Here is a 55,297-nt window from a genome sequence, read left to right on the forward strand (position 1 = left end):
TGGTGGACTTGCCGATGCCACCCTTGCCGTAAAACGCGATCTGTCGCAGCGAAGCCATCTTGCTCTCCTTCGAACCTTCAAACGAGGATTCGGTGGTCTCCAAACCGGTGCGCAGCACGCGCGTCGGTCCGGGGACGTTGCACTCAGGCGCGGATGCGGACGGGGCCCTTCCGGAGCCCACCAGCCAGCAGCCTGGCGCCTGACAGAGGAATAGCAACGACTGTGCCAGCGATTTGCGGGAGATTTTTTCTCGTAATAACAATAACTTGCTGCGGCACATCAGGCGTGTTCAAAACCCGACACACGGGCTTTGCGGCTGACATGCCAGTTTAGGGCTGTTTGAAACAGGACACTCCCGAGCCGGCGATCGAGCCTGTCGAAACCCGACAATGACTGGTCCCGCCGGCCTGTCGCGTTTTCGACCCTCCCCTTCGAGGGGCACAGCCGACGAAAAACGGGCCGGCGATGCCGGCCCGTTTTTCTCAGGACTGAGAGGTCTCGCGCCGGCGTCAGCCGATCAGCTCCTGCGCCTTGCTCAGCGCCGCGACGAAGCGGTCCACTTCCTCGCGGGTATTGTAGAGGCCGAACGAGGCGCGGCAGGTGGCAGCGACGCCGAACCGCTCCAGCAGCGGCATGGCGCAGTGGGTACCCGCGCGGACGGCGATGCCGTCATTGTCGATCAGGGTCGCAAAGTCGTGGGCATGGGCACCGGCAATCTCGAACGAGATGATGGCGCCCTTCTCCTTGGCCGTGCCGATGATACGAACCGAGTTCAGCTCGCCCAGCCGCTCCTGCGCGTAGCGGCACAGCTCGTTCTCGTGGGCGCGGATGCGCGCCTTGCCGATGGACTGGATGTAGTCCAGCGCAGCACCGAGACCCGCGGCCTGGACGATGGCCGGCGTGCCCGCCTCGAACCGGTGGGGCGGGTCGCCGTAGGTGACCGAATCCTGCCGGACCACCCGGATCATCTCACCGCCGCCGTTGAAAGGCGGCATGGCCTCAAGGTGCTCATACTTGCCGTAGAGCGCGCCGATGCCCGTGGGGCCATACAGCTTGTGGCCGGTGATGATGTAGAAGTCGCAGTCGATGTCCTGCACGTCCACATCGAGATGGACCGCGCCCTGCGAGCCGTCCACCAGCACGGGGATGCCGCGCGCGTGGGCGATCTTGACCACCTCCTTCACCGGAACGGTGGTGCCCAGCACGTTGGACATCTGGGTGATGGCGACGAGCTTGGTGCGGTCCGTGAGCAGCTTCTCGAATTCGTCGAGGAGAAAGTTGCCCTCGTCGTCCACCGGCGCCCACTTCAGCACCGCGCCCTGGTTCTCGCGCAGGAAGTGCCACGGCACGATGTTGGCGTGGTGCTCCATGATCGAGAGGACGATCTCGTCGCCCTCCTTGATCCGGGCCTTGCCGAAGGTGGCGGCGACGAGGTTGATCGCCTCCGTCGCACTGCGGGTGAAGATGATCTCTTCCGGCCGCGCGGCATTGAGGAAACGCTGCACCGCGTGGCGGCCGCCCTCATAGGCCTCGGTCGCGGCATTGGCGAGATAGTGCAGGCCACGATGCACGTTGGCATATTCGGAGGTGTAGACCTGCTGGATGCGGTCGAGCACCGCCTTCGGCTTCTGCGCCGAGGCGCCGTTGTCGAGATAGACCAGCGGCTTGCCGTTGACCTTCAGGTCGAGGATCGGGAAATCCTCGCGCACGCGCATCACATCGTAGGAGCCGTTCGAGACCGCGGGGTGAAGGGCGGTCATGGTTCACTCCCGTCCCAGCAGCCAGGCGCGCGTCGCCTCGGCAAGGGCGGTGCGGATGCCCTCCTCGCCGATGGCGTCGATCACCTCGCCGACGAAGGCCTGGATGAGGAGCGCCTCAGCCTCCTTGGCGGGAATGCCGCGGGCCATGAGGTAGAACTTGATCTGCTGGTCGAGCGTGCCGGTGGTGCAGCCGTGGCCGCACTGCACGTCGTCGGCGAAGATCTCCAGCTCGGGCTTGTTGCAGGATTCCGCCGTCTCGGTCAGCAGCAGCGCGCGGCTGAGCATGCGCGCATCGGTCTTTTGCGCCGCCTGGCGCACGGCGATCTTGCCCTGGAAGATGTCCTGTGAGGCGCCGTCCAGCACCGCGCGGAAGGATTCGCGGCTCTCGCCGGCGGGCGCGGCATGATCGACGGAGAGCATGGTGTCGGCGTGCTGCTTGCCCGCGAGCAAGCTCACGCCGCCCATGTGCGCCTTCACGTTCTCGCCCGCGAGATGCACGAGGAGCTGGTTGCGCACCACGGCGCCGCCGGTGGTGAAGAAGGTGTTGGAGAAGGTCGCATCCGCCTCCACCTTCGCCAGCATCGTCGCGAGATGCACGGCGTCGCTGCCCTCGGTCGTCACCTTGACGCGCTCGAAGGTCGCGCCAGCGCCCACCACCAGCTCCAGTGCCGTATTGACCTGATAGGCGACGCCCGCAGGCCCCTCGTGGCTCTCAACAAGGGTGAGGCTGGCGCCATCTTCCACCACCACCAGCGAGCGGGTGAAGGCGGCGACCGGCGTCTCCGCCGTGGTCACGAACACCAGCTCCACCGGCCGCGCGATCGACGCGCCGGCGGTCACATGCACCACAACGCCATCGCCCATGAGCGCGGTGTTGAGGGCAAGCACGGCATCCGACGAGACGACGGTGCGGCCGAGATGGATCGCCGGAAGGCCCGCGGGATCGGCCAGAGCATCGGCCATGGAGGTGATGGCAAGGCCGGCCTCCAGATCCGCGAGATCGGACAGCTCCGGCACGAAGGCGCCGTTCACCACCACGAGGCGGCGAAAGCCAAGCGTGGAGAACAGGCTGCCTGCGGCCACCGCCTTCGCCTTGGCATCCGCGTCCGGCAGCGGCGCCAGCGGCTTCGCATCGCGCATCAGGGCGCGCAGGTCGGTATATTTCCAGCTTTCCACCCGGCGGTGCGGCAGGCCGGCATCCGCGAAGGTGTCGAAAGCCGCGGTCCGCTGGGCTGCGACTTCGGGGCCGCCCGGCAGGCTGGCGCGCACGGCGGCGAAGGTCTCGGCTAGCGCCAGTTCGGCGCCGGTCTTCATGGGACGGATGATTGCCGGGGCTGCCGTGGCCATCACGCCGCCTCGCTCTGGTACTGGGCGTAGCCGGTGGCTTCCAGCTCCAGCGCCAGCTCCTTGCCGCCGGTGTGGACGATGCGGCCGGCGTTGAACACGTGCACCACGTCCGGCACGATATAGTCGAGCAGGCGCTGATAGTGGGTGATGACCAGCATGGAGCGCTCGGGCGAACGCAGGGCGTTCACGCCGTTGGAGACCACTTTGAGCGCGTCGATGTCGAGGCCGGAATCCGCCTCGTCCAGCACGCAGAAATAGGGCTCCAGCAGCATCATCTGCAGGGTCTCGTTGCGCTTCTTCTCGCCACCGGAGAAGCCGACATTCACCGGGCGCTTCAGCATTTCGGTGTCGATGCCGAGCTGCTTGCCCAGCTCGCGCACCTTGCGCACCAGCTCGGGGGAGGTCAGCTCCACCTCGCCGCGCTTCTTGCGCTGGCTGTTCACCGCCGTGTGCAGGAACGCCATGTTGGAGACGCCGGGGATTTCCAGCGGATACTGGAAGCAGAGGAACAGGCCCTGCGCGGCGCGCTCGTCCGGTGACAGATCGAGCAGGTTCACGCCCCGGAAGATGACCTCGCCCCCGGTGATCTCGTAGCCCGGCTTTCCGGAGAGAACATAGGAGAGGGTGGACTTGCCGGCGCCGTTCGGCCCCATGATGGCGTGGACCTCACCGGGATTGATGGTGAGGTTCATCCCGTTGATGATCTTGCGCCCCCCAGCGATCTCGGCATGGAGGTCCTTGATTTCGAGAAGGGGAGCCATGGTGAAGATCCTCTGGTTATTGTTGCCCGGCGACGCGACCTGAAAAAAGGATGGAAGGCGTCAGCCGACGCTGCCTTCCAGGCTGATGGAGATAAGCTTCTGCGCCTCGACGGCGAACTCCATGGGAAGCTGCTGGAGCACATCGCGAACGAAGCCGTTCACCACGAGCGCCACGGCATCTTCCTGCGAGAGACCGCGCTGCATGCAGTAAAACAGCATGTCTTCCGAGATCTTCGAGGTCGTCGCCTCGTGCTCGAACTGCGCCGTGGGGTTCTTCGCCTCGATGTACGGCACGGTGTGCGCACCGCACAGGTCGCCAATGAGAAGCGAGTCGCAGTTCGTGAAATTTCGCGCTCCGGCCGCCTTGCGATGAGCCGACACCAGCCCGCGATAGGTGTTGTTGGACTTGCCCGCGGAGATGCCCTTGGAGATGATCCGGCTCGTGGTGTTCTTGCCGAGATGGATCATCTTGGTGCCGGAATCCACCTGCTGGCGGCCGTTGGAAATGGCGATGGAGTAGAACTCGCCGGAAGAACCTTCGCCGCGCAGCACGCAGCTCGGATACTTCCAGGTGATGGCCGAGCCGGTTTCCACCTGCGTCCAGGAAATCTTGGAATTCTTGCCGCGGCAGTCGCCGCGCTTGGTCACGAAATTGTAGATGCCGCCCTTGCCCTCGGCATCGCCGGGGTACCAGTTCTGGACGGTGGAATACTTGATCTCGGCATCATCGAGGGCGACCAGTTCCACCACGGCGGCGTGCAGCTGGTTCTCGTCGCGCATGGGCGCGGTGCAGCCTTCGAGATAGGAAACGTACGAGCCCTTGTCGGCGATGATGAGAGTGCGCTCGAACTGGCCCGTATTCTTCTCGTTGATGCGGAAGTAGGTGCTGAGCTCCATCGGGCAGCGCACGCCCGGCGGGATGTAGACGAAGGATCCGTCCGAGAACACCGCCTGGTTCAGCGTCGCGTAATAATTGTCGGTCGACGGCACCACGCTGCCCAAATACTGCTTCACCAGATCGGGATGCTCGCGCAGGGCCTCCGAGATAGGCATGAAGATCACGCCGGCGGCCTTCAGCTCCTCCTTGAAGGTGGTGGCCACCGAGACGCTGTCGAACACCGCGTCCACGGCGATCTTCGGCCGCTCGCCCTCGGGAATTTCCACGCCGGCCAGGATTTCCTGCTCGCGCAACGGGATGCCCAGCTTCTCGTAAGTCTTCAGGATTTCCGGATCGACCTCATCGAGGGACTTCGGCGCCTTGAACTTCTTCGGCTGCGAATAATAATAGAGGTCCTGATAATCGATGGGCGGGTAGCTGACGCGCGCCCACTCCGGCTCCTGCATCGTGAGCCAGCGGGCATAGGCGTCGAGGCGCCACTGCAGCATCCACTCCGGCTCTTCCTTCTTGGCCGAGATGAAGCGGATGACCTCTTCCGAAAGGCCCTTCGGCGCCTTTTCGGATTCGATCTGCGTCTCGAATCCGTATTTGTACTGGTCGACGTCGATGGAGCGAACCTGTTCGACTGTGTCCTGTACGGCCGCCATCGGGCCCTCCGTTCAACTGTCAGGCTGCGGCGCCGGGCGCCGCGCGCGGGGGTGGGGAGCGGAGCCCGAACGGCTCCGATCTCGTATCAGTGGAGGGAATACCCGCCGGGACCAGCAGGGATGGCTCCGAGCGGAGCCGATCGTGCCGACATCCCCACCGCGGCGCCGCCGGGCATCATGCCGGAACGCAGGTATTCTCCACCGGGCAAACCACGGCGCACTGGGGCTTGTCGAAATGCCCCTCGCACTCCGTGCACTTCTTGGGGTCGATCACATACATGTCCCGCTTGAGGCTGATGGCAGCATTCGGGCATTCGAACTCGCAGGCACCGCAGACGGTGCACTGGGACGCGACGATCTTGTAGGCCATGGGCTAGCTCCGCACTGTGCAGATTGGCAGGCGCAAAGCCTCTTTCAAGCACCGTGCCATCGGGCAAATGATTGATTTTTAATTGTTATTCTTTCTGTTCGAAGACCTGCCCCGCTGTCGTTCACCCGACACGGTGTCGCAAGTGCGACAGCCCGACAGCCTCGCCCGGGTTCGCCCCGCCTGATCGCCGGGGAATGGCAGCGGGCACGAAAAAGCCCTCCCCGCGGTGCGGAGAGGGCCGACGTCGGTTGAGATGCCAAAGGCCGCTGACGGCGACCCAGGCCGATCAGAAGCGCTTGATTTCGATGTCGTGCTTCTTCAGGGCGTAGCCGATCTGGCGGGGCGTGAGGCCGAGCAGACGTGCGGCCTTGGCCTGCACCCAGCCGGCGCGCTCCATGGCGTCCACCAGCCGCTCGCGCTCGGACAAGTCCTCATCCGGGATCGCGGCGCGCACCGGCACTGCCGGCGCCGGCGCAGGAACCGGAACGGTCAGCGGCGGCAGGCGCGGCACAGTGTTGGAATTGGCCGCCTCGCCGCTGATCGGGGAAAGCGGCGGCATCACCGGCAGGGGAATGTCCATCGGGCGGCGCGTCTGCGGGGCATCGGCCGGGCTGCGCCACAGGAGCGCCGACAGGCATTCGTTGTGACGGCAGGCGAAATCATCGCCGACGATGTTGCCGCCCTGCGCGAGGGTCGCCGTCCGCTGCACGCAATTCTCCAGCTCACGCACATTGCCGGGGAAGCCGCAGCCCATCAGCACGTCCATGGCGTCCTGATTGAAGTGCAGGTCGCGGCCGTTCTCGCGATTGAAGCGGTCGAGGAACTCGTTGGCCAGGAGCGGGATGTCGCCGCGCCGGTCGCGCAAAGAGGGCACGATCACGGGGATGACGCTGATGCGGTAGTATAGATCGGCGCGGAACTCGTTCTTCGCCACCGCCTCTTCGAGGTTCTTGTTGGTGGCGGCGACGACGCGCACATTCACCTTCAGGGTGTGGCTGCCGCCGACCCGCTCGAATTCCTGCTCCTGCAGCACACGCAGCAGCTTCGCCTGGAAGGCGGGGGAAATCTCGCCGATCTCGTCGAGGAAGAGCGTGCCCTTATCAGCCAGCTCGAAGCGGCCCTTGCGGGCGCCCACCGCACCGGTGAAGGCGCCCTTCTCATGGCCGAACAGCTCGGATTCCAGAACGGATTCGGGCAGCGCGGCGCAGTTCAGCTTGATGAAGGGTCCCTTGGCGCGGGGCGAAAGCTCATGGATCGCCTTGGCGATCAGTTCCTTGCCGGTACCCGATTCGCCGCGCAGCAGCACCGGCGAATGGGACTTGGCGACGATCATGATCTTGTCGAGCAGGCCGCGGATCTCGCGGCTGTCGCCGATGATGCCATCCACATAGACGCGCTTGCGCTCGCGGCCGGCGCTCGACGGCTTCAGCTCAGACAATTCCTTCTGCAGGCGGCCGCTTTCCGCCATCAGCCGCTCGCGGTCACGCGAGACGACGCGATGAAGCTGGACCGTCTGGCCGATGAGGTTCGCCACCATGGTGAGGAAACGCACATCCGAATCGAGCCGGAAGACGGAGCGGCCGTCCCACACGCGGTCGATGGTCAGCGTTCCGATCACCCGGGAAGCGACGCGGATCGGCACGCCGATGAAGGACACGCGGGTGTCCTCGCTGGCGCCGAGCGCCTGCGCGTCGGCCTCGCTGAAGGCCGGGTGGGAGGCGACGTTCTCGGCAATCAGCGGCACGGCGGTCGCGATCACCTGACCGATGGCCTTTTCTGGCAGACGCGCGCGATAACGCGCATCGGTGCCTTCGTTCCAACCGCCGCCGACCGTGATGTCGGGAATGCCGTCATCTTCCAGCAGCGAAATCACGCCATGGCGCATCTGCATGAAGGACGACAGAAGATTAACAACGCTGGAAAGCGTGGTCTCGAGGCGATTCGGGGCCGTCAGAATCTTCGAGATCTCGTAGATCCCGGTCAGAGCCACGTCGCTCAGTGAAACGAGGGGCACATGAGATCGAGGCTGCTCGCGCTCGATTTGCAACGCTTCCTGATGAACCATGGTGCTCTCTCCATCACCCCAGGCACCGTCCCCACCCATTTTGTATGATTAGCGACACTTTGATTTAGTTTCATTCGCATGTCGTGCCCAAGGTGAGGGCAAGATTTGATGCTTGTTTGGGCACGCCCCTGGCAATTGTCGCATTTGCTGCGACAACTTGGCCATTTCCGGCGTCCGCTTCGCCTTGGATTGTCTGAGAAGGGACGAATTGGCCACGTCGCCGGCAAAAAGATTTCGCGGCGCGAAATCATGCCGCCTCTACTTGCCGCAACTTTCCGCAGACTGCCTTTCGCAGTGCAGCGTGACCTGCCACCCACGGCCCGCCACCGCGCTCACGCCTGCGCGATCGGCGCCCCTGTAAACAGGGCAAGGCGGGCGGCGGCGGTGTCCGGGCGCTCGGCCCGCAAAAGGTCGGTCATCTCCGGCGCGGCCAGGGGCCGGAAAAAGAGGAAGCCCTGCGCCAGCTCGCAGCCGTTGTCGCGCAGGAAGCGGGCTTGGCCGGCAGTCTCGAGGCCTTCGGCCACCACCCGCATGCCGAGTTTGCGGCCCAGCTCGATCACCGCACAGACGATGGCGGTGTCGAAGGCGTCGCGCTCGATGTCCTTCACAAAGCTCTGGTCGATCTTGATGGTGTCGATGGGCAATTGCTTGAGATGGATGAGGCCGGCGTAGCCGGTGCCGAAATCATCGAGCGCGACGCGCACGCCGGCGCGGTTCAGTTCGTCCAGGATCGGCGCCACGTGGTCGGAGCTGCGCCCGAGGAAGACGGTTTCGGTGATCTCCACGTCGAAATGCGACGGCTCGACGCCCGCGGCATGGAACTGGCGCAACAGGGTGGGCGCGAGGTCGCGGTTGGTGAACTGGGCGGGCGCGAGGTTGATGGCGACACGCCCGCAGTCGTAGCCAAGCTCGATCCAACCGCGCACGTCGCTCGCCACCCGGCGCACCATGCGCTCGCCGATCAGCACCGCGAGTTCGGGGTCCGACAGCGCCGCCTCGAAGGCGGAGGGCGAGAGGATGCTGTGCGGCGAGCGCCGCCAGCGCACCAGCGCCTCCACCCCGGCGAGGCGCCCCGTGGTGAGCGAAACCTTGGGCTGGTAGTAGGGCACGATCTCGTCGTCGGCGAGGGCGCCGATCATGGCCCGGTTCAGCGCCACCCGTTCCAGCACGGCCTGGCGCATGGCCGGGGCATAGACGACCACGCGGTTGCGCCCCTGCTGCTTGGCGGCATAGAGCGCGAGGTCGGCGTCCTTCATCAGCTCGCCGTAGCTACAATCATGCTCGGGACAGGCGGCGATGCCGATGCTCGCCCGCGTGGAGAAATGCCGGCCCGCATGCAGCAGCGGCCGGCGCAGCTCGGCGAGGACGCTCTGGGCAAGGCGGCGGCCGAGCCCGACCGGGTCCGGCCCCTCGACGGCGCAGACGAACTCGTCGCCCCCGAGCCGCGCGATCAGCGCCGGCTGGTCGATGAGGGCGTCGAGCCGGTGCGCCGTCTCCATGAGCACGGCGTCGCCCGCATCGTGGCCGAGGGTGTCGTTGACGTCCTTGAGCCCGTCGAGGTCCATGAGCAGCACGCAGATGCCCTGCCCCGGCTTGCGGCGGGCGAGCGCGGCCTCCAGTCCCTCGTGGAAGGCGGCACGGTTGGGCAGGCCGGTCAGGGCATCGTGGCTTGCCGCATAGCGCGCCTGGCGTTCTGCGGCGCGGCGGTCGGTGACGTCCACCAGGGCCGCGACGAGATTGGGCGAGGGGCCGGAGGGTGTCACCGCGGCGGCCAGCACGACCTGCCGCTCCTCCCCGTCGGCGAGCGTCACCGTGGTTTCAAACTCGGTGGCGATGCCGTCGCGGCGCAGGCGATCGCGAAGGGCGTGGGCATCCTTGCCCCCGAGCGCGGCGTCGCACAGGCCACCACCGTCGGGCAGGTCGAGCGTCCCGCCGTAGAAGCGGCGCGCGGCCTCGTTGGACTTGATGTGCCGGCCGTCGTCCAATCGCGCGACGACCAGCGGAATCGGCACCGCCTGGAACGTGTTCTCCAGGATGTCCTCGCTGGCCCGGAGTTTCTCGTTGGCCTCGCGCTCGGCACGCACCACCGACCAGAAGCGCCGCTCCGTCCGGTTGGCGCGGGCCGCGATGAGAGCCAGCATGGTGTTGAGCACCGCCACCGCGAGGGCGAGGCCCACCCCCATCTGCCAGCCCGTCGAACGGTCGAGATAGCCGAAGAGCAGCAGGGCACTGGCCCCGAACCCGCCGGACACAAGCCAGCCGAACGGGATGGGCACCGCCAGGTAGAAGACCGTTGGCAGCAGCATCACCACGAACAGGGCAAGGTCGCTGTGCGAACTCACCAGCACCGCAATGGCTGCCGATATGCCCCAGAGCCAGACGAGGTAGATGGCGGTCATTCGCCCCGGCGTCGTGGCAATCTGCACCGCCACCAGGCAGAGCAGCGACAACGCGACGACCGCGAAACGCGCGCTGACCGCCACCACGAAATGCGCGGTTCCGGCGAAACGCCAGTCGCTCATCAGGAACAAGGCATTGAGGATGACCGAGGCGGCGAACAGGAAACGCCCGTGGCGCCGCGCCTCTTCGAGGCAGGCGACCCTAAATTGCTGCTCCACGGCCCCGTCGACGAACTCGCCGCCGAATGCGCGAAGACGAACGTCTTCCGCGCCTCCAGCCCCGTCCGAGTTTCCGACCTGGCCCGTGATACCTCTCATGTGGCGGATTCTAATGGCCAGTTCCGCGCGGCGCCAGCACGCGGCACGGGCGGACGGGGCGTAATCGTACCGCCGGCCACGATTTTCTTCGCACGTTCTTTACAGCCCCATGGCTCGACAGGCCGCAGGCGCTGGAAATGTAATTTCGGGTAGCGATACACCCGAAAACTACTCTGGGCTGCAGAATTGCGATTCGCACCCCCGTCTCGCTCCCGATCCCGCTCGCGGGCCGGGCGCGTTGCATGGCGGCCACGGCGTGCTGTACTGCGACAGGACGACGCCAATGGAGCCGCAGATGCTGAAGGACAAGCGCATCCTCCTCCTCATCGGAGGGGGCATTGCCGCATACAAGTGCCTCGATCTGGCGCGCCGCCTGAAGGAGCGCGGCGCTACGGTCCGCGCCATCATGACCGAGGCGGCCGGGCGATTCGTGACGCCGCTTTCGGTGGGCGCGATCACCGGCGAGCGTGTGTTCACCGACCTGTTCGATCTCACCGCCGAGCATGACATCGGCCACATCCGCCTCTCGCGCGAGGCGGACCTTCTCGTGGTGGCGCCGGCCACCGCCGACCTGCTCGCCCGCATGGCGCACGGCCTTGCCGACGACCTCGCCACCACCTGCCTTCTCGCCACCGACAAGCCGGTGCTCGTGGCCCCGGCCATGAATCCGCGCATGTGGGCGCATCCCGCCACACGCCGGAACGTGGCCCAGTTAAGGGCCGACGGCATCACGGTGGTGGGCCCCAATTCGGGCGCCATGGCCGAGCGCGGCGAGTTCGGGGAGGGCCGCATGGCGGAGCCGATGGAGATCCTCGCCGCCATCGAGGCGCATTTCGGCGAAGGCGCGTCCCGGCGGCTCGCCGGCCGCCGGATCCTCGTCACCTCGGGTCCGACCCATGAGCCCATCGACCCGGTGCGCTATATCGCCAACCGCTCCTCCGGAAAGCAGGGCCATGCGATCGCCGCCGCGGCCCGCGCCGCCGGAGCCGAGGTCGTGCTGGTCTCCGGCCCGGCCGAAGTTCCGGACCCCACGGGCGTGCGGGTGATCCACGTGGAGAGCGCCCGCGACATGCTGGCGGCGGTGGAAGAGAATCTGCCCGTGGACGCCGCCGTCTTCGCCGCGGCAGTCGCCGACTGGCGGGTGGCCGACGCTTCGGAGCAGAAGATCAAGAAGGACGGTGGCGGCGCGCCCACCCTGACGCTGGTGGAGAATCCCGACATTCTCGCCTCGGTCTCGCGCCACCACACCCTGCGCCCGCGCCTGGTGGTCGGTTTCGCGGCGGAGACTGAACAAGTGGTGGCGCATGCGCGGGACAAGCGCCTGCGCAAGGGCTGCGACTGGATCGTCGCCAATGACGTGTCCCCCGCCACCGGCATCATGGGCGGCGACAGCAACACCGTGCACCTCGTCACCGCCGCCGGCGTGGAGGATTGGCCCTCGGCCACCAAGGCCGAGGTCGCCCGCCACCTCGTCACCCGCATCGCCGATGAACTCTCGGGAACCCATCCGTGACACCGCCCCCTGTGAAGATCCAGCGCCTGCCCCATGCCGCCGGCCTGCCGTTGCCCGCCTACGCGACCCCCGGCGCCGCCGGCATGGACCTCGCCTGCGCCCTGCCGGCCGACGCGCCGCTTCTGCTGGCGCCGGGTGACCGCTCCGCCATCCCCACCGGCTTCGCCATCGCCTTGCCGGACGGCTACGAGGCGCAGGTGCGGCCGCGCTCGGGCCTCGCCAAGAACCACGGTGTTACGGTGTTGAATGCACCGGGCACCGTGGATTGCGATTACCGGGGAGAGATCGCCGTCCTGCTCGTCAACCATGGGCGTGACAGCGTGGAAATCAGCCGGGGCATGCGGATCGCGCAGATCGTGGTGGCGCCCGTGGTTCAAATAATGCTGGAAGAAATCGGAGAATTGAGCCAAACTGCACGCGGTTCCGGTGGTTTTGGATCAACAGGCCTCGGTTCCACGTGATTTAGCCGTCGGTGGACGGCAGGGAGCAACCTCGCCCTTCGAGAAGCCCGTCCTTAAAGGAAGCCGTTCCTCCGATGCCGCGCCTTTCCGACAAGAGCCTCCTCGCCATCGCCGCCGTGGTGGATGTGGCCGTCCACGCCCGCGGCGCGCCGGTTGCCGCCAAGGCCCTGGCCGCCCGCCACGGACTTCCCCCCCGCCGGCTGGAGCCGGTGCTGCAGGCCCTCGTCCATGCCGGCGTCCTGAAGGGCGTGCGCGGCCCGCGCGGCGGCTACGAGCTGGCGCGGGAACGCCGCCGGGTGTCCGTGGCCGAGATCGTGCGGGTGGTCGAGGGCGCCGAGGAGGAGAAGGAGATCATCCTGCCGCCGCTGGTGACGGAAGTGGTGCAGCCGGCCGTGGCCGCGGCCGAGGACACGTTCGACACCGCCCTTGATGGCGTGACGCTGGAAGACCTCTGCCGCGCCGCCGACGACAAGGGCCACGGCTCCGAGCATGAGAGGATCGACTTCGCCATCTGAGACCGGCCTCCGGCCGGACCGCCGATCCGGGATCGACCCGGAGGCAGAAAAGAGGTCTATTTCAGCGCGCGAGAGTTCCCCTTCGGGGAAGAGCGCTCCCCGCCTTCGAGGATCATCCCCGACCAAGCTGCCCGAAGCTGCACCGGCGCACCCGGACCCCACGGCCCGCCCGCAGCACACGAGACGAGACAAGAAGGAGATCGCCCATGGCACAACCTGCCGCCAAGATCGTGTCCTCCGCCCCCCTCGTGGGCCGGGGTCGGGTCTATGATTCCATCACCGAGACCATCGGCAACACGCCGCTGGTGCGGCTCAAGCGGCTGCCCGAACTGCGCGGAGCCAAGGCGGACATCCTCGCCAAGCTCGAATTCTTCAATCCCATCAACAGCGTGAAGGACCGCATCGGCGTCGCCATGATCGACGCGATGGAACAGGCCGGCGTGCTCGATGCCGACACGGTTCTCGTGGAGCCGACCTCGGGCAACACCGGCATCGCCCTTGCCTTCGTCGCGGCCGCCCGGGGCTACCGGCTCATCCTGGTCATGCCCGAGAGCATGTCCATTGAGCGCCGCAAGATGCTCACCCTGCTCGGCGCCGAGCTGGTGCTGACCCCCGCCAACCTCGGCATGAAGGGCGCCGTGGCGCGCGCCGAGCAGATCATCGCCGAAACGCCGAAGGCGGTGATGCCCCAGCAGTTCAAGAACAAGGCAAACCCCGAGGTGCACCGTCGCACCACGGCCGAGGAGATCTGGAACGACACCAACGGCAAGGTGGACGCCGTGGTGGCCGGCGTCGGCACCGGCGGCACCATCACCGGCATCGGCCAGGTGCTGAAGCCCCGCAAGGCCTCGCTCAAGATGATCGCGGTGGAGCCGGAGGATTCCCCGGTGCTCTCCGGCGGCCCTCCCGGCCCCCACAAGATCCAGGGCATCGGCGCCGGCTTCGTGCCGGAGGTGCTCGACCGCTCGATCATCGACGAGGTGGTGACGGTGGGCAACCAGACCGCCTTCGACACCGCCCGTGCCCTCGCCCGCTACGAAGGCATTCCCGGCGGCATCTCCTCCGGCGCCGCCGTGGCGGCCGCGCTGGAACTGGCGGCGCGGGACGACATGGCCGGCAAGACCATCGTCGCCATCGTCCCCTCCTTCGCCGAGCGCTACCTCTCCACCGCGCTGTTCGAAGGCCTCTGAGCCTCTGCCCGCGCCCCGGCACCGGCCGGGGTGCGGGCGAAATCTGCTTTCTGCCCAAGCCGCTGGAGCCGCAGCAGCGCGGCATGGCGCGCCGGGTCATAGCCGGCGCCACCGGCCCGCGCCGCCTTTCGGGCATGACGCAGGGCGCGGGCGATGCCCGCCGGCCCCTCGCAGAACACCTCCAGCCCCCGCATCAACCGCCCCACCTGCGCATCGGCCGCCTCCGCCGCGAAGGCGTGCGCCCGCCTGTCCTTCCCATTTCGACCAGCCATGCCGGTTCCTCCAGATCCCGGCCGATGCTGGAGCGGCGCGGGCGATAGGAGGATAAATTCCTATTTCGCGAGCTTGAGCATGCCGCGCGACTGGCGGCGTAGTTGTCTGTTTTTATTCAGTTTTCCGTCGATACGATACAAACGGGGGTTGCACGTTCTATCCGCCTCCTCTTGCAAGAGCGGATGATTGATGTAGGAATTTTTACCTACAGTGAGCGTTCCCCATGAGCCCCTTGCCCGCCGCCGCCCCCTCGGTCTCCCGCCCTTCCGCCTCTGTCCGCGCCCCGCGCGGGTATCCCCGGCCCGGGCTGAAACCCTGCTGCCATCTGGCCGTCGCGATGGCTGCGGCCGATGCGGGAATGACGGTAGAAGCCCTGCTGGCGCACAAACGCTCGACCGCACCCGTCGCCCTCGCGCGGCAGCTCGCCATGTATCTCGCCCACGTGGGGCTGGGGCTGCCGCAGGCGGCGGTGGCGGCGGCCTTCGGCCGGGATCGTTCGACGGTCGCCCACGCCTGCCGGCGGATCGAGGAATTGCGGGATGCCGCGGCCTTCGACCAGAAGGTCGGCCGGCTGGAATCCTGTCTGCGCTGGGCGGCGGAGGCGTGACATGGCAACGACCGGACCGGCACATCAATCGCCTGTAAAATCAATACCTTCTAGCCGAGGGCAGCGGCGGTCGGCTGGAAGGCCGGCGGCGGACGCGCCGGGCTTCAATCCGGCGGAAAGCCCCCTTGCGTGGCTGGCGCGGCGGCACGGCAAGGACGGCCGCGCCATGGTGGACGCGGCGCAATTGCAGGCGGGGGAACGGCTGAGGGCTGATTTCACCCGGGCCAATCTGACACCCCGCGTCACCAGCCGCTGGAGCGAGGTGTCGGGGGCCGGCACGCCGGAAGCCTTCACGGACATGGTGCTGGCGGCCAAGCTCCGGGTCACCCGCGCGCTCACGGCGGTGGGGCCGGAATTGTCCGGCGTTCTGCTGGACGTCTGCTGCTTTCTCAAGGGGTTGGAGACGGTGGAGCGGGAGCGGGGATGGCCGGCACGCACCGCCAAGGTGGTGCTCTGCCTCGCCCTCGACCGCCTCGCCGCCCACTATGGTCTCTCGGCCACAGCGACCGGACGCGACCGCGCGCCGACCCGTGCCTGGCAGGCGCCCAAGGTAGCGGAAGCCGAAACGCAGTCAGGACAATGACTTGGCCGTGTCGGAGATGATCTGGAAGGCGGCGTCCACGTCGCCTTCCGTCGTCTCCATCGCCCCCGCCTGGAAGCGGATGGCCAGATGCCCGTCGATCCGGGTGGGGGTGAGATAGAGGGTGCCGCCGTCGTTGATGGCGGTCAGCATCGCCAGCATGTGGGCGTCGAGATCGCGCCCGTCGCCGGGGTCGTGGCGGAAGGTGAAGAGGGAGAGCACCGGCGTGCTCGCCAGCGAGAAGCCGGGCTCCTGCGCGAGCCGAACTGCGAGCCCCTGCGACCAGCGCACATGGTTGCGCATCATCTCCCGAAGCCCGTTAAGTCCATGCGCACGCAGGACAAACCAGAGCTTCAGCGCGCGGAAGCGGCGGCCGAGCTGGACCGTCCATTCGCTGTAATTGGTGATGTCGTCGTGGCCGTGGGTCTTCAGGTACTCCGGCTGGATGGACAGGGTGCGCAGGTGGTCGTCCACGCTCCTGATGTAATGGGCGGAGCAATCGAACTGCACCCCCAGCCATTTGTGCGGATTGAGCACGATGCTGTCCGCCGCCTCCACCCCCGCCCACAGATCCCGGAACTCCGGGCAGATCATCGCGGTCCCCGCCCATGCGGCATCGACATGGACAAACAGGCCATGCCGGTGCGCGATTCGGGTGAGTTCAGGTGCCGAATCCATGGCGCCGGTGCCGGTTCCACCGATGCACAGCACGAGTCCGGCCGGCCGGTGCCCGGCGGCGCGGTCGGCGGCGATGGCGGCCTCCAGAGCGGCCGGGTCCATCCCCCGCAGCGGCCCGGTCGTCGGTATCCGGATGAGGTTGTCGTGGCCGATGCCCGACACCCACGCCGCCCGGTCGATGGAGGTATGGACTTCCGCTGAGGCATAGACGCGCAGCCGCTCCCGGCCCGACAGGCCGGTGGCGTTGCCGGTGAAGCCGAGGGCCCGCTCCCGCATGGTGAGGAAGGCGCAAAGGGTCGCGGAGGAAGCCGAATCCTGGATCACCCCGGTGAAATCCGCCGGCAGGCCCACCGCCTGACGCAGCCAGTCCAGCGCCACGCCTTCCAGCTCGGTGGCGGCGGGGGAGGTCTGCCAGAGCAGGCACTGCGCGCCCATGGCCGAGGAGAGCATCTCCGCGATCACGCTGGCGGGGCTGGCGTTTGCGGGGAAGTAGGCGAAGAAGCGCGGGTGCTGCCAATGGGTCATGCCGGGCACGATGATGCGGCGGAAATCGGCGAACAGCGCATCCATAGGCTCTGCCTCTTCCGGCGGGCTTTCCGGAAGCTGGGCCGCGATCTCGCCGGGCTTCGTGCGGGCGCGCACGGGCTGATCCCGCAGCGTCTCGCGATAGTCCGCCGCGAAGGTCGCCGCCTCGTGCGCCCAGTGGCGGAAGGTGTCCCCGTCCATCTTCGGTCCTCGTCACTACCCGAGGGGGGACATAGCCGACTTCACCGCGGTGGCAAACGCGACAGCTTGAGCGGGACGGCTTGCCCTCCCGGCTTCGTGTCCGGTAGCAGCCCTTCTCCATGCTAGTGTCTCTAGGGAAAGGGCTTTCCCCGGAGGCTCCGCCGCACTAAGACGGCGCGAACGCTCCGGACGCAGGCGGCCGCCCCGCCGACGCGGAGCCCGCGAAGACCACAGAGACGACCCAAGACGCGCCCGAAAGACGCAGAGACGCGTACCAAGGTGCGACGCAAGAACGAGGCCCGCGAGGATATGCCCCAATACCGCTCCCGCACGTCCACCCACGGCCGCAACATGGCCGGCGCCCGTGGCCTGTGGCGCGCCACCGGCATGAAGGACGGCGATTTCGGCAAGCCGATCATCGCGGTGGTGAACTCCTTCACCCAGTTCGTGCCCGGCCACGTCCACCTGAAGGACCTCGGCCAGCTGGTGGCGCGCGAAATCGAGAAGGCCGGCGGCGTCGCCAAGGAGTTCAACACCATCGCGGTGGATGACGGCATCGCCATGGGCCATGACGGGATGCTCTATTCGCTCCCGTCGCGCGAGATCATCGCCGACAGCGTGGAGTACATGGTCAACGCGCACTGCGCCGACGCCATGGTCTGCATCTCCAATTGCGACAAGATCACCCCCGGCATGCTGATGGCCGCCATGCGCCTCAACATCCCGGCCGTGTTCGTCTCCGGCGGCCCCATGGAGGCCGGCAAGGTGCTGCTCTCCACCGGCGAGCGGAAGGTGGACCTCATCGACGCCATGATCTCGGCCGCCGACGACAAGGTGTCGGACGCCGACGTGACTGTCATGGAGCGCTCCGCCTGCCCCACCTGCGGCTCCTGCTCCGGCATGTTCACCGCCAATTCCATGAACTGCCTCACCGAGGCGCTGGGCCTCGCGCTGCCGGGCAATGGCTCGGTGCTCGCCACCCACGCCGACCGCGAGCGGCTGTTCGTGGAGGCCGGCCACCTCATCGTCGACCTCGCCCGCCGCTATTACGAGCAGGACGACGCCGGCGTGCTGCCGCGTGCGGTGGCCTCGTTCAAGGCGTTCGAGAACGCCATGACGCTGGACATCTCCATGGGCGGCTCCACCAACACGGTGCTGCACCTGCTGGCCGCCGCCAACGAGGGCGAAGTGCCCTTCACCATGGCCGACATCGACCGTCTGTCGCGCAAGGTGCCGGTGCTGTGCAAGGTCGCGCCGGCGGTGGCCAACATCCACATGGAGGATGTGCATCGCGCCGGTGGCATCATGGCCATCCTCGGCGAGCTGGACCGCGGCGGCCTCATCCACACCGACCTGCCCACCGTCCACGCGCCGACCATGGCTGACGCGCTGGACCGCTGGGACGTGAAGCGCACCAAGAGCGAGAGCGTCGCCACCTTCTACCGCGCCGCCCCCGGCGGCGTGCCCACCCAGGTGGCGTTCAGCCAGTCCCGCCGCTACGACGACCTCGACCTCGACCGCGAAGCCGGCGTCATCCGCGACGTGGAGCACGCCTATTCCAAGGACGGCGGCCTCGCCGTGCTCTACGGCAACATCGCGCTGGACGGCTGCATCGTGAAGACGGCGGGCGTGGACGCCTCCAACCTCACCTTCACCGGCAAGGCCCGCATCTTCGAGAGCCAGGACGCGGCGGTGGAGGCCATCCTCTCCACCGGGCGCATCCAGCCCGGCGACGTGGTGCTGATCCGCTATGAGGGGCCGCGCGGCGGGCCGGGCATGCAGGAGATGCTCTACCCGACCTCCTATTTGAAGTCGAAGGGCCTCGGGAAGCTCTGCGCCCTCGTCACCGACGGGCGCTTCTCGGGCGGCTCCTCGGGCCTGTCCATCGGCCACGTCTCGCCGGAAGCGGCGGAAGGTGGCGCCATCGGCCTCGTGGACGAGGGCGACACCATCGAGATCGACATCCCGAACCGCATCATCCGCGTGGCGGTGTCGGACGAGGTGCTGGCCGAGCGCCGCGCGAAGATGGAAGCCAAGGGCGCCGCCGCCTGGAAGCCGGAGAACCGCAAGCGCGTCGTCTCCCAGGCCCTCCAGGCCTACGCCGCGCTCACCACCTCCGCCGCCCGCGGCGCGGTGCGCGACGTGAACAGCATCCGGCGCTGAGCGTTCGTCGCAAGCGCCTCGCGCCAACCTCGCGCGCAACCGCCGTCGCCCTCCAGCTCGACCGGAGGGCCCATCCAACGGCTGCGACCCAACCTTGGAACGCGGGCGCAAACATCGCCATGGCTCCTCCGGTCAGGCCGGAGGACAACAACGGCCGTCTCACCGGCAGGTGAGGCGGCCGTTGTCGTTGGCGATGTCGCGGCCGGGGCTGCACCAGGAGACGGCGGTGGTGGCTTCCGACCAGCGGCCGTTGCGGTCCTGGCAGGAGGCCTTCAGCCATCCGGCCACCACGCGGATCTCGCGGCAGCTCGCCATGTAGGAGCCGGGCGGGGGACGGTCGCTGAAGCCCGACGAGCCGCCGCGCGAGCAGCGCAGGTCGCTGTTGTCGTTATAGATGTCCGCCCCCTGGAGGCACTGGGAGAGCTGGAGCGGCACCGAAGTGCGGAAGGTGCCGCCGCGGTCCTGGCACATGGCGCGCAGGAAGCCGCCGCTCACGCTCACGTCCCGGCAGGTGGAGCGATAGGAGCCGTAGGGCACCGGCGCGGTGTTCCAGCCGGAGCCGGACGACGCGGTGGAGGAGGCGCAGCGCAGGATGCCGTCATCGTTCACCACCTCCCGATTGCTGCACCAGGAGAGATAGAGCGAGGAGGCGAGCCACGCACCACGGCGGCTGAGGCAGGTGCCGCGCAGGGTGCCGGACTCCAGCGACACGTCCCGGCAGGTCTCTTGGTAGGAGCCGGGCGGGGGATAGTCGCCGGCGTGCTGGGAGGTGAAGGAGCGGCAGGCGAGCCGGCCTTCCACATTGGAAATGTCGGTGCCGAGCGGGCAGCCGGTGAGGGAGAGCCCGGTTTCGCGCCAGTTGCCCCAGCCGTCGCGGCAGGTGGCGGAGAGCCAGCTGCCTTCCAGCCTCAGGTCGCGGCAGGAAGAGGTGTAGGAGCCGGCCGGCGGGCGCTGCACCACCGGCGGCGGGGCCACCGGCTGGGGCCGCGGCGGCGGCGAGGGGGCGAGCGTGCCGTAGAGCGATCCCGGCGCGGGCATGTCTTTGCAGATGAGCTGGCCGTTGCGGTTGGCGATGTCGCCGTCGCAGGAGGGGAAGTCGTCGAGGCGCGAGACCACCCATTCCCCCGCGCGGGTGGCGCAGAAGGCGGCGAGGTCGCGCCCCCAGCGGACCTGCACCTGACGGCAGCTCTCCAGATAGCTGCCCTGCGGCACGCCTTGCTGCGCCGTCGCCGGGGCCGCGGTGAAGGTGGCGGCCAGGGCGATCACGCCGGCGAGGCCCCTGAACGCTGCACGGAACGTCATGCCGGAGCCTCCCGAATCGGCATCGAAGTACCACAGGAGGCATAGCAGGAATCGACGAGACTTTCCGCAACGGCACAAAAGAAAAGGGGCGCCGCAGCGCCCCTTCCCCGTTCAGGCCATTCCCCTCAGAAGCAGGCGAGATTGCCGTTCTGGTTGGAGATGTCGCGGTAGTTGCGGCAATTGTTCATGTTGAGCGCGGTGGGATTCCACGAGCCGTTCACGCGCTGGCACTGGGCGCGCAGCACGCCGCCGAGGCCCATGGTGATGCCCCGGCAGGTGCGCATGTAGGAGCCCGGAGGCGGCTGAAGCTGCTGGCGGGTGCGGCACCACAGCTGGCCGTTCTGGTTGGAGATGTCGGTTCCCGGCTGGCAGGTCAGCGTGTTCAGCACGGAGGGCTGGAAGTTGCCGGCGCGGGTGCGGCAGAAGGCGCTCAGCACGCCGTTGCGGAACTCCACGCGGTCGCAGCTCTGGCGATAGGAGCCGGGCGGGCCGAAGCCGGGGTTCGGCGGGATGGGACCGGGGCCGGGACCGGGACCGGGTCGGCGCTGGCACCACAGCTGGCCGTCCTGGTTGGAAATGTCGCCCCGGCAGGACGGGAAATCGTTGAGCCGCGTCACCACCCACTGGCCGTTGCGGGTGGCGCAGAAGGCGGCGAGGTTGACGCCTTCGCGCACCTGCGCGTCACGGCAGGACCGCAGATAGCTGCCGGGCGGCACCGACCGCGCCTCGGCCGCCGTACCGGCCATCAGGCCGAGCGCCAGAATGAGGCCCGCAAGGCGCAGGCCTGTCGCCAAAAACGAACGCATGTTCTCCCCCCAGGCTTTCGTTACGTCGAAACCGCGCAGCTTCTAGCACGGCGCAGGTCCGGGCGCAGCATCGACACGGGCCGGCCGCTTCGCTAAAAGCCGAGGTCGAACAAGGCAAAAGACATCCGATGACCATCCGCCTCCACCGCGGCGACCTGCCCGCGGACTTCGTGGCCTCCCCCGTCGTGGCCATCGACACCGAGACCATGGGCCTCGACCCGTTCCGCGACCGGCTCTGCCTGGTGCAGCTTTCCAACGGCGACGGCAGTGCCGATCTCGTGCAGATCCCGCAGGGCGCCGGCCCCGGCAGCGCGCCCAATCTGGTGCGGCTGCTGACCGATCCGAACGTGACCAAGCTGTTCCACTTCGGCCGCTTCGACATCGCCGTGCTCCAGCACACCTTCAAGGTGATGCCGCAGCCGGTGTGGTGCTCCAAGATCGCCTCCCGGCTGGTGCGCACCTATACCGACCGCCACGGGCTGAAGGACCTGCTGCGGGAACTGCTCAACGTGGACATCTCCAAGCAGCAGCAAAGCTCGGACTGGGGCGCCGCCGACCTCTCCGACGCCCAGCTGTCCTATGCCGCGTCCGACGTGCTGCATCTGCACGCGGTGAAGGCCAAGCTGGAGGACATGCTGGCGCGCGAGGGGCGCACCGGGCTCGCCGCCGCCTGCTTCGCCTTCCTGCCGGCCCGCGCCGCCCTCGACCTCTCCGGCTGGGCGGAAGAGGACATCTTCGCTCATTCGTGACCCGCACACGCCGATAAAGGCGTTGCAACCCAGAGGCTTGGGCACGGCCCTTGCCTCGGCGCGCCATTTCGGACACCTTGTGCCCCGCGCGTGGGGCGACGCGCCGGACGCCAGCTTCAGGGGGCGTGCAGCCGACGAGAGGCGCCAGCGGGGCAGGCCCGCCGCCGGAACAGGGCCATGAACCGACACGTGCCGCCACACGATTTCGATGCGCGGGAGGCCGAGGCCTTCACCCCGCCGCCCCCGCCGGACTTCACCAAGGCGCGGCGGCACAGCGCCCGCGTGCGCTGGATCAAGCGGCTGGTGCCGCTCGCCATCATTCTGGCGATTGTCGGCATCGGCACGGTCTCGATCCTGTCCCGGCTCAAGCTGACCATCGACCTGCCGTTCGACATCGGCCACCTCACCCTGTCCGGCTCGCGCCTGACCATGGAGCTGCCCAAGCTCTCCGGCTTCACCGACGACAACCGCGGCTATCGCATCACCGCCAAGACGGCCGTGCAGGATCTCACCCGGCCGGACGTGATCGAGCTTTCCGACATCGAGGCCCGCCTCGAACTCGCCGACAAGGGCTGGGCCAGCGTCAACGCCAAGACCGGCAGCTTCGACACCAAGAAGCAGTTCATCACGCTCGGCGACGGCGTGGACCTCGCCATGAACGGCGGCTACGGCGGCAAGCTCGAAGACGCCGAGGTGGACATCAAGGGCGGCACCATCGCCACCGCCCATCCGGTGGTGTTCACCTATCTCGACGGCAAGCTCGTGGCCGACCGGCTCGACGTGACCGACCGCGGCGCGCGGGCGCTGTTCCAGGGCCACGTGCAGCTCGATTTCCGCCTGAACAACCTGCCCGGCCAGAAGCCGGACGGCGCCAGTGCGGGCGCCAGCCCGGCCGGTGCCGCGCCCGCCGCCCCCGCGACGACCGCCCCGGCCCGCGCGGCCGATGCGACGCCGGTTGCGGCCCCCACCGCGCCCCCTGCCCCGGCGGCCACCGGAACCGTTACGGTCCCGCCCTCTCCCGCGGCCCCGGCGCTGGCGCCGGCGCCCCTTCCCCCGCGACGCCCGGTCCCTGCTCAATGATGTGTCATGCGACGGCCCTCCTGGGCCGCCTCCCGGTTTCGAGCCTCGCCTTGGCGCTGGCCGCCTTCCTCGTCGCCGGACCGGCGGCGGCGCAGGCCCCCAGCTCCAACGTGCCCAACGCGCTGCAGGGCTTCGCCCGCAACCGCGACCAGCCGGTGCGCATCAATGCCGACGGGCTGGAGGTGCGCGACAAGGACAAGGTCGCCGTCTTCTCCGGCAACGTGCTCGTGACGCAGGGTGACACCACGCTGCGCTCCAAGGACCTGCTCGTCTATTACGAGGGCTCCATGAGCGGGCAGGCCGGCGGCACCCCCCAGACCGGCACCGATCCGGCGCAAAAGGGCCAGATCAAGAAGCTGGAGGCCACCGGCGGCGTGGTGGTGAAGACCAAGGAACAGACCGCCACCGGCGACACCGGCGTCTTCGACATGAAGACCAACACCGTCACCATGGTCGGCAAGCCCGTGGTCCTGACCCAGGGCCCCAATGTCATCCGCGGCCAGAAGCTGGTGGTGGACCTCGTGAGCGGCGTCTCGAAGTTCGAGGGAGGCCGGGTGGAGAGCCTCATCGTTCCCGGCAGCTTCAAGGACATGGAGAAGCCCAAGCCCGACCAGGGCGGACAGCAGCCCCCCAAGCGCTGAGCCATCGAGGCAGCGGCTCCGGCACGTGTCGTGCCGCTGTCAAGTAAAATTATTCCCCTTTTGTTTCAACCGGCTAATCCAGCTTTCGCAGAACCGGCAAACGCTCACGCCTGAAATCGGCCCGCCTCTTGCATGGAGGCGTTGCATCCCCGACTGGGACGTTCTAAACCTTCCAATCTGGGGGCCGGGTTTTCCGGAGGTCGCGTTGAACGTCCTGTCCATGTTCGGCAAGTCGAAGTCTGGGGGAAAGTCCGGCTCGGGCAGCGCCCGCGGCGCGGAGGATGCGCGCGACCACGATCCCAGCAACCACAGTCCAAGCCAGCACGACCCACGCGAGCGGAATCTTCCCTACGAGGCGAGCGCACGAGGCGCCCGCGAGTGGGAGGAGGACGATCCGCGCGCCGACGCCGGCTATGACGACCGCACCGCGCTGGACCCCCGCCATCGCGCCTACATGCCCCCCGATGCCGCCTATGGCGACGACGCCGATGCGGACGAGGACTATCCCGCGTCCTATCCGGGCGACGGGCGGGACGCCCTGCCCTTCAATTCCACCGGGGCGCTCGCCGCCTTCGGCCTCGCCAAGTCCTATGGCGGCCGCAAGGTGGTGAAGGACGTGAGCATGAACGTCCGCCGCGGCGAGGCGGTGGGCCTGCTCGGCCCCAACGGCGCCGGCAAGACCACCTGCTTCTACATGGTGACGGGCCTGGTGAAGGCCGATGCCGGCCGCATCGAGCTGGACGGCCACGACATCACCCCCCTGCCCATGTATCGCCGCGCCCGCCTCGGCGTCGGCTACCTGCCGCAGGAAGCCTCCATCTTCCGGGGCCTCTCGGTGGAGGACAACATCATGGGCGTCCTCCAGGTGTCGGAGCCCAACCGGGCGCGCCGCCGCGAGGAGACCGAGGCGCTGCTCGAAGAGTTCAAGATCACCCACGTGCGCAAGTCTCCCTCCATCGCCCTGTCGGGCGGCGAGCGGCGGCGCCTGGAGATCGCCCGCGCCCTCGCCACCAAGCCCGCCTTCATGCTGCTGGACGAGCCCTTCGCCGGCATCGATCCCATCGCGGTGGGCGACATCCAGGCGCTGGTGCGCCACCTCACGTCGCGCGGCATCGGCGTGCTCATCACCGACCACAATGTGCGCGAGACGCTGGGCCTCATCGATCGCGCCTACATCATCCATTCCGGCGCCGTGCTGATGGAGGGCGATCCGGAAGCTATCGTCTCCAGCCCCGACGTGCGGCGGCTCTATCTGGGCGAGGAGTTCCGCCTGTGAGCACCGCGCCCGCCATCGCCATTGAGGGGGCAGCAGCATGGCGATGAGCCCCAAGCTCGAGTTCCGGCAGAGCCAGTCTCTGGTGATGACGCCGCAGCTGATGCAGGCCATCAAGCTGCTGCAGCTCTCCAACATGGAGCTGGTGGCCTACGTCGAGGCCGAGCTGGAGCGCAACCCGCTGCTGGAGCGCATCACCGAGGGCGACGCGGGCGGACCCGAGCCGCAGCCCGAGGTGCGCGAGACGCGCGGCGAGGAGATGGCACGCGGCGGGCTCGACGGCGAGCCGCCCCCGACGAGCGACTGGACCGGCCAGGACAACGAACAAAGCCGGGCCGCCATGGAGACCCGCCTCGACACCGACCTCGGCAACGTCTTTCCCGACGACGCCCCCGCCGACCGTGGCGTCGCCGGCGGCGGCTCCACCGCCTCCAGCCCCTCCATGGGCGAGTGGAGCGGCGGCGGCGAGCGCGGCGACGACTACAATCCCGAAGCCTTCCTCACCGCCGAGACCACGCTCGCCGACCATCTGGAGGCGCAGCTCGCTGTCGCGGTGAACGATCCCGCCCGCAAGCTCATCGGCATCAACGTCATCGGCCTCATCGACGAGACCGGCTATTTCACCGGCGACCTCGACCTGCTGGCCGAGCAGTTCGGCGTGCCGCGCGCCGAGGTGGAAGCGGTCCTCAAGCTGATCCAGACCTTCGAGCCGTCCGGCGTCGGCGCCCGCAACCTTGCCGAATGCCTCGCCATCCAGCTGCGCGAGCGCGACCGCTTCGACCCCGCCATGCAGGCGCTGGTGGCCAATCTCGAACTCCTCGCCCGCCATGACCGCAACGCGCTGAAGCGCATCTGCGGCGTGGACAACGAGGACCTCGCGGACATGATCGGCGAGATCCGCCGTCTCGATCCCAAGCCGGGTCTGGCGTTTGGGTCCGGCGTGGTCCACCCGCTGGTGCCGGACGTCTATGTGCGCCCCGGCGCCGACGGCACCTGGATCGTCGAGCTGAATTCCGAGACCCTGCCGCGGGTGCTGGTGAACCAGAGCTACCACGCCACCGTGGTGAAGCACGCCAAGTCGCAGGAGGAGAAGAGCTTCCTCGCTGACTGCCTGCAGAGCGCGAGCTGGCTCACCCGCTCGCTGGACCAGCGCGCCCGCACCATCCTGAAGGTGGCGAGCGAGATCGTGCGCCAGCAGGACGCCTTCCTGCTGCACGGCGTGCGCTTCCTGCGGCCCCTGAACCTGCGCACGGTGGCGGATGCCATCGGCATGCACGAATCCACCGTCTCGCGCGTGACGTCCAACAAATACATCTCGACCCCGCGCGGCGTGGTGGAGATGAAGTTCTTCTTCTCCTCCGCCATCTCCGCCTCGGGCGGCGGCGAGGCCCACTCGGCGGAATCGGTGCGCCACCGCATCAAGACGCTCATCGAGGCCGAGGCGCCGGAGGATGTGCTCTCCGACGACACTTTGGTGCAGAAGCTGAAGGACGAGGGCATCGACATCGCCCGCCGCACGGTCGCCAAATACCGGGAGGGCATGAACATCCCCTCCTCCGTCCAGCGCCGCCGCGAGAAGATGGCGATGCGCAGCGAGGCGAGCTGAGGGATAGAGCGCCCTGAAGCGCCTCCCGCTTTCCGACTTTATTTCTTAAGGTCATGCCCGCTGGAGTTCATAGATCTCACCACCGATGATGGCTGCGCTGCCGGGCCACATCTCATAGGTAACCCCCGTGTCGGTGCCGCCTTTTCGGGGCGAACTGGGGATGCCCAGAGCCTTTGCCGCGGCGATCGACAATTCCCCGATGCGGGCCGCTCCGCTGACGTCCGCCACCACCGCGGCGACGCTCTTGCCCTTATACGTGACGAGCGCCCGGCACCCCATCACGATCCCCAACGCCCGCTGGCGCACCAGGGGATTAACGACCACATACGGCACCGTCGCTGCATCGACGTATCGCGTGGGGATGGCGCGGCCCTTCCAGGCATAGGTGGTCTTGGAATAGACGTTGCCGTCTTCGTCGGCGAGGGGATGTCCGTCGCCTCTGTCGAGCAGAACGTTGTCCCAGGAGCCGCCCGGCCAGCCCGCGTTCTTCAAGGCGTCGAGACCTTTGTCGTCCATCCGATATGCGAACTTGGCGCCGTTCTGGCCATTGGCGCCATCGGCATCAATCGCGCCACCAGCCTCCCAATGGACTCTCCCGTCCTCATCCTGAATCACCAAAACGCCGCCGATCCTCGCCAGCTCGATCCGCATCCTCGCCCCCCATGATCAACTATTGATTGCATTTTTAAGATTATGCATATCAATGATTGCAATCAAGGGTTCTAAAGAGGGCCATCTCCTTCATTCTTCGTTGGCTAATCGACGCGAGGACAAGCTTCGCCCCCCGCAGCGAGCTGACCTGAGGCCGGGCCTTCCGCGCGGTGGCGTCCCGCCCGAGGATGCGCCGGCGGATGCCCTGCGAAAGGCCGTCATCATCGGTAACGTGCGCAGCTTCGAGCAGAATCCGCGGCTCGGAATGGTGGTGCTGCCGGAGATCGCGTCAAAGTTCCTGTCGCCCGGCGTCGACGACGCCAGCCTTGCCGCGGCCGCCCGCGCCCGCCTCACCGACGTGCTTGACCGGTCGGAGGCCGTTCTGCTGCCTGTGGACGCCGATGCCCTGAAGCGGGCCGCCGCAGCTCCCGTCTGAGCCTGCGAACGCGTGGGCCGCCCGCGCTCGGCGTGGTGGTTGTGCAGCCCAATAAAGGCCAGCGGCGTTGACTTTCCGGGCCGTGGCGTATATCGCACCACCTTCGCGTGGGCCAATGGGCCTGCATCCCGAAAAACCGACCGAAGAAGCCCGCCCTTGAGGCGTGGCTGAACACGAAAGCGAGACAAGAATGTTCGCGGTCATCAAGGCAAACGGCAAGCAGTATCGCGTTGCCGCCGCCGACCAGATCACCATCGACCACCTCGACGCCGAGGTCGGCTCCGTCTTCACCTTCCCGGTGCTGATGCTGAGCGGCTCCTCCGTCGCCATCGGCGCGCCCCACGTGGATGGCGCCACCGTGACCGGCGAGATCGTCGAGCACACCCGCGGCGACAAGGTGATCGCCTTCAAGAAGCGCCGCCGGCAGAATTCCCGCCGCAAGCGCGGCTTCCGTGCCGACCTCACCGTCGTGCGCATCACCGAGATTTCCGGCCTGGGCGAGACCGTCAAGGCTGACACGGCCGCCACCGGCGCCTGATCGAGAACGAGGAGAGCAACAATGGCTCATAAAAAGGCAGGCGGCTCGTCCCGTAACGGTCGCGATTCCGATGGCCGCCGTCTTGGCGTGAAGCGCTTCGGCGGCCAGGACGTCATCGCCGGCAACATCATCGTGCGCCAGCGCGGCACCAAATGGCATCCCGGCACGAACGTGGGCATGGGCAAGGACCATACCCTCTTCGCGCTCATCGAAGGCAAAGTGTCCTTCAGCACCAAAGCCAACGACCGCACCTACGTATCGGTCGTTCCTGCCGCCGCCGAGGCGGCCGAATAAACGGCGAGACCTGATAAATGCAGGATCCCGCCGGTCTCGTTGATCCGGTGGGCGCCTGAGCAGGCCTCTCAACGCTCAGACACGAACCGGGGAGACGGGACAACCCTCTCCCCGGTTTTTCTTCGTCTGTGCCCTTGAGGAGCCCGCCATGACCCTGTGTGAGACACCGTCCGGAGCGCCGCTCGCGGAGAGCTGTATCCCCGTCCTCGAAACCGAGCGGCTCGTGCTCCGCGCGCCCCATATCGAGGACGTCGCTGCCGTCGCGGAGCTTGCCAACAACCGCCGGATCGCGGAGATGACCGCGAACCTGCCGTTTCCCTACAAGTCCTCCGACGCCCACGCCTTCGTCGAGACGCTGGCCGCCGTCCCCGATTCCGCCACCTTCGCCGTCTTCCTCAAGGGCGAGGGGCGGATGTCCTTCGTCGGCATGGTTAGCTACGGCCGCCGCCCGCCCGAGCCCGCGCCGGAGATCGGCTACTGGATCGGCGAGCCGTTCTGGGGCCGCGGCATCGCCACCGAAGCCGTCCGCGCGGTCATCGACTATGCCTTCTCGGAGACCGGGGTCGCGCTCCTCCTCGGCTCGGCGCGCGTGGTCAATCCGGCGTCGCGCCGGGTGCTGGAGAAGTGCGGCTTCCAGTGGTCGGGCGTCGGCCTGTGCCGGGTGAAGGCGCTGCGGGCCTCGGTGCCGGTGGACCAGTTCCAGCTCGAGCGGCGCACCTGGGCCTCCATCCGCGCCTGGGGCTCCACCGCCCTTCCGCAGCATCGCGCCACCCACTGACGTTACGTCCCGTGCGCCCCGCTGCCCGCCGCATCTTGCGCGGCGCGGCGGGGCGCGCCATCAGGGGGCACGTCATCTCATCGGGGCCGCCGCCATGTCGAAGAAGCACGAGAAGCACGGGAAGCACGGCGAGGATCTGCCCTATCGCCCGTGCGTGGGGCTCTGCGTGTTCAACGCCGCCGGCAAGGTGTTCGTCGGCCGGCGCCTCGGCGGGCCGGAGCATGTGGATGCCACCCATTCCTGGCAGATGCCCCAGGGCGGCATCGACAAGGGCGAGGAGCCCTATGCGGCCGCCCTGCGCGAGCTTTACGAGGAGACCTCCATCCGCTCGGTGACGAAGCTGGGCGAGGTGGAGGAGTGGCTCTCCTACGATCTGCCCGGCCGCATCGCCGGGGAGGCCTGGAAGGGCCGCTACCGGGGCCAGACGCAGAAATGGTTCGCCCTGCGCTTCACCGGCGCGGACGGCGAGATCGACATCCTTCGCCCCGGTGGCGGCCAGCACAAGCCGGAATTCATGGACTGGCGCTGGGAGGACATCGACGCGGTGGTCGACCTCATCATCCCGTTCAAGCGCGATGTCTACATCGAGGTGGTGAAGCAGTTCCGCCGCTTCGCGAAGGGCTGAACCTGATCCGGCCTACGGGTGCGCGCTGTGCGCGTGCCCAGCGAGGTCGGGCGGAAACAGCCCGGCCTGGAAGCAGGTGCTCATGTGCTCCACCTTGGCGATGGCCCGCGCCGCCGCCACCGTGTCCAGCACCTCCGCCGCCGTCTCCTTGAATAGCGCCACCCAGCGGGTGAAATGCTCCGGCTTGAGCTGGAGCGGGATGTGGGCCGCGAACGGCATGCCGGAATAGCGCGCCGTGCCGAGCAAAGTGCGGGACCAGAAGTTCTGCACGATCTGGTAATGCCCCTCCCAGTCGGGAATGGCGCGGGCGAAGACCGGGCCGAGCAGCGGGTCGGCAGCGGCGCGGCCATAGAAGCTTTCCACCAGCTTTTTGAGATCGTCCTCGGTGACGGAGAGCGGCGCGCCCGGCTGCTCGTTCAGCCCGCCCAGCGCTGCGCCGCGATCCTCCACCAAAGCAGCGAGTTCCGGTGCGGCCGGGGCCTTGCGGTGCTCCACGTTCAGCGGCGGATCGAAGCGGGAGACGATGTCGCGCAGCGTGTGCTGCCGCACCCGTGCCATGGGGCGGTCGAGCACGAACAGCCCGTCCGCCACGCCCGCCTCCTTCGGATTTGCCGAGCGGAATGCGGCCAGCGCCGCGGCCATGTCCTCCCCCTCGCCCACATAGAGCGGCAAGGGCCGGCCGGCGATGGAGCGGGTGAGAATGAACAGGCCGGGGCGGGCCGGCGCGGCCTCGGCGGCGGCGAAGGCGTAGCCGGCGAAGTCCGTTGTCGCCCTCTCGGTGGCGTCGCTCATGGCTTCTTCTCCGGTGCGGGGGCTTCGCGCTCCGGCGCGTCCGCCTCGATCACGCGCAGCGCCGGGCCGCGCAGAGGGTTGGCGCGCTTCTGCCCGGTCTTCTGCCACGGCGGCAGGATGCGGATCATGGTGCCGGGCACGATGCGCGGCATGATGGGCGTGTTGCCCTTGTCCCACTTCATGGCGGGCACCTGCTGGATGACTGTTATATACGGACGGTACGAACGCCCCGGCTGCGATGCAAGGGCCGCCCGGCCTCCACTCCGCTCATTTGTTGGGCTCGCCTGAAATTCAGGCGAAATGCGCCGGTCCCTCGTCCGCCGCGCTCCCCGCCTCCGGCAGCCAGATGGAGAAGACGGCGCCCGATCCGGGCGGGCTTTCCACCGCCATCGTGCCGCCCGCGCGCTCGATGAGCGTGTAGCTGATGGAGAGGCCGAGCCCGGTGCCGCCCTGCGGCTTGGTGGTGAAGAAGGGATCGAACACGCGGCCGATGCGATCCTGGGAAATGCCCGTGCCAGTGTCCGCCACCTCGATGCCCACGCCCGTCAACCGGCCGCGCGTCTCGTCCCGCGTAGTGACGGTGAGGGTGCCGCCCTGCGGCATGGCGTGGACGGCGTTGACCATCAGATTGATGAGCACCTGCTGCAATTCCACGCGGTTCATCATCACAAGGCGGGTTGCGGCGTCGGTGCGGGCGACCTGAATCTCGCTGCGCGAAAGCAGGTGCTGCACCAGCAAGAGGGCATCGCCCACCACCTCGCCCGGCGCCACCGGATCGAGATGGCCGGCGAATTCGGCGGGGCGTGCGAACTGCAGGAGCTTGGAGACGATGACGTTGATGCGGTGGACCTGCTGGTCGATGAGGTTGAACTCGGTCCGCACCGGCGCAGCCGCGCTCCCCAGCACGTCGCGCGCCACATCCAGATTGCCCTGGATGACCGCCACCGGATTGTTGATCTCATGGGCGACGCCCGCCGTGATCTCGCCGATGGCGGCGAGCTTCTCGGACATGACGAGCTGGCGCTGGGTGGCGGCCAGTTCGGCGTTGGCGTCCTCCAGCTCCTGCGTGCGCGCGGCGACGCGCCGGTCCAGCTCCTCGGTCCACCGCCGAAGCTCCGCGTCGCGCTCCTGCAACAGGTCCAGCATGTCGTCGAGGTGGTGGGCGACCCGGCCGATCTCGTCCGAGGTGGCGGCAACACCGGTGCGGGCGGACAGGGCGCCGCCCTCCACCGCCGCGATGGTGGCGTTCATCGCCTCCAGCGGGCGGAAGATGGCCGCCGCCCAGCGCAGCAGCACGGGAATGGCCACCAGCGCCACCAGAAGGAAGCCCACCGCCACGGCGGCAAGGCTCGCCCGCTTCAAGGCGAGGAAGGGCGCTTCGAGAAAGCCCACATAGAGCATGCCGATGCGCTTGCCGTGGCTGTCCACCACCGGCTCGTAGGCGGAGATGTACCAGTCGCTCACCACGAAGGCCCGGTCGAGCCACACCCGCCCCTCACCCAGCACCGCGTTCCGCACCTCCTGCGACACACGGGTGCCGAGCGCGCGCCGCCCCTCGAACAGGCGGACGTTGGTGGACACGCGCACGTCGTCCACGAACAGGGTGGCGGTGCCGGCGGAGCCCTCGGGCAGGCTGCCGGGGCGGTAGACGAGATCGTTGATGGTGTCGATGAAATCGAGGTTCTGGTTGAGCAGCACGCCGCCCACCAGCGCCGCCCGCACGCCCCCCGGCATCTCCACCGGCGTGCCGGACTGCACCACCATGCCCCGGTCCTCCGCCTCCCGGCTGGTCGGAACGGCGCCCGGGGTGGGCACGAGGGCGATGTGGGCGCGCGCCGCCAGCTCCGGCGAGAGGCGTTCCAGCTCCTGCGGGCCGAAGATGTCGATCTCGGTGGAGGCGGTGCCGGCGAGCGCGCGGCGCTCCACCGGCCACATCTGGCTCGCCTCCCGCGCAGCGCCGGCGGGCGCGGCGGCGAGGCTGTGGCCATCGGCATCGATGAGATAGAGGAAATCGAGCCCCATCGCCTTGCGGCGGGCATCGAGGAACTCGGCGAGGGCGGCGCTGTTGCTGGACGCGGTGACGCGGGCGAAGGCGACAGAATCGCCCAGCGCATGCAGCGTCTCGTCGGAGCGCTCCCGGAGCCGGTCGAGATACTGGCGGGCGATGGTGAGGTCGCCATTGACCTTGGAGATGAGCAGCCGGTCGAACTGCCGCGTCCACCACGTGACCACCAGCGCCAGCACCGCCGGCAGAATGATGAGCGTCGGCAGAAGCGCGATGGCGAGGAGCCGCATGCGCACCGAGCGCAGCCGGGCGAGGACGCCGCGCGGCGGATCAACGGCCTTTTTCGCCGCCTCAGCCATTCCAGGCCTTCAGCTTGCGGTCCAGCGTCTTGCGCGAGACCTTGAGGCGGCGCGCCGCCTCGGCCCGGTTGCCGCCGGCCTCGGCCAGCACCTTCAGCATGTGCGCCTTCTCCACCGCGTCGAGGGCGACACCGGGGGCATCCTCCTCGTCCACGCCTTCGGGCACCACGTCGCGCGGGAAGTCGCCGAGGATCAGCGAGCGCTCGATCACGTTGCGCAGCTCGCGCACATTGCCGGGCCAGGGATAGCGGGTAAGGAAGGCGAGCACGGGCTCGGTGAGATCGAGGGGCGGGACGCCGAGCCGGGCGCTCAGTTCGGCGATGAACAGGCGGGCGAGCGGCGCCACGTCCTCCGGCCGCTCGCGCAGGGGGGCGAGGTGGATGTTCACCACGTTGAGCCGGTAATAGAGATCCTGCCGGAAACGGCCCGCCGCCACCTGTGCCGTGAGGTTGGCATTGGTGGCGGCGACAAGGCGCACGTCCACCGGGACTTCCCGCTCGGCACCCACCGGGCGCACCTTCCTGTCCTCGATGACCCGCAGGAGCTTCGACTGCATGGCGGGCGGCAGCTCGCCCACCTCGTCGAGGAAGAGCGTGCCGCCCTGGGCATAGAAGAACAGCCCCTCGCGGGAGGAGGCGGCGCCGGTAAAGGCGCCCTTGAGATGGCCGAACAGCTCGCTCTCGATGATCTCCGGCGCGATGGCCGCGCAGTTCACCGGCACGAAGGGCTTGGCCGCGCGGGCCGAGACGGCGTGCAGAGCGCGGGCGGTGACTTCCTTGCCGGTGCCGGACTCCCCCGTGATGAGCACTGTGGAGGGCATGGGGCCGACGCGCTCGATCATGGCGCGGACGGCGCGGGTGGAAACGCTGTCGCCCGCCATCAACGGCGCGGCGGCGCCGGGCATGGCCTTCAGCTCGCGGCGGAGCACGAAATTCTCGCGCATCAGCCGGCCGCGATCGAGGCAGCGGGCGATGGCGTTGAGGATCTGGTTGGAGCGGAACGGCTTCAGCACGAAATCGGCGGCGCCGGCCCGGAGCGCGGTGATGGCGGTCTCAAGGTCCGCGAAGGCGGTAATCAGGATCACGTCGCGGTAGAAGCCCGAGCCGCGCAGTTCCTCCAGCCATTGCAGGCCGGTGCGCCCGGCCATGATGTTGTCGAGGATGATGAGGTCGAACGGCGCCGCCTCCAGGAGCCGCGAGGCGGTCGCGACATCGGGAGCCTCAGCCACGTGGCGGCAGCGCGTCTGGAGCATCCGCACCAGGAAGTTCCGCATCCCCGGCTCGTCGTCCACCACCAGGATGGAGGCGCCGGCGAGGTGCGGGCTGAAGGCGACATCCTCCGACGCCTCAGGGCCACCCTGCGCGGCGGGATCGGGGATGGAAGGGGGCGTGGGAGGGGGCATCTAAATCGGCCGTCCGTCTCGGACCCTCGCCGGCACGCGACAAAGGCCGTCCGCGAAAGACGATGGGCGTGACCTAAGGTCCCCGGCCGCCTCGCCTGCTCTTCACGGCATCCATTGCGCAAATCAGCCGGCTCCGCAAACCGGAAAGGGCGTGCCCCGCCACCCTGAGGACCGGGGGCGGGGCACGCAGATCGAGCCGGGAGGGGCTCAACGGAAGAGGATCACCGCCTTCTGCAGGGTGATCCAGATGCCCCAGGCCAAGGGCACGCCCACCACGAGCCAGGCCAGCACCACCACGGGCAGCGCGGTGGTGCCGCTCGCGACGGGGGTGGAGGAGCGGGCGGCGGCGGCCAGCGGGCCGTCCTTGGCCTCCTCCTCGAAATCCTCGAAGTCGGCGTGGGTGGCGTCCTCACGGGCGACCTCCACGGCCTTCTTCTTCAGCTCGTCGTCCTTCATGTAGAGGTGCTCGGCCACGGGCTTCACCAGAAGGTTCGCGACGAGGCCGACCACCAGCAGGCCGGAGAGGATGTACATGGTCTGGTCGTAGGCCGCCTGCTGGGGAATGCCCGAGGCGATCTGGTATTCGCGCAGGTAGTTCACCAGCACCGGGCCGATGATGCCGGCGGTGGCCCAGGCGGTCAGCAGCCGGCCGTGGATGGCGCCCACCATGTGGGTGCCGAAGATGTCGGCGAGATAGGCCGGGATGGTGGCGAAGCCGCCGCCATACATGGACAGGATGATGCAGAAGGCGGCGACGAACAGCACCACCGAGCCCATGTGCGCCAGCGTCGGCACCGCGGCGTAGAGGCCGAAGCCGAGCACGAAGAACACCGCATAGGTCATCTTCCGCCCGAGCTTGTCGGAGAAGGAAGCCCAGGCGAAGCGCCCGCCGATGTTGCACAGGGACAGAAGCCCGGTGAAGCCGGCCGCGATGGCCGCGATCTGCGCCTTCTGCCCCGCATCGAGCTGGGAGAAGGTGAGATCGAGGCCGATCAGCCTGCCGCCGAACACTTCCTGCAGCATGGGCGAGGCCATGCCGATGACGCCGATGCCGGCCGAGACGTTGAGGCACAGCACCGCCCACAGCAGCCAGAACTGCGGCGTCTTCCACGCCACGTCGAGATGGACATGGCGGTGCGTGACCATGGCGTTGGCGGAGGCGGCGGGCGGGGTCCAGCCCTTGGGCGCCCAGCCCTCGCGCGGCACCCGGTAGCCCAGCGCGCCGCCCACCATGAAGACGAAATAGATGGCCGCCATGGCAAGGAAGGTCTGCCACACGCCCACCGAGGTCGGGGAGGCGAAATGCTGCATCAGCATGTTGGCCAGCGGCGCGCCGATCATGGCGCCGCCGCCGAAGCCCATGATGGCCATGCCGGTCGCCATGCCGCGCCGGTCGGGGAACCACTTGATGAGGGTGGAGACCGGCGAGATGTAGCCGAGCCCGAGGCCGATGCCGCCGATGACGCCGGAGCCGATCCACAGCATCCAGATCTGGTGCAGGTAGACGCCCAGCGCCGAGATCACGAGGCCGCCGCACCAGCAGAAGGCCGAGACGAGGCCCGCCTTGCGCGGTCCCGCCGTCTCCAGCCAGCCGCCCCAGATGGCGGCGGAGGAGCCGAGCAGCACGAAGAAGAGGGTGTACATCCAGCCGAGCTGGGAGATCTGCCAGTCGCAGGAGGTGGCGAACAGGCCGGCGACGAAGCTCATGTCGGCCGGGCAAGCCACCGGCTTGGAGACGCCAACGGCACGCGACAGCGGCAGCCAGAACACGCTGAAGCCGTAGGCCATGCCGATGCACAGATGGATGGCGAGGGCCGCCGGCGGCACGAGCCAGCGGTTGAAGGTGGCCGAGGCGATGGTGCGCTCGCGGCTCAGGAACGGCGGCGGCGCAAATGTGGTGACGCTCATGTCTCCTCCACGGTGTTTCCGCGCCAATTGGCTTGACGCTTTTCGCGCAGCCGAAGCCGCGCGTGGCGCCGCTCCCTCAGCAAGGGCGGGGCCAACGGGGAGACATTCAGGTTTTCAATGACTTGATAGGACGAGGCGGGTGCGATCTGGACAAAATGTCCATCTCGCTGCCCGGCAGCAGGGTCAAAATGGCCATCCCGCCTTGGTTTGCGGACGCAAAAAAACCCGCGCAGCCGGGACTGCGCGGGTGTCGGTGAGCACGGTCGTCCGGCGGGCGGGCCGGACGCTGGAGATCAGTTCTGGCCGGCGGCCGTGTGGACCAGCGTGCCCACGTGCTCACCGCGCAGGGCGGCGGTGAGACGGCCGGGGACGAGGCCGTTGACCACCTGCACCCGCTCGATGTGACGGGCGGTGCCCATCACCTCGACCAGCGCGCGATCGAAGGGCAGCGTGGCCGGGCCGTTGGCCTTGGCGAGCTCGGCATAGCTCGTCTCGGCGATCAGCTCGGCCTTGGCCCCGTCGGCGCCGTTGGGATCGGCGGTGTACACGCCGTCCACGTCCTCGACGATGGTGAGGCCGGCCGCGCCCAGCGCATCGGCGAGCAGGAAGGCGCCGGTGTCGGCCCGGTGGACCGGAAGGCGGCTGCCCGTGAACTCGTGATGGTGATAGGGCGGGAAGGCGCTGCCCACCACCGCGCGGGTGGCGGTGAGGTGGATGGCGAGCTGGCTCGCGATGGTCGGGTGCTCGATGTAGGAGACACCCTCCGGTGCCAGCAGCGAGGCGAGGATGTGGCCGTTCTGGCCAGCCTCGGAGGCGGCGAGCGGGGCGAGCGAGCCCACCGGCAGGCCGAGGTCGAGGCCGACGCCGTAGAGATGGCGGGCGCGCACGCCGGCGCCGGTGAGGATCAGCAGGCGATGCTCGGGCAGCACCTTGCGGATCTCCTCCACGATGGGAAGGATCGCGGATGCGCCCTTGTCCATGATGGACCGGCCGCCGATCTTCACCACCTGCAGCCAGGGCAGGAGGCGGATGGGGCGCACGCCGGCGACGGGCCGGGTCAGCGCGCCGTCGAGGAGGGTCTGGCTCGCGAGCGGCGAGGCGACGTGCTTGATGGTGGACGCTTCGGTCATGATCGTGCCTCTCAGCTCGCGGTGATGATGGTGCCGACGTGCTCGCCGGCGAGGGCGCGGGTGAGGTTTCCGGGCACGAGCCCGTTGACCACCTGGACCTCGCGCACATGGCGCGCCTTCTTCAACAGGTCGAGCATGGGGAATTCGAGGATGGAGTCGGCAAGGCCCCGCGAGAGCATCTCGTCCACCGAGATCTTCGGGATGAAGGTCGCGGCCGTGTCGGTCTTCGGATTGGCCGTGTAGAGACCGTTCTCGTCCTTCACATAGATCATCGCCTTGCAGCCGAACTGCTCGGCGAGCAGGAAGCAGCCCGCATCCGTGCGATAGGGCGGGATCACGCCGGCCGGGGCCGGGCGGGTCCACAGGCCATAGGGCGGCATGCCGGAGAACACCACGCCGTTCACTTCCTTGAGGTAGAGCGGCACGGCCGACATGCCGGCGCCGTCCACCATGGAAATGCCGTGCTTGGCGAGGAGCTGGCCGAGCATGGCGGCGTTCTGGTCCGCCACCGAGGCGCCGAGCTGGGAGAGCACGCCCGCCGGCAGGTTGAGGCCGGCCGCGATGGAATAGAGGTGGCGGGCGCGGGTGCCGGCGCCGGTGCCGATCAGGAGCTTGTGCTTGGCGCGGGCGGCGACGATCTCGTCCACGAGGGGATAGAGCGCGGCGCGGCCGCGGTCGATCACGCTCTGGCCGCCGATCTTGATGACGGTGGCATCGGGGAGGATGCGGAAGTCCGCCGCGGCGTCCGCCGCCGCCAGAAGCTCCGCGTCCGTCAGCGAGCGCTGCATCAGCAGCGCGTCGAGCTCGGCCGTCGTGTTCGCCATTTGAGATGTCCTTCTTAGCTGGCCCGTGGACGTCGGCCCGCCGGGGGGCGGTTTGCCGGTCCGGGGCTCCTGACCCTGCGCAAGCAGCCACTGGACGGGATGCTTGAACGGGACCGGAGCCGTCTTGGGCCTGACTTAGTTTTGCTGGAAGGACAAAGCAATACGTGAAAAGTATGCGAGTTGTTCTCAAGACGGCGCAGATGCTGCCCCGTCTCCGGGAAGAATTCGCGGTTTCCGGAACGTCCGGAAAGAACGACACGGAACGCAGGAATTCACATGCCGTTGAGGCAGGCCGACGAAATCTTCGTCAGCCGAGCCAGATACCGAGCAGCGCCGCGGCGATGACCCACAAGGCGAGATTGCCCCAGAAGGCGCGCTTCGCTTCGGCACGGCCGATGCCTTCCAGCGACGCGGGAGAGAGGCGCAGGCCGTCGCGGGTCGCCTCGTCCAGCTGCTCCACCACGCGGGCGGTGCGGGTGAGGAGGCCGGGCAGGGTCGCGGCGAAATGGCCCATCTCGCCGAGCCCGGAACCGGCCCGCTTCAACTGGCCCACCGGGCCGAGATTGCCGGCGATCCAGTCCTCCACCACCGGCTTTGCAGTGCGCCACATGTCGAGCTGCGGGTCCAGCGAGCGGGCAACGCCCTCCACCACCACCATGGTCTTCTGGAGGAGAAGCAGCTCCGGCCGGGTCTGCATGTCGAACAGGGCGGTGACTTCCAGGAGCAGCGCCAGCAGGCGGGCCATGGAGATCTGGTCTGCGGTGCGCGAGTGGATCGGCTCGCCGATGGCGCGGATGGCGAGGGCGAAATCGTCCACCGAATGGTGGAAGGGCACGTAGCCCGCCTCGAAATGCACTTCCGCCGTGCGCCGCCAGTTGCGGGTGATGAAGCCGTAGAGGATTTCCGCGAGGAAGCGCCGCTCCTTCACGCCGAGCCGGCCCATGATGCCGCAATCCACCACCACGAGGCGGCCCTGCGCATCCACGAACAGGTTTCCGGGATGCATGTCGGCATGGAAGAAGCCGTCGCGCATGGCCTGCCGCAGGAAGGTCTGCATGACGATGCGGGCGATCTCCTTCGGATCATGCCCCGCGGCGATGATGGCCTCCTTGTCGGAGAGCTTGATGCCGTCGATCCACTCGGTGGTCAGCACCTCGCGGCCGGAGCGGTCCCAGTCCACGCGGGGGACATGGACTTCCGGGTCGTCCTGCGTGTTTTCGGCCAGCTCCGCATAGGCGGCGGCCTCCAGGCGCAGGTCCATCTCCATGGAGACGGAGCGGGCCAGCGTATCCACCACAGTCTCCAGCCGCAGCCGGCGCGCCTCGGCGAAATTGTGCTCGGCGAAGGCGGCGATGCGGCGGAAGGTGCCCATGTCGGAGGCGAAGCGGCGGTTCACGCCCGGTCGCAGCACCTTCACCGCCACCTCGCGGCGCTCACCGTCCGGCTCGATCACTTCCGCCTTGTGGACCTCGGCGATGGAGGCCGCGGCGACCGCCGGGCCGAACACGGGGAAGATGTCCTTCACCGGCCGCTCGAACGTGTCGGCGACGGTCGCCTCCGCCACGGCCTGCCCGAAGGGCGGCATGCGGTCCTGCAGCACCTCGAGGTCGCGCGCCACCGAGGCGCCCACCACGTCCGGCCGCGTCGCGAGGAACTGGCCGAGCTTCACATAGGACGGGCCGAGCCGCGACAGCGCGGCGGAGAAGCGCTGCCGCCGGTCGCCGGCATCCTTCCGGGCAATAAGGCGGGCAATGTCGAGCAGCGGGCGCGCCAGCGGCGGCGCGGCGGCCGGCGAGACGAGCGAGAGCACGCCCTCGCGCGCGAGCACATAGCCGGCCCGGGCGAGGCGCCAGGCATCGGCAACGAGAAGGAAGATCATGGCCGAGGCCTCCGGCCGCAAGGAAACGCCATCGAGGGCACCGCCATCAGATGCGGAAGCCCGAATGGAGGGCGACCACGCCCCCGGTCATGCGGGTGAAGGTGACGCGGGCGAACCCCGCCTCCCGCATCATGCCCGCGAACGCTTCCGCCGGAGGAAAGCGGCGGATGGATTCCACCAGATACTGGTAGGGCTCCGCATCCCCCGCCACGCGCTTGCCGATCTCGGGGATCACGCGGAAGGAGAAGGCGTCATAGACCTTGTCCAGCAGCGGCACGTCCACCTTGGAGAATTCCAGCACGAAGGCGCGCCCCCCCGGCTTCAGCACGCGGCGCATCTCGCGCAGGGCGAGGTCGATGCGCGGCACGTTGCGGATGCCGAAGGCGATGGTCACGGCATCGAAGCTCATGTCCGGGAAGGGCAGCGCCTCGGCATTGGCCTCCTGGAACGCGACGCGCTCCGAAAGACCGCGCTTCTCGGCACGCTCGCGGCCCACCGCCAGCATGTCGGTGTTGATGTCGGCGACCACGGCGTCCGTGCCCGGCCCGCCGGCCTCGACCACGCGGAAGGACACGTCGCCCGTGCCGCCGGCGAGGTCCAGCAGGTGGAAGGCACGCGCGCCCTGCGGCGGGCGCACCTTGGAGACCAGCGCATCCTTCCACGCCCGGTGCAGGCCGCCGGACATCAGGTCGTTCATGATGTCGTAGCGCCGCGCCACCTTGTGGAACACGTCGTCCACCAGCGCCTGCTTCTCGGCGAGGGGCACCGTGCGATAGCCGAAATGGGTATCGGCCCCGCTGTCGCGGGTGTCGTCGGTCGCCGGGGCGGAATTGAAGTCCGTCATCTTGTTTCTGGCCGCGCGCTGTTGCCGTTCGGGCGCGACCTTATCGGATGATGCCGCACGGCGCCATAAAGCCGGCGTCGCAGCCGGACCGGCCCTGCGGGGCCGGTCTCAAGCGTCAGTTGCCCTTCGGGCCGCGGGGGTGCCGGGCGATGCCGGTCACGTCGAATTCGAGTCCAGCCTCGGTGTAGCGGGAATTGGCCGGCGCCTCTTCGGTGGCCTTGCAGCCACGCGAGGAGAAGCTGAGGGGGAAGCGGAGACGGCGCTTGCGGGCGTCGATCTCTTTCCGCAGCGGGAAGACGGGAACGTTGATCGTGATCGTCATAGCCACGCTCCAAAAGTATTCGCGCGTCGAGTTAAGCGTGGAAGTGTTACAAATCTTAACGAGCTGTTAACACTTCCATGCCGCGGAGGCGTGCTTCTATGGCACGTCCCCATAACGCTGGCTGAAGGCGGCGTTTATTGGGCGTTCATGGGGATGAACGAGGGCTTAATCGCGAAGCGCGCGCGCTGTGGCGGAAAGGGCGCGCAGGAAGCCGGCGAAAGACTATTCGGCGGCGGCGCGGGCGATGCGCCAGTGGGCGAGGATCGCCCGGAGCGCAGCGGGTTTGAGCGGCTTGTTGAGGATCTCCATGTCCGCCGCGCGGGCCGCGTCGCGCACCTTCTTGGAGCGGTCGGCGGTGATGAGCACGGCGGGTATTTTCCCCAGTTTCCACCTCAGCGACATGATCGCCTCGATGCCGTGGCCGCCGTCCAGATGGTAGTCCACGAGGGCGACGTCGGGCTTCTTTCGGCGATGGCGGATGGCCTCAAGGGCACCCTGCGCGCTGGCGGCGGTGATGACGTCGCAGCCCCATCCGGTGAGCAGCATCTGCATGCCGTCGAGAATGGCCGGCTCGTTGTCGATGGCGAGGATGGTGAGGCCGTCGAGCTGCGCGCCGCGGCGGGCGGGGCTGGGCGCCACCTCGCGCTCCTCCGGCATGGAGACGGCGACCGGCAGTTCCACCGTGAAGGCGGAGCCCTTGCCATGGGTGGAGCGCAGCGCTACCGGATGCTCCAGCACGCGGGCGATGCGCTCGACGATGGACAGGCCGAGCCCGAGGCCGCGCGCCGCCTTCGCCCCCTGATCCAGGCGCTGGAACTCCTGGAACACCAGCTTGTGCTTGGAGCGCGGGATGCCGACGCCGGTGTCGTAGACCTCCACCCGCACCTTGCCGCCCACCCGCCGGCAGCCCACAAGGATGCGGCCGCGCTGGGTGTATTTCACCGCGTTGGAGACGAGGTTCTGCAGCAGCCGGCGCAGCAGCCGGCGGTCGGAGCGCACGGCGAGCGAGCAGGGCAGGAAGGTGAGTTCGAGGTTCTTCTCCCGCGCCAGGGGGGCAAATTCCGTCTCCAGCGGCTTCAGCACGTCGGCGATGCGGAAGGCGGAGAATTCCGGGCGCATGACGCCGCTGTCGAGCCGTGAGATGTCCAGCAGGGCGCCGAGGATCTCCTCGACCGATTCCAGCGAGGCGTCGATGTTGCCGGCGAGGCGCTCCTCCTCCGATCCCTTGGCCCGCTCCACCATGCTGGTGGCGTAGAGGCGGGCGGCGTTGAGGGGCTGGAGGATGTCGTGGCTGGCGGCGGCGAGGAAGCGCGTCTTGGAAAGGTTGGCCTCGTCCGCCTCCGCCTTGGCGATTTCCAGCGCGCCGTTGAGCCGCTCCAACTCCTCGGTGCGCTCGCGCACGCGCCGCTCCAGCGTCTCGTTGGCGCGCTCCAGGGCGAGCGCGGCCTCGACGCTCGCCGTGATATCCGTGAAGGTCACGGCGATGCCGCCGTCCGGCATGGGGTCCGAGCGCGCCTCGATCACCGCGCCGCGCTGGTGCAGGCGCTCGGAGAATTCGGGGTCGGGGCTCACGTAGCGGGTGACGCGTGTGGCGATGTCGCCGCTTTCCGCATCGTCGGCGGGAGCGGCGGCAAGGATGTCGGTGAGCGGCACGCCCACCGCATAGCATTCGCCCGGCAGGTCCAGCATCTGGCCGAACTGCCGGTTCCAGCACACGAGACGCAGGTCGCGGTCGAACACCGCGATGCCCTGGCGCACATGGTCGATGGCGCTTTGCAGCAGCTCGCGATTGTACTGGATGGCGGCGGAGGCATCGTCCAGCAGCTTGAGGGCCGCCTTGGTGGAGACGGCGCGCTTGCGCAGCAGCAGCGAGAGCACGAGGCGGGAGGAGGCCGCGCCCACTGCCGAGGCCAGCAGATGCTCGGCGTGGCGCACCATGCCCGCGTCCGCCTCGCGGTGGGTATCGAGGGCGAAGCCGTGCTGGCGGGCGTAGCTGTCGAAGGCGGCGCGGGCGCGCTCGGCGCCGAGATAGCGCTCCACCGTCGCCATCAATTCGCCGAGGGAGACGGAGGAGCGCCAACGCAGGAAGGCCGGCCGCGCCGGCGGCCGGTCGCCTGCCCCAGCGAACAGCCGCGCCTGCGTGCGCTCGATCTGCGAGGGGCGAGTGAGGAAGGAGACGATGACCAGCGCCAGCGTGTTGAGCCCGAGGCTCCAGGCGACGCCGTGGGCGAGCGGCCCGGCCGTGAGGCCGAGGAGTGCCGTCGGCCGCAAAAGGCCGATGCCGAACGGTCCATTCTGGAGCACGCCGGCGGAGATCAGCCCGGCCTCGGCGAGGCTGGGCATCATCAGCGTATAGGCCCAGGTGGCGCCGCCCACCACGATGCCGGCGATGGCCCCGGCGGCGGTGGCGCGCTGCCAGAGGAGCCCGGCGGCGAAGGCCGGCCCCACCTGCGCGATGGCGGCGAAGGAGAGGAGGCCGATCTGCGCCAGCTGCACCTCACCGGTGGTGCGATAATAGAGATACGCGAGCAGGACGATCGCGAAGATGGAGATGCGCCGCACCATCAGCAGCAGGCCGGTCATGTCCTCGCGCGGCTCGCCTTCCGGCTTGGCCGCGCGGCGGCGCAGCAGCAGCGGCATCACGAGGTCGTTGGAGACCATGATGGCGATGGCCACGCACTCCACGATGACCATCGCGGTGGCCGCCGAGAGGCCGCCGACGAAGGCGAGCAGCGCGAGGCTGTCGAAGCCGGCGGCGAGCGGCACGGCGAGCACATAGACGTCGCTGTCCACGAGGTTCAGCGGAAACAGCGTCATGCCCGCCAGCGCCAGCGGCACCACGAACAGGTTGATGAGCACGAGATAGAGCGGGAACAGCCAGCGGGCGCGGCGGATCTCGCTCTCGCCCTTGTTCTCCACCACCGCCACATGGAACTGGCGCGGCAGCAGCATGAAGGCGCCGCCGGACAGGATGGTCATGGTGAGCCAGTTTTCCAGCGACAGCCCGCGCTCGAACGGCGCCAGCGCGCTCGCCTCCCGTGCCGCGTAGAACAGAGCGGACGGCCCGTCGAAGATGACGAAGGTCACCAGCAGGCCGACGCCGAGGAAGGCTGCGAGCTTCACCAGCGATTCCGTGGCGATGGCCAGCATGAGGCCGTTCTGGTGCTCGGTGGCGTCGGTGTGGCGGGTGCCGAACAGGATGGCGAAGGCGGCCATGGCGCAAGCGACGAACAACGCGAGGTCGCCCACCAGCGTGCCGCGCCCGTGCTCCCCCGCGAAATGCCCGAGCAGCGCCACCAGAGAGGCCGAGACCGCCTTCAGCTGCAGCGAGATGTAAGGGATGGCGGCGATGATGGCGACGATGGCCACCAGCGCCGCGATGCCCTGGTTCTTGCCGTAGCGGGCGGCGATGAAGTCGGCGATGGAGGTGATGTTGTTGGCCTTGGCGAGCCGCACCACGCGCAGGAACAGCGGCGCGCCCACCGTCATCAGGATGATGGGGCCGAGATAGATGGTGAGAAAGTCGAAGCCCTGGGTGGTGGCGAGGCCCACCGAGCCGAAGAAGGTCCAGGAGGTGCAGTAGACCGCCAGCGACAGGGAATAGATCATTGGCCGCGCGGCGCCGCGGCCCGCGTCCGGGCGCAGCCGGTCGCCATAGCTCGCGATGGCGAACAGCAGGCCGATATAGGCCAATGCCACAAAGATGACGACCGAAGCCTGAAGCATGTCCCCCGTCCGGTCTCCCCCACCGGAAACCGCCCGTTCTTGCTCTGTTTAGGGCGACCTCATCACTTCGTAGGGGGCTTGTCCAGCGGGTGGATCAAAGCCGGCTCAGGACGGGGCGCCGGCGGGCACGGGGACAGGTTCCAGGAAGAAGGCCACCGCCAGCCCCACCACCGGCGGCTGCCAGGCGTGGGGGCCGTTGTATTCCATGTAGGTCACGTCGTAGCCCGCCTCCTTCAGCAGGGCGGAATGCGCCCGGCCGGAGCGCTGCACGGGGATCTGCTCGTCGTTCACCCCGTGGGAGATGAACACGCGCGGCGCCCCGCTCTGGCGCTGGACGGACATGAAGCCCGCCGAGGAGACGATGAGGTGGGTGACGAAATGGCCGTTGGTGAGGCCCAGGGAGAGGGTGTAGCTGCCGCCATCCGAATGGCCGGCGAAGCAGATGCGGGTGCGGTCGATCTCGAAATGCCGCGCGACGAGGGCGAGCGCCGTCTCCAGCCGCTCGCGGTCCGGGCCGTTGCCGGCGATCACGATGTCCCAGGTGGGGAAGACCGATTGCGGCACCAGCAGCAGGAAGCGGTGGGTGAGCGCGTACTGCTCCATCATGGGCAGGATCTTCTGCGCGCTGCCGCCGCCGCCGTGGAACAGCACCATCAGCGGAACCGGGACGCCCGGCTCCAGCCCCTCCGGCACCACCAGCAGCGCGTCGCGCTCCGCCGAGAGGCCGAGATCGTGATGGCCGGGGGCGAGCGGCGGCAGGTCCGGCGCGGCGGGGGCGAAGGTGACGTGGCCGGCGAGATGGGGATCGAGCATGGCGGCCTCCCGGATGTTCTGGCGTTTCCGCATCCGGTGTACCGTATACAAGCGCGGGGATGAAGCCGCCGATCAGCCCTGCGCCGCCTTCTCCAGCGTCGCGCGCAGGGCCGTGACCTCGCGCTGGAGGCACACCACGTCCTCAAGGTTCAGGCCGGTGGCGGCGAGGATGCAGCCAGGGATGTGCCGCGCCTTTTCCTGCAATGCCTTTCCCTGGGGCGTGAGCTTCACCCGCACCACCCGCTCGTCGGCAGGGTCCCGGCTGCGCGTGACGTGGCCGAGGGCCTCCAGCCGCTTCAGCAGCGGGGTGAGCGTGCTCGATTCCAGTCCCAGCGCGCTGCCGAGGCTGCCGACGGTGCGGTCGTCCTCGGTCCACAGGCTCACCAGCGCGAGATATTGCGGATAGGTGAGGCCGAGGGCGTCCAGGTGCGGCTTGTAGACCCGCGTGAAGGCGTGGCTCGCGGCATAGAAGGCGAAGCAAACCATGTCCTCCACCGGCATCAGCGCGGGGACGGCGGGCGTGGGATCTGGACGTGTCTCGGACATGGCAGGCCTCGGGGGCTCCCTTTCAGATAAATCGCGCACGATAGGATCGCAACCGCTTGACGGGAGCGTTCGGCTCGGCTAATTAGATCGTACACGATTTAATCGTTCACGAAATTAAAACCTCAGGAGCCCACCATGCCCGTCAACGTCCTCTACTCCACCTCCGCCCGCGCCACCGGGGGCCGCGATGGCCGCTCCGGCACGCTGGACGGCAATCTCGAAGTCAAGCTCGTCACCCCGAAGGAGCTGGGCGGCCCCGGCGGCGAGGGTGTGAACCCCGAGCAGCTGTTCGCCACCGGCTATGCGGCCTGCTTCCTCGGCGCCATGAAGTTCGTGGCCTCGCAGGGCGGCACCGCCAAGGTGCCGGCGGATGCCACCGTCACCGCCACCGTGGGAATCGGCCCGCGCTCGGAAGGCGGCTTCGGCCTGGAGATCGCGCTGGCGGTGTCCCTGCCGGGCGTGGACCGCGCGGAGGGCGAGGCGCTCATCGCCAAGGCGCACGAGGTGTGCCCCTATTCCAACGCCACCCGCAACAATATCGACGTGAAGCTCAGCCTCGTCTGATCTGACCGCCCTGCTGCCCCGACACACCGCCGCTCTCCTCCGGAGGGCGGCGGTTTTGTTTTTGGCGTGGCTTTCGCTCAGGCGCCCGAAACGCCCACAGGCGCGACGGCCTGGGAGGCCGCGCGCCGGTCCGTGCAGTGCTGAATGGGGTGGGAGGCTGGACGAAGACCCGAGACCGGGCTCGTTGGGGCTGCTTCCTTCCGGACCTGACCCGGTTGGCGAGTGGCTCGTCCACCGCCAACCTCCCACGCGCTATATGGCAGGGGGAGGGGTGGGATGCAAGCCCCCAAGCTATGTTGAGGTTTCAGAACGACATCTGGAACAAAGCCGCGATCACTCACAAAAAGGTTAAACCGAAAAACGATCAAAAACGTTTAACAAGAGTGTTTCGATATGGCTTGCTGTTTTGTTAGCTCCGACCTTTAGACTATTTGGGTGCCCACAGCCATTTCTCAAATTAAGAGCATTCACTAGCTCCGTTTTAACGTTTTTCCCGATTAGAGAAATTCCTACTAGTCTATCGAGAAAATCACTCTCCTTCATTTTGGATAAATCATCCTGAGCGACAGCGGGCTTCCATTTTGAATCAACCCGAGCCGCCTCAGCATTAAATGCGGCCAAATGGTTTGTGAATACCTCATGGTAAAGGACTGAAATAGCTGCAACCCAAGACATTACGATGGCAGAACGGTAGAGGCCGGCTTCATAACATTTTATTGCTTCCTCTACGAATGCCTTTGTCGTTGGATCTTTTATTTTTCCCAGATGATTCAAAAAATCATTTCCAACCTTGATAGCCCCAATCGGCTTTTCTACGACTCCTAATTCCTTTAACCTAGCGGCCCCCTTTTCACTTATCTCATATCCTTCAGGCAACTTCAGAACGACACCTTTGGCGCGATTAAAAATATCAGAAACATTCCATTTACTGACCCTGCAACCTAGACGCTCCCCCTTCGCCTTGATGTCAGCAACGCTCACTGGCGCGTCAAAGCCAGACAGAATTATCAATAGTTTATCGGAGCGAGAAAAATCTCGCTGAAGCCAAAGCTTCAACTCGTCTTCACTCAGCAATTTTCACCTTTATATTCTGAACCTCTGACGCCGACAACGACATTCTATCTCCAGATAACGCATTTATCTTCTTAGAATCCACAAGTTGCTTTAATATTTTCGTCAAATTGGAACTTATATTTTTATTATAATATGTCGTTGCTGATTTCATCGTATCTAAAAGCTCTCGTCTGCTGAAGCTTTGCTTGCCTTGGCAAATCTGCAAGTGGGCAGCAGCAGCGATCGCCAGCTCAGATCCAGATTGGACACCCAAACGAGCCGCAACAGATGCCAGAGCTAGATCAGAAAGCGCGCCACTGCCCCCCGCTTCTTGCTCCACTGCAACGGGCTGCTCGAAAGGCACGTCAAAAGCTCCAGCGGGCGCAGCTCCCATCAACGATTCGATGTGAGTAAATAACTCTTTCACTGCATCGGTATCGTAAGGCGCATCACCCTCATACTCGAACTCAATGTGACCCATCTTGATTTTGAGCTTGGTCGGCATGAGAGCTATCCCCCCTTACTGAGAGCACCTTAAACGAGCAGTTTCAGTCAGTTACCACTTTGCCGAAGTTTTCCCCAGGGTTTTTGACCTAAACAGGTATCCATTCCACGAGAGGGCAGGCGACTTGCCAGGAAGTGCGCTCCGCAACATGCGCACACGGCGAACTATCGATCATCAACCGTGGGTCGTGCAGATCGAACAAGCGGTCAAAGCCTTTCCAGCTAAACTGAAAATCGTCATTTTCGTTTGCGACGGTCCGCCGCCCGTGGTGCCCAACCCCCTGAAATCCCTCGCACTCCCCCTCTGGCACACGCCTTGCTGAAACGGTTCCAATCCCCCGGCCTCGACGCCGGACGGGAGGACACGGTCAGTCCATAGGCCAGCCCGAAAGGCTGCCAACAGGGGGGACGCCTTTATGGCCCTCGAGACGTTCTATGAGGTCATGCGGCGGCAGGGCATCACCCGCCGTTCGTTCCTGAAATACTGCTCGCTCACGGCGGCGGCCCTCGGCCTCGGGCCGGAGTTCGCGCCGCAGATCGCGCAGGCCATGGAGACCAAGCCGCGCACCCCGGTGCTGTGGCTGCATGGCCTGGAATGCACCTGCTGCTCGGAGAGCTTCATCCGCTCGGCGCATCCTCTGGTGAAGGATGTGGTGCTGTCGATGATCTCGCTCGACTATGACGACACCCTCATGGCCTCCGCCGGCCATCAGGCGGAAGCGATCCTCGACGAGGTGATGACCAAGTACAAGGGCAACTACATCCTCGCGGTGGAGGGCAACCCGCCGCTGAACGAGGATGGCATGTATTGCATCATCGGCGGCAAGCCCTTCGTGGACCAGCTGAAGAAGGTGGCGAAGGACGCCAAGGCCATCATCTCCTGGGGCTCCTGCGCCTCCTATGGCTGCGTGCAGGCCGCGCGCCCCAACCCCACCCGCGCCACGCCGGTGCACGAGGTGATCTTCGACAAGCCCATCATCAAGGTGCCGGGCTGCCCGCCCATCGCCGAGGTGATGACCGGCGTCATCACCTACATGCTCACCTTCGACCAGCTCCCCGCCCTCGACCGCCAGGGCCGGCCGCTGATGTTCTATTCCCAGCGCATCCACGACAAATGCTATCGCCGGCCGCATTTCGACGCCGGCCAGTATGTCGAGAGCTTCGACGACGAGGGCGCACGCAAGGGCTATTGCCTCTACAAGGTGGGCTGCAAGGGCCCCACCACCTACAACGCCTGCTCCACCGTGCGCTGGAACGACGGCGTGTCCTTCCCCATCCAGGCCGGCCACGGCTGCATCGGCTGCTCGGAAGACGGCTTCTGGGACAAGGGCTCGTGGTACGCGCGCCTGGCCGACCTCAAGGGCTCCGGCTTCGGCATTGAAGCCAATGCGGATCAGGTGGGCCTCATTGCCGCCGGCGCCGTGGGCGCGGGTGTCGCGGCCCATGCCGCCATCAGCGCGCTGAAGCGCGCCCAGCACAAGAATACCGACGGCGCGACCAAGACCGAGGGAGGCGAGAAGTGACCATCCAGACGCCGAACGGCTTTTCCCTCGACACATCAGGCAAGCGCATCGTCGTCGATCCGGTGACGCGCATCGAAGGCCACATGCGCTGCGAAGTGAATGTGGATTCCAACAACGTCATCCGCAACGCGGTTTCCACCGGCACCATGTGGCGCGGGCTGGAAGTGATCCTCAAGGGCCGCGACCCGCGCGACGCCTGGGCCTTCGTGGAACGCATCTGCGGCGTGTGCACCGGCTGCCACGCCTTGACGAGCGTGCGCGCGGTGGAAGACGCGCTGCAGATCAAGATCCCCAACAACGCCTTCCTGATCCGCGAGATCATGGCCAAGGTGCTGCAGTGGCACGATCACGTCGTCCACTTCTATCACCTGCATGCGCTCGACTGGGTGAACCCGGTGAATGCGCTCAAGGCGGACCCGAAGGCGACTTCGGTGCTGCAGCAGTCCATCTCGGCGCACTCCAAGTCCTCGCCGGGCTATTTCCGCGACGTGCAAAACCGGCTGAAGAAGTTCGTGGAGAGCGGCCAGCTCGGCATCTTCAAGAACGGCTATTGGGACAACCCGGCCTATCTGCTGCCGCCCGAAGCCGACCTCCTTGCGGTGACGCATTATCTGGAAGCCCTCGACTTCCAGCGGGAGATCGTGAAGGTCCACACCATCTTCGGCGGCAAGAATCCGCATCCGAACTATCTGGTGGGTGGCGTGCCCTGCGCCATCAACATGAACGGCGACCTCGCCGCCGGCGCCCCGCTCAACATGGAGCGGCTGAACTTCGTGAAGCTGAAGCTTCAGGAAGCCTTCGAGTTCTCGCAGAACGTCTATGTGCCTGATGTGATCGCCATCGCCTCTTTCTACAAGGGCTGGCTGTATGGCGGCGGCCTCTCCGGCCAGAACGTCATGGACTATGGCGATTACGAAGCCATCCAGGGCCAGAAGAAGACCGACCGCCTGCCCGGCGGCGTCATCCTCAACGGCAACTGGAACGAGGTCCACCCCATCGACCCGCGCGACCCGGCGCAGGTGCAGGAGTTCGTCGCGCACTCCTGGTACACCTACGGCGAGGGCAACAACGACAAGGGCCTGCACCCGTGGGACGGCGTGACCGACCCGCAGTACAAGCTCGGCCCCAACGCCAAGGGCACCCGCACCAACATCGAGGCGGTGGACGAGAACGCCAAGTATTCTTGGATCAAGGCGCCGCGCTGGAAGGGCAATGCGGTGGAGGTGGGCCCGCTCGCCCGCTACATCCTCGCCTATGCCCAGGGCGTCGATTACGTGAAGGGGCAGGTGGACGAGGCGCTCGGCACGTTCAACACGCTCGCCGGCACCAACCTGACGGCCAAGCAGGCGCTGCCCACCACCATCGGCCGCACGCTGGCCCGGGCGCTGGAGGCGCACTACTGCGCCAAGATGATGCTGGACGACTTCGACCACCTCATCGCCAACATCAAGGCCGGCGACACCTCCACCGCCAACATGGAGAAGTGGGACCCCGCCACCTGGCCGAAGGAGGCCAAGGGCGTCGGCACCGTGGCGGCGCCGCGCGGCGGCCTCGGCCACTGGATCAAGATCAAGGACGGGCGGATCGAGAACTACCAGTGCGTGGTGCCCACCACCTGGAACGGCGGGCCGCGCGATCCCAAGGGCAATATCGGCGCGTTCGAGGCCTCCCTCATGAACACGCCCATGCAGCGCCCCGAGGAGCCGGTGGAGATCCTGCGGACCCTCCACTCCTTCGACCCGTGCCTAGCCTGCTCCACCCACGTCATGTCCGACGACGGGGCTGAGCTGGCGCGCGTCACCGTGCGCTGAGGGGAGGGGTCCATGACCGACACTTCCCTGTCTCCCGGCGCCGCCCCTCCGGCGGCGCCCACAACCCCGGTCGCGCAGGCGATCGCCGGTGGAAAGAAGCTGACCACCGTCTATGTCTATGAGGCGCCGGTGCGGCTGTGGCACTGGGTGAACGCCCTGTCCATCCTGGTCCTGTGCGTCACCGGCTACTTCATCGGCTCGCCCTTCCCCACCCTGTCGGGCGAGGCGAGTTCGCACTACCTCATGGGCACCATCCGCTTCGTGCATTTCTCGGCGGGCTATATCCTCGCCGTGGGGTTCCTGGGGCGGATCATCTGGGCCTTCTTCGGCAACAAGTATTCGCGGGAGCTGTTCACCTTCCCCTTCTGGCGGAAGAGCTTCTGGAAGGGCTTCTTCACTGAGGTGCAGTGGTATGCCTTCCTGAAGCCGCGTCCGCTGAAGTTCGTGGGGCACAATCCGCTGGCGCAGGTGTTCCTGTTCTTCGTGATGGTGCTGGGCCTCGCCTTCATGATCCTCACCGGCTTCGCCCTCTATTCCGAGGGGACCGGGCTCGGCTCGTGGCAGTCGAAGCTGTTCGGCTGGGTCATCCCGCTGCTGGGCGGCTCCATGCAGGTGCACACGCTGCATCACCTCGGCATGTGGGTGATCATCGTGTTCATCATCATCCACGTCTATTCGGTGATCCGCGAGGACATCATGTCCCGCCAGTCCATGGTCTCCGCCATCACCAACGGCCACCGCACCTTCCGGGACGACGATCCGGACTGAGCGGCGCCCTCTGCGGGGGCAGAGGGCAAGACCGGACGACAAGAGGGCGTGGCTCCGGCCGCGCCCTTTTTCTTTGGCGAGATGCCCGGCGCAGACATGGTGCGACGCATTCCACTTGGTGCTGCATCTGCTAACGATCGTCGCAGGCAGCCCTCGTCCGGCTCGGCGAAAACGCTTTCCGGATGGCGGAATATGGACGATATATTTCCATTTAGATCGAAAATCGATTATACTCCTTCCGATTTTGACCGGAGGGCGGTCCGGCACCTTCGCCGTCTCTTGATCCGAATCAAGCCTTTGGCCGGCGTCCGACGCGCTTGGCACGGTCCTTGATTTAGTCGAACTCGAAATCAGACGGCGGCAGACCGTCGTGGGAGGCCATCGCAGGGAGGGCGGCGTCGCATGGACGGCGAACGGATTTGCGCGCGCATTCTGGTGCTCGGCATCGGCAACATCTTGTGGGCCGACGAGGGCTTCGGCGTGCGGGTTCTGGAAACCCTGGACCGCGCCTACACCTTCCCCGAGCCCGTGACGCTGCTCGATGGCGGCACGCAGGGCCTCTATCTCCTGCCCTACCTCGAAGAAGCCGAAGGCGTCGTGATCGTGGACGCGGTGGATTTCGGCTCCCCGCCGGGCACCATCCACATCCGCGCCGATGCCGACGTGCCCGCCGTGCTGGCCGCCCGCAAGGTGAGCCTGCACCAGACCGGCTTCCAGGAAATCCTCGGCCTGCTCGCCTTGCGCGGCCACACCCCCGGCCGCATCGTGCTGGTGGGCGTGCAGCCGGAAGTGCTGGACGATTACGGCGGCGGCCTCACCGCAACCGTCGCGGCGCAAATCGAGCCCGCCGCGCGCAAGGTGCTCGCCATCCTGAAGGACGAGTTCGGCATCGTGCCGGAGCCCCGCGCCGGAGAAGGCTCTCTCGTCACCGCCGCCGTCGCCCGCGATCCTTACGAGACCGAGCGCCCCAGCGCCGAGGAGGCCTGCCGCATCGGCGATGCGCGCGTGCTCGTGCGGGGAGACGCCTAGCCATGTGCCTCGGCCTGCCCATGCGCATCGAACGCCTCGAAGGCCCCTACGCGCTCTGCGCGGCCGACGGGCGGGAGGAGCGGGTGGACCTCTCCCTCGTGCCGGAGGCGGGGGAGGGCGATCACGTCCTCGTCTTCCAGGGCGCCGCCCGCCGCCGGCTGGAGGCGGAGGAGGCGCGCCTCATCGCGGATGCGCTCTCCGGCGTCGCCGCCATCATGGCGGGCGAGGCCGACACCGCGCTCATCGACCGCGCCTTCGCCGATCTCGTGGACCGCGAGCCGGTCCTGCCGCCCCATCTCGCCGCGGCCTATGCCGCCGGCCGAAAGGAAGCCTGATGCCCCCGCTCGCTGCCCCCGATCTCCACCCCCTCGTCCGCCGCCTCAGCGAGGCCGGCGCCTGGCCCGCTGTCGAGACGCTGGAGGATGCCGCGACCCTCGATGCACGTGACCATCTCCTGTTCCTGCCCTCCCACGGCAAGGCGCATCTGGAAAGCCCGGACATCGCCGTGGTGCTGCCGGAGCTGGTGAAGGCGCTGGGCGGACCTCAGGCCATCGGCATCGCCATCGCCGGCCCCAAGGCGGAGACGGCCCTGCGGGACAGCATGAGCCTCGCGCTGCCGGCCATCGTGGTGCTGCGCGCCGGCCAGCCGGTGGGCGCCATCGCCCGCATGCGGGACTGGGACGAATATCTCGACAAGCTCCGCGCCCTGCTCGCCGCCCCTTCCGCCGCCACCCACTGAAGGCTGCCCCCAATGTCTTCGTCCCCCTTCGCCACCCAGCCCCCCATCGGCTTCGGCCCCGGCAGCCAGTCCACCTCAGAGGACGAGGGCCTCGCCTATCTCCAGATGCCCTCGGGCATGCGCACCTTCGAGGCGCATCTCATCGAGGTGGAGGACAAGGACCGCTACGCCCCCGCCTTCGCCGTGCTGGAACAGGTCATCGCCGCGTTGGAAAGCTGGCAGCCGGGCGAGAGCCGCATCATCGACCTCGCCCATCTCGACGCCGCCAACCTCGCTCTGGTCGACGAGGCCATGGGCGAGGGCGAGGTGGCGGTGAAGGTGGAAGGACGGGGCGATGTCCGCCCCATGGAAATTCAGGAAGCAACTTTCGCCGGCGTGTGGCGCCTGCGCGGCGCGGCGGGCACCGACCGCATCGAGATCGGCGCCTTCCCGCGTGGCGCCGTGGTGCGCGCGTTCGGCGGCGGGTCCGGCATCGATCTTTCCGGCCTCGACGCGCCCGCGCCCGGCATCTTCAACGCCCCCGCTTTGCTGGTGGAGATCGACGACCGCGCCCGCACCCGCCAGCCCGGCGATGCGGCGCACATCATCAACCTCTCCCTCCTGCCGCACACACCGGAAGACCTCGCCATGCTGGAGGCGCGGCTCGGCCCCGGCGCGACCACCGTGCTCTCGCGCGGCTATGGCAATTGCCGCATCGATGCGACGG

General features: G+C 67.6%; 52 protein-coding genes and 1 other RNA gene (1 of these 53 cut by a window edge). 25 read left to right on the forward strand and 28 right to left on the reverse strand.

All coding sequences use genetic code 11. From position 1 onward, the window contains the following. Positions 1 to 509 precede the first annotated feature (509 nt). The 7 genes from ACT535_RS22800 to ACT535_RS22830 all read right to left on the reverse strand — a co-directional run bounded on the left by ACT535_RS22800 (position 510) and on the right by ACT535_RS22830 (position 10,565). Complete coding sequence (locus ACT535_RS22800; protein WP_168457246.1) at positions 510 to 1,760, reverse strand: cysteine desulfurase; 1,251 nt, start codon at positions 1,758 to 1,760, stop codon at positions 510 to 512. Positions 1,761 to 1,763: 3 nt separating this feature from the next. Continuing rightward, positions 1,764 to 3,107, reverse strand: coding sequence for a Fe-S cluster assembly protein SufD (sufD, locus tag ACT535_RS22805; protein WP_476366149.1), 1,344 nt, complete (start codon positions 3,105 to 3,107; stop codon positions 1,764 to 1,766). Continuing rightward, positions 3,107 to 3,868, reverse strand: coding sequence for a Fe-S cluster assembly ATPase SufC (sufC, locus tag ACT535_RS22810; protein WP_168457244.1), 762 nt, complete (start codon positions 3,866 to 3,868; stop codon positions 3,107 to 3,109). Before sufC ends, sufD begins: the two co-directional genes overlap by 1 nt. A 60-nt stretch (positions 3,869 to 3,928) precedes the next feature. Next, entirely contained in the window at positions 3,929 to 5,413 is a 1,485-nt protein-coding gene (gene sufB, locus ACT535_RS22815; protein ID WP_476366150.1) for a Fe-S cluster assembly protein SufB, read from the reverse strand. A gap of 175 nt (positions 5,414 to 5,588) precedes the next feature. Next, positions 5,589 to 5,783 (reverse strand): 4Fe-4S binding protein, encoded by a 195-nt coding sequence (locus ACT535_RS22820; RefSeq protein ID WP_029555939.1) that lies wholly within the window; start codon positions 5,781 to 5,783, stop codon positions 5,589 to 5,591. Between the two features lie 286 nt (positions 5,784 to 6,069). Then, positions 6,070 to 7,848 (reverse strand): nif-specific transcriptional activator NifA, encoded by a 1,779-nt coding sequence (gene nifA, locus ACT535_RS22825; RefSeq protein ID WP_476366151.1) that lies wholly within the window; start codon positions 7,846 to 7,848, stop codon positions 6,070 to 6,072. 332 nt (positions 7,849 to 8,180) lie between these two features. Next, on the reverse strand, positions 8,181 to 10,565 hold the full coding sequence (locus ACT535_RS22830) for a putative bifunctional diguanylate cyclase/phosphodiesterase (protein ID WP_476366152.1): 2,385 nt from the start codon (positions 10,563 to 10,565) through the stop codon (positions 8,181 to 8,183). Positions 10,566 to 10,860: 295 nt separating this feature from the next. Between ACT535_RS22830 and coaBC the strand changes: the two genes are divergently transcribed. The 4 genes from coaBC (at position 10,861) to cysK (ending at position 14,244) form a co-directional block, all read left to right on the forward strand. Beyond that, positions 10,861 to 12,078 (forward strand): bifunctional phosphopantothenoylcysteine decarboxylase/phosphopantothenate--cysteine ligase CoaBC, encoded by a 1,218-nt coding sequence (gene coaBC, locus ACT535_RS22835; protein WP_476366267.1) that lies wholly within the window; start codon positions 10,861 to 10,863, stop codon positions 12,076 to 12,078. Further along, positions 12,075 to 12,539, forward strand: coding sequence for a dUTP diphosphatase (dut, locus tag ACT535_RS22840; protein ID WP_476366153.1), 465 nt, complete (start codon positions 12,075 to 12,077; stop codon positions 12,537 to 12,539). The genes coaBC and dut overlap by 4 nt, the downstream gene beginning before the upstream one ends. Before the next feature lie 74 nt (positions 12,540 to 12,613). After that, positions 12,614 to 13,054, forward strand: coding sequence for an RrF2 family transcriptional regulator (locus ACT535_RS22845; RefSeq protein WP_024281083.1), 441 nt, complete (start codon positions 12,614 to 12,616; stop codon positions 13,052 to 13,054). A gap of 206 nt (positions 13,055 to 13,260) precedes the next feature. Beyond that, on the forward strand, positions 13,261 to 14,244 hold the full coding sequence (cysK, locus tag ACT535_RS22850) for a cysteine synthase A (protein ID WP_168457239.1): 984 nt from the start codon (positions 13,261 to 13,263) through the stop codon (positions 14,242 to 14,244). Here the strand turns inward: cysK and ACT535_RS22855 are convergent. Beyond that, a complete protein-coding gene (locus tag ACT535_RS22855) occupies positions 14,211 to 14,516 on the reverse strand; it encodes a hypothetical protein (RefSeq protein WP_476366154.1) in 306 nt (101 codons plus the stop codon). The two genes, cysK and ACT535_RS22855, sit on opposite strands and share 34 nt — an antisense overlap. A gap of 338 nt (positions 14,517 to 14,854) precedes the next feature. Between ACT535_RS22855 and ACT535_RS22860 the strand changes: the two genes are divergently transcribed. Both ACT535_RS22860 and ACT535_RS22865 read left to right on the forward strand, forming a co-directional pair. After that, the gene (locus ACT535_RS22860; RefSeq protein ID WP_168457238.1) at positions 14,855 to 15,124 is read left to right on the forward strand and encodes a helix-turn-helix domain-containing protein; all 270 of its coding nucleotides are present in this window, start codon (positions 14,855 to 14,857) and stop codon (positions 15,122 to 15,124) included. Next, positions 15,057 to 15,707: a DUF6456 domain-containing protein gene (locus tag ACT535_RS22865; RefSeq protein WP_476366155.1), complete on the forward strand. Its 651-nt coding sequence runs from the start codon at positions 15,057 to 15,059 to the stop codon at positions 15,705 to 15,707. The genes ACT535_RS22860 and ACT535_RS22865 overlap by 68 nt, the downstream gene beginning before the upstream one ends. Here ACT535_RS22865 and ACT535_RS22870 read toward each other — a convergent pair. After that, positions 15,696 to 17,108 (reverse strand): pyridoxal phosphate-dependent decarboxylase family protein, encoded by a 1,413-nt coding sequence (locus ACT535_RS22870; protein ID WP_476366156.1) that lies wholly within the window; start codon positions 17,106 to 17,108, stop codon positions 15,696 to 15,698. The genes ACT535_RS22865 and ACT535_RS22870 overlap by 12 nt on opposite strands. A 309-nt stretch (positions 17,109 to 17,417) precedes the next feature. Here ACT535_RS22870 and ilvD point away from each other — a divergent pair, with 309 nt between their 5' ends. Further along, positions 17,418 to 19,271 carry a dihydroxy-acid dehydratase gene (gene ilvD, locus ACT535_RS22875; protein ID WP_168457235.1) on the forward strand — a complete coding sequence of 618 codons (1,854 nt, stop codon included), beginning with the start codon at positions 17,418 to 17,420 and terminating at the stop codon, positions 19,269 to 19,271. A 159-nt stretch (positions 19,272 to 19,430) separates the two neighbouring features. Here ilvD and ACT535_RS22880 read toward each other — a convergent pair whose 3' ends face one another. Then, the gene (locus tag ACT535_RS22880) at positions 19,431 to 20,573 is read right to left on the reverse strand and encodes a CVNH domain-containing protein (protein ID WP_476366157.1); all 1,143 of its coding nucleotides are present in this window, start codon (positions 20,571 to 20,573) and stop codon (positions 19,431 to 19,433) included. A 125-nt stretch (positions 20,574 to 20,698) separates the two neighbouring features. Beyond that, positions 20,699 to 21,379, reverse strand: a complete 681-nt coding sequence (locus tag ACT535_RS22885; protein WP_168457233.1) for a CVNH domain-containing protein — start codon at positions 21,377 to 21,379, stop codon at positions 20,699 to 20,701. A 128-nt stretch (positions 21,380 to 21,507) separates the two neighbouring features. Here ACT535_RS22885 and ACT535_RS22890 point away from each other — a divergent pair, with 128 nt between their 5' ends. From ACT535_RS22890 to rpoN, 5 genes are all read left to right on the forward strand, one after another. After that, positions 21,508 to 22,128: a ribonuclease D gene (locus tag ACT535_RS22890; protein WP_168457232.1), complete on the forward strand. Its 621-nt coding sequence runs from the start codon at positions 21,508 to 21,510 to the stop codon at positions 22,126 to 22,128. A gap of 177 nt (positions 22,129 to 22,305) precedes the next feature. After that, a complete protein-coding gene (locus ACT535_RS22895) occupies positions 22,306 to 23,208 on the forward strand; it encodes a hypothetical protein (protein ID WP_476366158.1) in 903 nt (300 codons plus the stop codon). Further along, a complete protein-coding gene (locus ACT535_RS22900) occupies positions 23,205 to 23,849 on the forward strand; it encodes an LptA/OstA family protein (RefSeq protein ID WP_476366159.1) in 645 nt (214 codons plus the stop codon). Before ACT535_RS22895 ends, ACT535_RS22900 begins: the two co-directional genes overlap by 4 nt. 205 nt (positions 23,850 to 24,054) lie before the next feature. Then, positions 24,055 to 25,125, forward strand: coding sequence for an LPS export ABC transporter ATP-binding protein (gene lptB, locus ACT535_RS22905; RefSeq protein ID WP_476366160.1), 1,071 nt, complete (start codon positions 24,055 to 24,057; stop codon positions 25,123 to 25,125). A gap of 37 nt (positions 25,126 to 25,162) precedes the next feature. Then, positions 25,163 to 26,728 (forward strand): RNA polymerase factor sigma-54, encoded by a 1,566-nt coding sequence (gene rpoN / locus ACT535_RS22910; RefSeq protein ID WP_168457230.1) that lies wholly within the window; start codon positions 25,163 to 25,165, stop codon positions 26,726 to 26,728. A gap of 51 nt (positions 26,729 to 26,779) precedes the next feature. Here the strand turns inward: rpoN and ACT535_RS22915 are convergent, their stop codons facing one another. Beyond that, positions 26,780 to 27,379, reverse strand: a complete 600-nt coding sequence (locus ACT535_RS22915) for a hypothetical protein (protein ID WP_476366161.1) — start codon at positions 27,377 to 27,379, stop codon at positions 26,780 to 26,782. 52 nt (positions 27,380 to 27,431) lie between these two features. Between ACT535_RS22915 and ACT535_RS22920 the strand changes: the two genes are divergently transcribed. The 5 genes from ACT535_RS22920 (at position 27,432) to ACT535_RS22940 (ending at position 30,050) form a co-directional block, all read left to right on the forward strand. Continuing rightward, positions 27,432 to 27,815, forward strand: coding sequence for a DUF2254 family protein (locus ACT535_RS22920; RefSeq protein WP_476366162.1), 384 nt, complete (start codon positions 27,432 to 27,434; stop codon positions 27,813 to 27,815). Between the two features lie 190 nt (positions 27,816 to 28,005). Beyond that, on the forward strand, positions 28,006 to 28,353 hold the full coding sequence (gene rplU / locus ACT535_RS22925) for a 50S ribosomal protein L21 (protein ID WP_476366163.1): 348 nt from the start codon (positions 28,006 to 28,008) through the stop codon (positions 28,351 to 28,353). Between the two features lie 21 nt (positions 28,354 to 28,374). Continuing rightward, positions 28,375 to 28,647, forward strand: a complete 273-nt coding sequence (rpmA, locus tag ACT535_RS22930) for a 50S ribosomal protein L27 (RefSeq protein ID WP_168457227.1) — start codon at positions 28,375 to 28,377, stop codon at positions 28,645 to 28,647. A gap of 148 nt (positions 28,648 to 28,795) precedes the next feature. Continuing rightward, the gene (locus tag ACT535_RS22935; protein WP_168457226.1) at positions 28,796 to 29,425 is read left to right on the forward strand and encodes a GNAT family N-acetyltransferase; all 630 of its coding nucleotides are present in this window, start codon (positions 28,796 to 28,798) and stop codon (positions 29,423 to 29,425) included. Positions 29,426 to 29,519: 94 nt separating this feature from the next. Beyond that, positions 29,520 to 30,050 (forward strand): RNA pyrophosphohydrolase, encoded by a 531-nt coding sequence (locus tag ACT535_RS22940; RefSeq protein WP_476366164.1) that lies wholly within the window; start codon positions 29,520 to 29,522, stop codon positions 30,048 to 30,050. Positions 30,051 to 30,062: 12 nt separating this feature from the next. On the opposite strand, the gene ACT535_RS22945 is transcribed toward ACT535_RS22940, so the two are convergent. The 13 genes from ACT535_RS22945 to ACT535_RS23005 form a co-directional block, all read right to left on the reverse strand. Next, a complete protein-coding gene (locus ACT535_RS22945; protein WP_476366165.1) occupies positions 30,063 to 30,842 on the reverse strand; it encodes a group III truncated hemoglobin in 780 nt (259 codons plus the stop codon). Beyond that, positions 30,839 to 31,024 (reverse strand): hypothetical protein, encoded by a 186-nt coding sequence (locus ACT535_RS22950; protein ID WP_476366166.1) that lies wholly within the window; start codon positions 31,022 to 31,024, stop codon positions 30,839 to 30,841. The genes ACT535_RS22945 and ACT535_RS22950 overlap by 4 nt, the downstream gene beginning before the upstream one ends. Positions 31,025 to 31,133: 109 nt before the next feature. Beyond that, the gene (locus tag ACT535_RS22955; RefSeq protein WP_476366167.1) at positions 31,134 to 33,206 is read right to left on the reverse strand and encodes a sensor histidine kinase; all 2,073 of its coding nucleotides are present in this window, start codon (positions 33,204 to 33,206) and stop codon (positions 31,134 to 31,136) included. After that, the gene (locus tag ACT535_RS22960; RefSeq protein ID WP_476366168.1) at positions 33,199 to 34,608 is read right to left on the reverse strand and encodes a sigma-54-dependent transcriptional regulator; all 1,410 of its coding nucleotides are present in this window, start codon (positions 34,606 to 34,608) and stop codon (positions 33,199 to 33,201) included. Before ACT535_RS22960 ends, ACT535_RS22955 begins: the two co-directional genes overlap by 8 nt. A gap of 207 nt (positions 34,609 to 34,815) precedes the next feature. Next, entirely contained in the window at positions 34,816 to 36,516 is a 1,701-nt protein-coding gene (locus ACT535_RS22965) for an OFA family MFS transporter (protein WP_476366169.1), read from the reverse strand. 293 nt (positions 36,517 to 36,809) lie between these two features. Beyond that, a complete protein-coding gene (locus ACT535_RS22970; RefSeq protein WP_476331307.1) occupies positions 36,810 to 37,646 on the reverse strand; it encodes an amino acid kinase family protein in 837 nt (278 codons plus the stop codon). An 11-nt stretch (positions 37,647 to 37,657) separates the two neighbouring features. Continuing rightward, a complete protein-coding gene (locus ACT535_RS22975) occupies positions 37,658 to 38,470 on the reverse strand; it encodes an amino acid kinase family protein (RefSeq protein ID WP_168457219.1) in 813 nt (270 codons plus the stop codon). 307 nt (positions 38,471 to 38,777) lie between these two features. Continuing rightward, the gene (gene ubiB / locus ACT535_RS22980; RefSeq protein WP_168457218.1) at positions 38,778 to 40,349 is read right to left on the reverse strand and encodes a 2-polyprenylphenol 6-hydroxylase; all 1,572 of its coding nucleotides are present in this window, start codon (positions 40,347 to 40,349) and stop codon (positions 38,778 to 38,780) included. A 46-nt stretch (positions 40,350 to 40,395) separates the two neighbouring features. Beyond that, positions 40,396 to 41,193 carry a bifunctional demethylmenaquinone methyltransferase/2-methoxy-6-polyprenyl-1,4-benzoquinol methylase UbiE gene (gene ubiE, locus ACT535_RS22985; protein WP_168457217.1) on the reverse strand — a complete coding sequence of 266 codons (798 nt, stop codon included), beginning with the start codon at positions 41,191 to 41,193 and terminating at the stop codon, positions 40,396 to 40,398. 115 nt (positions 41,194 to 41,308) lie between these two features. Then, positions 41,309 to 41,515 (reverse strand): hypothetical protein, encoded by a 207-nt coding sequence (locus ACT535_RS22990; protein WP_168457216.1) that lies wholly within the window; start codon positions 41,513 to 41,515, stop codon positions 41,309 to 41,311. Between the two features lie 222 nt (positions 41,516 to 41,737). Continuing rightward, entirely contained in the window at positions 41,738 to 45,241 is a 3,504-nt protein-coding gene (locus ACT535_RS22995) for a PAS domain-containing hybrid sensor histidine kinase/response regulator (RefSeq protein WP_476331294.1), read from the reverse strand. A 105-nt stretch (positions 45,242 to 45,346) separates the two neighbouring features. After that, a complete protein-coding gene (locus tag ACT535_RS23000) occupies positions 45,347 to 46,054 on the reverse strand; it encodes an alpha/beta hydrolase (RefSeq protein ID WP_476366170.1) in 708 nt (235 codons plus the stop codon). Between the two features lie 72 nt (positions 46,055 to 46,126). Beyond that, entirely contained in the window at positions 46,127 to 46,555 is a 429-nt protein-coding gene (locus tag ACT535_RS23005) for a MarR family winged helix-turn-helix transcriptional regulator (protein WP_476366268.1), read from the reverse strand. Between the two features lie 180 nt (positions 46,556 to 46,735). Here ACT535_RS23005 and ACT535_RS23010 point away from each other — a divergent pair, with 180 nt between their 5' ends. Continuing rightward, on the forward strand, positions 46,736 to 47,164 hold the full coding sequence (locus ACT535_RS23010) for an organic hydroperoxide resistance protein (protein ID WP_476366171.1): 429 nt from the start codon (positions 46,736 to 46,738) through the stop codon (positions 47,162 to 47,164). Between the two features lie 148 nt (positions 47,165 to 47,312). Here ACT535_RS23010 and ffs read toward each other — a convergent pair. From ffs to ACT535_RS23025, 3 genes are all read right to left on the reverse strand, one after another. Further along, positions 47,313 to 47,411, reverse strand: an RNA gene (gene ffs, locus ACT535_RS23015) — signal recognition particle sRNA small type. Between the two features lie 101 nt (positions 47,412 to 47,512). Then, on the reverse strand, positions 47,513 to 48,238 hold the full coding sequence (locus ACT535_RS23020) for a hypothetical protein (protein WP_476366172.1): 726 nt from the start codon (positions 48,236 to 48,238) through the stop codon (positions 47,513 to 47,515). After that, on the reverse strand, positions 48,228 to 48,722 hold the full coding sequence (locus tag ACT535_RS23025) for a hypothetical protein (protein ID WP_476366173.1): 495 nt from the start codon (positions 48,720 to 48,722) through the stop codon (positions 48,228 to 48,230). The genes ACT535_RS23020 and ACT535_RS23025 overlap by 11 nt, the downstream gene beginning before the upstream one ends. Before the next feature lie 415 nt (positions 48,723 to 49,137). On the opposite strand from ACT535_RS23025, the gene ACT535_RS23030 reads away from it, so the two are divergent. From ACT535_RS23030 to ACT535_RS23060, 7 genes are all read left to right on the forward strand, one after another. Next, positions 49,138 to 50,244 carry a hydrogenase small subunit gene (locus ACT535_RS23030; RefSeq protein ID WP_476331282.1) on the forward strand — a complete coding sequence of 369 codons (1,107 nt, stop codon included), beginning with the start codon at positions 49,138 to 49,140 and terminating at the stop codon, positions 50,242 to 50,244. Then, positions 50,241 to 52,055 carry a nickel-dependent hydrogenase large subunit gene (locus ACT535_RS23035; protein WP_476366174.1) on the forward strand — a complete coding sequence of 605 codons (1,815 nt, stop codon included), beginning with the start codon at positions 50,241 to 50,243 and terminating at the stop codon, positions 52,053 to 52,055. The genes ACT535_RS23030 and ACT535_RS23035 overlap by 4 nt, the downstream gene beginning before the upstream one ends. A gap of 12 nt (positions 52,056 to 52,067) precedes the next feature. Further along, positions 52,068 to 52,823 carry a Ni/Fe-hydrogenase, b-type cytochrome subunit gene (cybH, locus tag ACT535_RS23040; RefSeq protein WP_476366175.1) on the forward strand — a complete coding sequence of 252 codons (756 nt, stop codon included), beginning with the start codon at positions 52,068 to 52,070 and terminating at the stop codon, positions 52,821 to 52,823. A gap of 402 nt (positions 52,824 to 53,225) precedes the next feature. Further along, positions 53,226 to 53,852, forward strand: a complete 627-nt coding sequence (locus ACT535_RS23045; RefSeq protein WP_476366176.1) for a HyaD/HybD family hydrogenase maturation endopeptidase — start codon at positions 53,226 to 53,228, stop codon at positions 53,850 to 53,852. 2 nt (positions 53,853 to 53,854) lie between these two features. Beyond that, complete coding sequence (locus ACT535_RS23050) at positions 53,855 to 54,187, forward strand: HypC/HybG/HupF family hydrogenase formation chaperone (RefSeq protein ID WP_476366177.1); 333 nt, start codon at positions 53,855 to 53,857, stop codon at positions 54,185 to 54,187. Next, positions 54,187 to 54,591 (forward strand): thioredoxin domain-containing protein, encoded by a 405-nt coding sequence (locus tag ACT535_RS23055; RefSeq protein WP_476366178.1) that lies wholly within the window; start codon positions 54,187 to 54,189, stop codon positions 54,589 to 54,591. The genes ACT535_RS23050 and ACT535_RS23055 overlap by 1 nt, the downstream gene beginning before the upstream one ends. A 12-nt stretch (positions 54,592 to 54,603) precedes the next feature. After that, positions 54,604 to 55,297, forward strand: the 5' portion of a protein-coding gene (locus tag ACT535_RS23060; RefSeq protein ID WP_476366179.1) for a hydrogenase expression/formation protein. The gene runs 161 nt beyond the window's last position; only the first 694 of its 855 coding nucleotides appear in the window; it begins with the start codon at positions 54,604 to 54,606; the stop codon falls past the right edge of the window.

It is taken from the genome of Xanthobacter sp. DMC12 (assembly GCF_056314105.1).

What these genes read in the sequence shown, in the direction of transcription:
- ACT535_RS22800 (WP_168457246.1), bottom strand. Translation starts at nt 1,760, where the DNA reads ATGACCGCCCTTCACCCCGCGGTCTCGAACGGCTCCTACGATGTGATG.
- sufD (WP_476366149.1), bottom strand. Translation starts at nt 3,107, where the DNA reads ATGGCCACGGCAGCCCCGGCAATCATCCGTCCCATGAAGACCGGCGCC.
- sufC (WP_168457244.1), bottom strand. Translation starts at nt 3,868, where the DNA reads ATGGCTCCCCTTCTCGAAATCAAGGACCTCCATGCCGAGATCGCTGGG.
- sufB (WP_476366150.1), bottom strand. Translation starts at nt 5,413, where the DNA reads ATGGCGGCCGTACAGGACACAGTCGAACAGGTTCGCTCCATCGACGTC.
- ACT535_RS22820 (WP_029555939.1), bottom strand. Translation starts at nt 5,783, where the DNA reads ATGGCCTACAAGATCGTCGCGTCCCAGTGCACCGTCTGCGGTGCCTGC.
- nifA (WP_476366151.1), bottom strand. Translation starts at nt 7,848, where the DNA reads ATGGTTCATCAGGAAGCGTTGCAAATCGAGCGCGAGCAGCCTCGATCT.
- ACT535_RS22830 (WP_476366152.1), bottom strand. Translation starts at nt 10,565, where the DNA reads ATGAGAGGTATCACGGGCCAGGTCGGAAACTCGGACGGGGCTGGAGGC.
- coaBC (WP_476366267.1), top strand. Translation starts at nt 10,861, where the DNA reads ATGCTGAAGGACAAGCGCATCCTCCTCCTCATCGGAGGGGGCATTGCC.
- ACT535_RS22845 (WP_024281083.1), top strand. Translation starts at nt 12,614, where the DNA reads ATGCCGCGCCTTTCCGACAAGAGCCTCCTCGCCATCGCCGCCGTGGTG.
- cysK (WP_168457239.1), top strand. Translation starts at nt 13,261, where the DNA reads ATGGCACAACCTGCCGCCAAGATCGTGTCCTCCGCCCCCCTCGTGGGC.
- ACT535_RS22855 (WP_476366154.1), bottom strand. Translation starts at nt 14,516, where the DNA reads ATGGCTGGTCGAAATGGGAAGGACAGGCGGGCGCACGCCTTCGCGGCG.
- ACT535_RS22860 (WP_168457238.1), top strand. Translation starts at nt 14,855, where the DNA reads ATGGCTGCGGCCGATGCGGGAATGACGGTAGAAGCCCTGCTGGCGCAC.
- ACT535_RS22865 (WP_476366155.1), top strand. Translation starts at nt 15,057, where the DNA reads ATGCCGCGGCCTTCGACCAGAAGGTCGGCCGGCTGGAATCCTGTCTGC.
- ACT535_RS22870 (WP_476366156.1), bottom strand. Translation starts at nt 17,108, where the DNA reads ATGGACGGGGACACCTTCCGCCACTGGGCGCACGAGGCGGCGACCTTC.
- ilvD (WP_168457235.1), top strand. Translation starts at nt 17,418, where the DNA reads ATGCCCCAATACCGCTCCCGCACGTCCACCCACGGCCGCAACATGGCC.
- ACT535_RS22880 (WP_476366157.1), bottom strand. Translation starts at nt 20,573, where the DNA reads ATGACGTTCCGTGCAGCGTTCAGGGGCCTCGCCGGCGTGATCGCCCTG.
- ACT535_RS22885 (WP_168457233.1), bottom strand. Translation starts at nt 21,379, where the DNA reads ATGCGTTCGTTTTTGGCGACAGGCCTGCGCCTTGCGGGCCTCATTCTG.
- ACT535_RS22890 (WP_168457232.1), top strand. Translation starts at nt 21,508, where the DNA reads ATGACCATCCGCCTCCACCGCGGCGACCTGCCCGCGGACTTCGTGGCC.
- ACT535_RS22895 (WP_476366158.1), top strand. Translation starts at nt 22,306, where the DNA reads ATGAACCGACACGTGCCGCCACACGATTTCGATGCGCGGGAGGCCGAG.
- ACT535_RS22900 (WP_476366159.1), top strand. Translation starts at nt 23,205, where the DNA reads ATGATGTGTCATGCGACGGCCCTCCTGGGCCGCCTCCCGGTTTCGAGC.
- rpoN (WP_168457230.1), top strand. Translation starts at nt 25,163, where the DNA reads ATGGCGATGAGCCCCAAGCTCGAGTTCCGGCAGAGCCAGTCTCTGGTG.
- ACT535_RS22915 (WP_476366161.1), bottom strand. Translation starts at nt 27,379, where the DNA reads ATGCGGATCGAGCTGGCGAGGATCGGCGGCGTTTTGGTGATTCAGGAT.
- ACT535_RS22920 (WP_476366162.1), top strand. Translation starts at nt 27,432, where the DNA reads ATGATTGCAATCAAGGGTTCTAAAGAGGGCCATCTCCTTCATTCTTCG.
- rplU (WP_476366163.1), top strand. Translation starts at nt 28,006, where the DNA reads ATGTTCGCGGTCATCAAGGCAAACGGCAAGCAGTATCGCGTTGCCGCC.
- rpmA (WP_168457227.1), top strand. Translation starts at nt 28,375, where the DNA reads ATGGCTCATAAAAAGGCAGGCGGCTCGTCCCGTAACGGTCGCGATTCC.
- ACT535_RS22935 (WP_168457226.1), top strand. Translation starts at nt 28,796, where the DNA reads ATGACCCTGTGTGAGACACCGTCCGGAGCGCCGCTCGCGGAGAGCTGT.
- ACT535_RS22940 (WP_476366164.1), top strand. Translation starts at nt 29,520, where the DNA reads ATGTCGAAGAAGCACGAGAAGCACGGGAAGCACGGCGAGGATCTGCCC.
- ACT535_RS22945 (WP_476366165.1), bottom strand. Translation starts at nt 30,842, where the DNA reads ATGAGCGACGCCACCGAGAGGGCGACAACGGACTTCGCCGGCTACGCC.
- ACT535_RS22950 (WP_476366166.1), bottom strand. Translation starts at nt 31,024, where the DNA reads ATGAAGTGGGACAAGGGCAACACGCCCATCATGCCGCGCATCGTGCCC.
- ACT535_RS22955 (WP_476366167.1), bottom strand. Translation starts at nt 33,206, where the DNA reads ATGGCTGAGGCGGCGAAAAAGGCCGTTGATCCGCCGCGCGGCGTCCTC.
- ACT535_RS22960 (WP_476366168.1), bottom strand. Translation starts at nt 34,608, where the DNA reads ATGCCCCCTCCCACGCCCCCTTCCATCCCCGATCCCGCCGCGCAGGGT.
- ACT535_RS22965 (WP_476366169.1), bottom strand. Translation starts at nt 36,516, where the DNA reads ATGAGCGTCACCACATTTGCGCCGCCGCCGTTCCTGAGCCGCGAGCGC.
- ACT535_RS22970 (WP_476331307.1), bottom strand. Translation starts at nt 37,646, where the DNA reads ATGACCGAAGCGTCCACCATCAAGCACGTCGCCTCGCCGCTCGCGAGC.
- ACT535_RS22975 (WP_168457219.1), bottom strand. Translation starts at nt 38,470, where the DNA reads ATGGCGAACACGACGGCCGAGCTCGACGCGCTGCTGATGCAGCGCTCG.
- ubiB (WP_168457218.1), bottom strand. Translation starts at nt 40,349, where the DNA reads ATGATCTTCCTTCTCGTTGCCGATGCCTGGCGCCTCGCCCGGGCCGGC.
- ubiE (WP_168457217.1), bottom strand. Translation starts at nt 41,193, where the DNA reads ATGACGGACTTCAATTCCGCCCCGGCGACCGACGACACCCGCGACAGC.
- ACT535_RS22990 (WP_168457216.1), bottom strand. Translation starts at nt 41,515, where the DNA reads ATGACGATCACGATCAACGTTCCCGTCTTCCCGCTGCGGAAAGAGATC.
- ACT535_RS22995 (WP_476331294.1), bottom strand. Translation starts at nt 45,241, where the DNA reads ATGCTTCAGGCTTCGGTCGTCATCTTTGTGGCATTGGCCTATATCGGC.
- ACT535_RS23000 (WP_476366170.1), bottom strand. Translation starts at nt 46,054, where the DNA reads ATGCTCGATCCCCATCTCGCCGGCCACGTCACCTTCGCCCCCGCCGCG.
- ACT535_RS23005 (WP_476366268.1), bottom strand. Translation starts at nt 46,555, where the DNA reads ATGCCGGTGGAGGACATGGTTTGCTTCGCCTTCTATGCCGCGAGCCAC.
- ACT535_RS23010 (WP_476366171.1), top strand. Translation starts at nt 46,736, where the DNA reads ATGCCCGTCAACGTCCTCTACTCCACCTCCGCCCGCGCCACCGGGGGC.
- ACT535_RS23025 (WP_476366173.1), bottom strand. Translation starts at nt 48,722, where the DNA reads ATGCCGACCAAGCTCAAAATCAAGATGGGTCACATTGAGTTCGAGTAT.
- ACT535_RS23030 (WP_476331282.1), top strand. Translation starts at nt 49,138, where the DNA reads ATGGCCCTCGAGACGTTCTATGAGGTCATGCGGCGGCAGGGCATCACC.
- cybH (WP_476366175.1), top strand. Translation starts at nt 52,068, where the DNA reads ATGACCGACACTTCCCTGTCTCCCGGCGCCGCCCCTCCGGCGGCGCCC.
- ACT535_RS23045 (WP_476366176.1), top strand. Translation starts at nt 53,226, where the DNA reads ATGGACGGCGAACGGATTTGCGCGCGCATTCTGGTGCTCGGCATCGGC.
- ACT535_RS23050 (WP_476366177.1), top strand. Translation starts at nt 53,855, where the DNA reads ATGTGCCTCGGCCTGCCCATGCGCATCGAACGCCTCGAAGGCCCCTAC.
- ACT535_RS23055 (WP_476366178.1), top strand. Translation starts at nt 54,187, where the DNA reads ATGCCCCCGCTCGCTGCCCCCGATCTCCACCCCCTCGTCCGCCGCCTC.